Annotated in this window: 50 protein-coding genes (2 of these 50 cut by a window edge); 15 read left to right on the top strand and 35 right to left on the bottom strand. The window is 64.0% G+C overall.

Annotated elements, in window-relative coordinates:
• The 3 genes in view from FXB40_RS16875 to FXB40_RS16865 are tightly spaced (at most 21 nt apart) and all read left to right on the top strand, a layout consistent with a single transcriptional unit that may run on beyond the window.
• On the top strand, positions 1-450 hold the 3' portion of the coding sequence (locus FXB40_RS16875) for an N-acyl homoserine lactonase family protein (protein ID WP_148773310.1). It extends 399 nt beyond the left edge of the window; the window shows 450 of its 849 coding nt (coding positions 400-849); its start codon lies off the left edge, out of view; it ends in the stop codon at positions 448-450.
• Between the two features lie 21 nt (positions 451-471).
• Positions 472-2,049: an isochorismatase family protein gene (locus tag FXB40_RS16870; protein WP_148773309.1), complete on the top strand. Its 1,578-nt coding sequence runs from the start codon at positions 472-474 to the stop codon at positions 2,047-2,049.
• A 3-nt stretch (positions 2,050-2,052) separates the two neighbouring features.
• Positions 2,053-2,679 (top strand): FMN-dependent NADH-azoreductase, encoded by a 627-nt coding sequence (locus FXB40_RS16865; RefSeq protein WP_148773308.1) that lies wholly within the window; start codon positions 2,053-2,055, stop codon positions 2,677-2,679.
• Positions 2,680-2,697: 18 nt separating this feature from the next.
• On the opposite strand, the gene FXB40_RS16860 is transcribed toward FXB40_RS16865, so the two are convergent.
• Together FXB40_RS16860 and FXB40_RS16855 are read right to left on the bottom strand one after the other, a co-directional pair.
• Positions 2,698-3,687 carry a Bug family tripartite tricarboxylate transporter substrate binding protein gene (locus FXB40_RS16860; RefSeq protein ID WP_148773307.1) on the bottom strand — a complete coding sequence of 330 codons (990 nt, stop codon included), beginning with the start codon at positions 3,685-3,687 and terminating at the stop codon, positions 2,698-2,700.
• Positions 3,688-3,716: 29 nt separating this feature from the next.
• Entirely contained in the window at positions 3,717-3,974 is a 258-nt protein-coding gene (locus FXB40_RS16855; RefSeq protein ID WP_148773306.1) for a hypothetical protein, read from the bottom strand.
• 87 nt (positions 3,975-4,061) lie between these two features.
• On the opposite strand from FXB40_RS16855, the gene FXB40_RS16850 reads away from it, so the two are divergent.
• The gene (locus tag FXB40_RS16850) at positions 4,062-6,902 is read left to right on the top strand and encodes an ATP-binding protein (protein WP_246207655.1); all 2,841 of its coding nucleotides are present in this window, start codon (positions 4,062-4,064) and stop codon (positions 6,900-6,902) included.
• A gap of 27 nt (positions 6,903-6,929) precedes the next feature.
• On the opposite strand, the gene FXB40_RS16845 is transcribed toward FXB40_RS16850, so the two are convergent.
• The 8 genes from FXB40_RS16845 to FXB40_RS16810 form a co-directional block, all read right to left on the bottom strand.
• Positions 6,930-7,223 carry a DUF1330 domain-containing protein gene (locus FXB40_RS16845; RefSeq protein WP_148773304.1) on the bottom strand — a complete coding sequence of 98 codons (294 nt, stop codon included), beginning with the start codon at positions 7,221-7,223 and terminating at the stop codon, positions 6,930-6,932.
• A gap of 2 nt (positions 7,224-7,225) precedes the next feature.
• Positions 7,226-7,741 (bottom strand): peptide-methionine (S)-S-oxide reductase MsrA, encoded by a 516-nt coding sequence (msrA, locus tag FXB40_RS16840; protein ID WP_148773303.1) that lies wholly within the window; start codon positions 7,739-7,741, stop codon positions 7,226-7,228.
• A 36-nt stretch (positions 7,742-7,777) separates the two neighbouring features.
• Positions 7,778-8,212: a cupin domain-containing protein gene (locus tag FXB40_RS16835; RefSeq protein WP_148773302.1), complete on the bottom strand. Its 435-nt coding sequence runs from the start codon at positions 8,210-8,212 to the stop codon at positions 7,778-7,780.
• 20 nt (positions 8,213-8,232) lie between these two features.
• Positions 8,233-8,655 (bottom strand): OsmC family protein, encoded by a 423-nt coding sequence (locus FXB40_RS16830; protein ID WP_148773301.1) that lies wholly within the window; start codon positions 8,653-8,655, stop codon positions 8,233-8,235.
• A gap of 104 nt (positions 8,656-8,759) precedes the next feature.
• The gene (locus tag FXB40_RS16825) at positions 8,760-9,608 is read right to left on the bottom strand and encodes an enoyl-CoA hydratase/isomerase family protein (protein ID WP_187436931.1); all 849 of its coding nucleotides are present in this window, start codon (positions 9,606-9,608) and stop codon (positions 8,760-8,762) included.
• A gap of 65 nt (positions 9,609-9,673) precedes the next feature.
• Entirely contained in the window at positions 9,674-10,987 is a 1,314-nt protein-coding gene (locus FXB40_RS16820) for an epoxide hydrolase family protein (RefSeq protein WP_148773299.1), read from the bottom strand.
• 257 nt (positions 10,988-11,244) lie between these two features.
• On the bottom strand, positions 11,245-11,934 hold the full coding sequence (locus tag FXB40_RS16815; RefSeq protein WP_148773298.1) for a VOC family protein: 690 nt from the start codon (positions 11,932-11,934) through the stop codon (positions 11,245-11,247).
• 135 nt (positions 11,935-12,069) lie between these two features.
• Complete coding sequence (locus FXB40_RS16810; RefSeq protein ID WP_148773297.1) at positions 12,070-12,741, bottom strand: sensor histidine kinase; 672 nt, start codon at positions 12,739-12,741, stop codon at positions 12,070-12,072.
• A gap of 342 nt (positions 12,742-13,083) precedes the next feature.
• Here FXB40_RS16810 and FXB40_RS16805 point away from each other — a divergent pair, with 342 nt between their 5' ends.
• The 7 genes from FXB40_RS16805 (at position 13,084) to FXB40_RS16775 (ending at position 21,516) form a co-directional block, all read left to right on the top strand.
• Positions 13,084-15,921, top strand: a complete 2,838-nt coding sequence (locus FXB40_RS16805) for an ATP-binding protein (protein WP_148773296.1) — start codon at positions 13,084-13,086, stop codon at positions 15,919-15,921.
• 118 nt (positions 15,922-16,039) lie between these two features.
• Complete coding sequence (locus tag FXB40_RS16800) at positions 16,040-16,747, top strand: hypothetical protein (RefSeq protein ID WP_148773295.1); 708 nt, start codon at positions 16,040-16,042, stop codon at positions 16,745-16,747.
• Positions 16,748-16,947: 200 nt separating this feature from the next.
• Complete coding sequence (locus FXB40_RS16795; protein ID WP_148773294.1) at positions 16,948-17,646, top strand: type 1 glutamine amidotransferase domain-containing protein; 699 nt, start codon at positions 16,948-16,950, stop codon at positions 17,644-17,646.
• 150 nt (positions 17,647-17,796) lie between these two features.
• Complete coding sequence (locus tag FXB40_RS16790; RefSeq protein WP_148773293.1) at positions 17,797-18,636, top strand: enoyl-CoA hydratase/isomerase family protein; 840 nt, start codon at positions 17,797-17,799, stop codon at positions 18,634-18,636.
• A gap of 49 nt (positions 18,637-18,685) precedes the next feature.
• Positions 18,686-19,660: a heme-binding protein gene (locus FXB40_RS16785; RefSeq protein ID WP_148773292.1), complete on the top strand. Its 975-nt coding sequence runs from the start codon at positions 18,686-18,688 to the stop codon at positions 19,658-19,660.
• Between the two features lie 46 nt (positions 19,661-19,706).
• Positions 19,707-20,657: an alpha/beta fold hydrolase gene (locus FXB40_RS16780; RefSeq protein ID WP_187436930.1), complete on the top strand. Its 951-nt coding sequence runs from the start codon at positions 19,707-19,709 to the stop codon at positions 20,655-20,657.
• Positions 20,658-20,796: 139 nt separating this feature from the next.
• A complete protein-coding gene (locus FXB40_RS16775) occupies positions 20,797-21,516 on the top strand; it encodes a hypothetical protein (RefSeq protein ID WP_148773291.1) in 720 nt (239 codons plus the stop codon).
• An 11-nt stretch (positions 21,517-21,527) separates the two neighbouring features.
• Here the strand turns inward: FXB40_RS16775 and FXB40_RS16770 are convergent, their stop codons facing one another.
• Entirely contained in the window at positions 21,528-24,401 is a 2,874-nt protein-coding gene (locus FXB40_RS16770) for an ATP-binding protein (RefSeq protein WP_148773290.1), read from the bottom strand.
• Between the two features lie 301 nt (positions 24,402-24,702).
• On the opposite strand from FXB40_RS16770, the gene FXB40_RS16765 reads away from it, so the two are divergent.
• A complete protein-coding gene (locus tag FXB40_RS16765) occupies positions 24,703-25,707 on the top strand; it encodes a helix-turn-helix domain-containing protein (RefSeq protein ID WP_148773289.1) in 1,005 nt (334 codons plus the stop codon).
• A 5-nt stretch (positions 25,708-25,712) separates the two neighbouring features.
• On the opposite strand, the gene FXB40_RS16760 is transcribed toward FXB40_RS16765, so the two are convergent.
• The 6 genes from FXB40_RS16760 to FXB40_RS16735 form a co-directional block, all read right to left on the bottom strand.
• Entirely contained in the window at positions 25,713-25,970 is a 258-nt protein-coding gene (locus FXB40_RS16760; RefSeq protein ID WP_148773288.1) for a hypothetical protein, read from the bottom strand.
• Between the two features lie 146 nt (positions 25,971-26,116).
• Positions 26,117-28,621, bottom strand: a complete 2,505-nt coding sequence (locus FXB40_RS16755; RefSeq protein WP_148773287.1) for a two-component system VirA-like sensor kinase — start codon at positions 28,619-28,621, stop codon at positions 26,117-26,119.
• Positions 28,618-29,580 carry a cytochrome-c peroxidase gene (locus FXB40_RS16750; RefSeq protein ID WP_246207653.1) on the bottom strand — a complete coding sequence of 321 codons (963 nt, stop codon included), beginning with the start codon at positions 29,578-29,580 and terminating at the stop codon, positions 28,618-28,620. The genes FXB40_RS16755 and FXB40_RS16750 overlap by 4 nt, the downstream gene beginning before the upstream one ends.
• A gap of 270 nt (positions 29,581-29,850) precedes the next feature.
• A complete protein-coding gene (locus FXB40_RS16745) occupies positions 29,851-30,396 on the bottom strand; it encodes a DUF1127 domain-containing protein (RefSeq protein WP_148773285.1) in 546 nt (181 codons plus the stop codon).
• A gap of 137 nt (positions 30,397-30,533) precedes the next feature.
• Positions 30,534-31,259, bottom strand: a complete 726-nt coding sequence (locus tag FXB40_RS16740; RefSeq protein WP_148773284.1) for a response regulator — start codon at positions 31,257-31,259, stop codon at positions 30,534-30,536.
• 394 nt (positions 31,260-31,653) lie between these two features.
• The gene (locus tag FXB40_RS16735) at positions 31,654-32,598 is read right to left on the bottom strand and encodes a c-type cytochrome (protein WP_148773283.1); all 945 of its coding nucleotides are present in this window, start codon (positions 32,596-32,598) and stop codon (positions 31,654-31,656) included.
• 273 nt (positions 32,599-32,871) lie between these two features.
• On the opposite strand from FXB40_RS16735, the gene FXB40_RS16730 reads away from it, so the two are divergent.
• Positions 32,872-34,218 carry a glycosyltransferase gene (locus FXB40_RS16730; RefSeq protein WP_148773282.1) on the top strand — a complete coding sequence of 449 codons (1,347 nt, stop codon included), beginning with the start codon at positions 32,872-32,874 and terminating at the stop codon, positions 34,216-34,218.
• Positions 34,219-34,269: 51 nt separating this feature from the next.
• On the opposite strand, the gene FXB40_RS16725 is transcribed toward FXB40_RS16730, so the two are convergent.
• From FXB40_RS16725 to FXB40_RS16705, 5 genes are read right to left on the bottom strand one after another with little or no spacing between them, the layout of a single operon-like run.
• Positions 34,270-35,877: an ABC transporter ATP-binding protein gene (locus FXB40_RS16725; protein WP_148773281.1), complete on the bottom strand. Its 1,608-nt coding sequence runs from the start codon at positions 35,875-35,877 to the stop codon at positions 34,270-34,272.
• Positions 35,874-36,686: an ABC transporter permease gene (locus FXB40_RS16720; RefSeq protein ID WP_148773280.1), complete on the bottom strand. Its 813-nt coding sequence runs from the start codon at positions 36,684-36,686 to the stop codon at positions 35,874-35,876. The genes FXB40_RS16725 and FXB40_RS16720 overlap by 4 nt, the downstream gene beginning before the upstream one ends.
• Positions 36,683-37,627 (bottom strand): ABC transporter permease, encoded by a 945-nt coding sequence (locus FXB40_RS16715; RefSeq protein ID WP_148773279.1) that lies wholly within the window; start codon positions 37,625-37,627, stop codon positions 36,683-36,685. The genes FXB40_RS16720 and FXB40_RS16715 overlap by 4 nt, the downstream gene beginning before the upstream one ends.
• Before the next feature lie 13 nt (positions 37,628-37,640).
• The gene (locus FXB40_RS16710; RefSeq protein ID WP_246207651.1) at positions 37,641-39,203 is read right to left on the bottom strand and encodes an ABC transporter substrate-binding protein; all 1,563 of its coding nucleotides are present in this window, start codon (positions 39,201-39,203) and stop codon (positions 37,641-37,643) included.
• Positions 39,203-40,366 (bottom strand): C45 family autoproteolytic acyltransferase/hydrolase, encoded by a 1,164-nt coding sequence (locus FXB40_RS16705; RefSeq protein ID WP_148773278.1) that lies wholly within the window; start codon positions 40,364-40,366, stop codon positions 39,203-39,205. The genes FXB40_RS16710 and FXB40_RS16705 overlap by 1 nt, the downstream gene beginning before the upstream one ends.
• Positions 40,367-40,452: 86 nt before the next feature.
• Here FXB40_RS16705 and FXB40_RS16700 point away from each other — a divergent pair, with 86 nt between their 5' ends.
• Both FXB40_RS16700 and aptA read left to right on the top strand, forming a co-directional pair.
• The gene (locus tag FXB40_RS16700) at positions 40,453-41,367 is read left to right on the top strand and encodes a GntR family transcriptional regulator (RefSeq protein WP_246207649.1); all 915 of its coding nucleotides are present in this window, start codon (positions 40,453-40,455) and stop codon (positions 41,365-41,367) included.
• 25 nt (positions 41,368-41,392) lie between these two features.
• The gene (gene aptA, locus FXB40_RS16695) at positions 41,393-42,733 is read left to right on the top strand and encodes an omega-aminotransferase AptA (RefSeq protein ID WP_148773276.1); all 1,341 of its coding nucleotides are present in this window, start codon (positions 41,393-41,395) and stop codon (positions 42,731-42,733) included.
• A 7-nt stretch (positions 42,734-42,740) separates the two neighbouring features.
• On the opposite strand, the gene FXB40_RS16690 is transcribed toward aptA, so the two are convergent.
• From FXB40_RS16690 to hydA, 13 genes are all read right to left on the bottom strand, one after another.
• Positions 42,741-43,721 carry an ABC transporter ATP-binding protein gene (locus tag FXB40_RS16690; RefSeq protein WP_148773275.1) on the bottom strand — a complete coding sequence of 327 codons (981 nt, stop codon included), beginning with the start codon at positions 43,719-43,721 and terminating at the stop codon, positions 42,741-42,743.
• Positions 43,718-44,707, bottom strand: coding sequence for an ABC transporter ATP-binding protein (locus FXB40_RS16685; protein WP_187436929.1), 990 nt, complete (start codon positions 44,705-44,707; stop codon positions 43,718-43,720). Before FXB40_RS16685 ends, FXB40_RS16690 begins: the two co-directional genes overlap by 4 nt.
• A 19-nt stretch (positions 44,708-44,726) precedes the next feature.
• Positions 44,727-45,650 (bottom strand): ABC transporter permease, encoded by a 924-nt coding sequence (locus FXB40_RS16680; protein ID WP_148773274.1) that lies wholly within the window; start codon positions 45,648-45,650, stop codon positions 44,727-44,729.
• Complete coding sequence (locus FXB40_RS16675; RefSeq protein ID WP_148773273.1) at positions 45,647-46,588, bottom strand: ABC transporter permease; 942 nt, start codon at positions 46,586-46,588, stop codon at positions 45,647-45,649. The genes FXB40_RS16680 and FXB40_RS16675 overlap by 4 nt, the downstream gene beginning before the upstream one ends.
• A gap of 17 nt (positions 46,589-46,605) precedes the next feature.
• Positions 46,606-48,210 (bottom strand): ABC transporter substrate-binding protein, encoded by a 1,605-nt coding sequence (locus FXB40_RS16670; RefSeq protein ID WP_148773272.1) that lies wholly within the window; start codon positions 48,208-48,210, stop codon positions 46,606-46,608.
• Between the two features lie 141 nt (positions 48,211-48,351).
• Positions 48,352-50,022, bottom strand: a complete 1,671-nt coding sequence (nikE, locus tag FXB40_RS16665; RefSeq protein ID WP_148773271.1) for a nickel ABC transporter ATP-binding protein NikE — start codon at positions 50,020-50,022, stop codon at positions 48,352-48,354.
• Entirely contained in the window at positions 50,019-50,867 is an 849-nt protein-coding gene (locus FXB40_RS16660; protein WP_148773270.1) for an ABC transporter permease, read from the bottom strand. The genes nikE and FXB40_RS16660 overlap by 4 nt, the downstream gene beginning before the upstream one ends.
• A complete protein-coding gene (locus FXB40_RS16655) occupies positions 50,864-51,874 on the bottom strand; it encodes an ABC transporter permease (protein WP_430647511.1) in 1,011 nt (336 codons plus the stop codon). Before FXB40_RS16655 ends, FXB40_RS16660 begins: the two co-directional genes overlap by 4 nt.
• A 52-nt stretch (positions 51,875-51,926) precedes the next feature.
• Positions 51,927-53,546, bottom strand: a complete 1,620-nt coding sequence (locus tag FXB40_RS16650; protein WP_148773268.1) for an ABC transporter substrate-binding protein — start codon at positions 53,544-53,546, stop codon at positions 51,927-51,929.
• A gap of 106 nt (positions 53,547-53,652) precedes the next feature.
• The gene (locus FXB40_RS16645) at positions 53,653-55,089 is read right to left on the bottom strand and encodes an NAD(P)-binding domain-containing protein (protein WP_148773267.1); all 1,437 of its coding nucleotides are present in this window, start codon (positions 55,087-55,089) and stop codon (positions 53,653-53,655) included.
• The gene (locus FXB40_RS16640; RefSeq protein WP_148773266.1) at positions 55,086-55,835 is read right to left on the bottom strand and encodes an SDR family oxidoreductase; all 750 of its coding nucleotides are present in this window, start codon (positions 55,833-55,835) and stop codon (positions 55,086-55,088) included. The genes FXB40_RS16645 and FXB40_RS16640 overlap by 4 nt, the downstream gene beginning before the upstream one ends.
• A 1-nt stretch (position 55,836) precedes the next feature.
• Positions 55,837-56,811 (bottom strand): NAD-dependent epimerase/dehydratase family protein, encoded by a 975-nt coding sequence (locus FXB40_RS16635; RefSeq protein ID WP_148773265.1) that lies wholly within the window; start codon positions 56,809-56,811, stop codon positions 55,837-55,839.
• Positions 56,812-56,827: 16 nt separating this feature from the next.
• A protein-coding gene (gene hydA / locus FXB40_RS16630; RefSeq protein ID WP_148773264.1) for a dihydropyrimidinase crosses the window boundary here: on the bottom strand, positions 56,828-57,671 show its 3' portion. 626 nt of this gene lie beyond the right edge of the window; the window shows 844 of its 1,470 coding nt (coding positions 627-1,470); the start codon falls outside the window, past its right edge — the gene reads right to left on this strand; the stop codon is at positions 56,828-56,830.

Below are 57,671 nucleotides of genomic sequence, written 5' to 3'. Positions count from 1 at the left end.
CCTGACATCAAGCACCTGATCGACCGCCTGCACACCAAGAGCGCGCTGCGCTTCCTCGACCTCGAAATCACCGGCCCGATCGAGCTGATGCCCGGCGTCTATTGCGACGCCGCCGGCGCCCACACCGAGGGCTCGATGAACATCATCGTCGAGACCGCCGACGGCATCGCCACCATCTGCGGCGACGTGATCTACGATTTCAACGACCAGATCGTCACGCCCTTCAACGAGATCCACGACTGGGAGCCACGTACCACCGGCAACCATGGCACCAGCAAGCGCGCCGAGAAGGCCGCGATCAAGAAACTTCTCAGCAACTCGCGCTATCTGCTCCCGGTGCACGATCGCCCCGCCAAGATCGAAGGCGGCAACGTCGTGGGCCGGCTCCACGATCAGGTCCCGGGCCCGATCGTGCAGTCCCTGCCCGCGCGCAACTGGTTCCCGGCCTGACATGATCTTGAGGACCGACCGATGACACACGTCACCTTGCGCTCCGAATTCGAAACCCTGATCGATCCTTACGCACCCGTTGCACAGGTCGGCACAGGCTTTGACTTCACGGAAGGGCCGATCTGGCATCCGGTCGATCACTACCTGCTGTTCTCGGACATGCCAGGCGACGTGCGCCGGCGCTGGGATGCGCGGCGCGGTGTCGCCGAGGTCAAGCGTCCGTCAAACAAGTGCAACGGCATGACCTATGACGCCGAGCTCAATCTGATCGTCTGCGAGCACGCGACCTCGTCGTTGATCCGCGAGCGGCCGGACGGACGGCGCGAAGTGCTCGCCTCGCATTTTGGCGGGCAGGAACTCAACAGCCCGAACGACGTTTGCGTGCACTCGTCCGGCGCGATCTACTTCTCGGATCCCTGGTATGGCCGCATGCCGGTCTATGGCGTGGAGCGGCCGCGCCAGCTCGGCTTTCAGGGCGTCTATCGCGTCGTGCCCGGCAGCGAGCCCAAGCTGGTGGTCGATCGAACCCTGTTCGATCAGCCGAACGGACTGTGCTTCTCGCCCGACGAGAAACTGCTTTATGTCAACGACACCGTGCAGGCGCTGATCCGCGTGTTCGACGTCAATGCCGACGGCATACTATCGAACGCGCGCGTGTTCGCAAGCGGCATCCGGTCCGAGTTGGAGCCGGGCCTGCCCGACGGCATGAAGTGCGACCAGCACGGTAACGTCTGGGTCACCGCGCCGGGCGGCGTCTGGGTCTATTCGCCGCGCGGCGAGCTGCTCGGAAAGGTCCGCGTGCCCGAGCTCGTCGCCAATCTCGCCTGGGGCGGACCGGATTTCCGCACGCTGTACCTGACTTCGACGCATTCGGTCTACGCCATCCCGACCAAAGCCGGACCGCGCCATGAACCCTATATGAGTGGCAGACGCAGTGGCGGCGGCGCCACGAGCGCCGGCCCCGCCGCTGCGGCGCCGATCCTCGCCGACGGCGAGTTGCACCTCGATCCAAACCGCTGCGCCATGATCATCCAGGATCTCCAGAACGACGTCATCATGGATGGCGGCGCCTTCGCTGACTCCGGTGCGCCCGGGCACGCGAAGCAGCAGCATGTCGTCGAGAACGTTCGCCGCCTGGCGGAAACGGCTCGCGCGCGCGGCGTCACCATCATCCATGTCTGGTTCGTGGTCGAGCCCGGTGCGCCCGGCGTGACGCTGAACGCGCCGCTGTTCGAGGGTCTCGTCGACAGCAAGGCGATGGTACGCGGCAGCTGGGGGGCCGCACCGGTTTCCGGCCTCGAGCCGCGCCCGGGCGACTTCGTGGTCGAGAAGATGCGGATGAGCGCCTGGGAAGGCACGCGGTTGGAGACGATCCTCAAGGCCACCGGCCGCGACATGATCATCAACACCGGTGCCTGGACCAACATGTCGGTCGAGCACACCGCGCGCACCGGCGCCGACAAGGGCTATTTCATGATCGTGCCGGAAGACTGTTGCTCGACCATGAATGCCGACTGGCACTCGGCCTCGATCAACTTTGCCATGCAGAACGTTGCGGTGGTCACGCGCGCGGACGCCGTCATCAGAGCGCTGGGATGAGTTGTGGCAAAGCTTTTGCACCTCTCCTGCTCCCCGCGCGCCGATTCCGAGTCGAGCGTCGGCGCACGACTCTTCCTTGACGGCTTTCGCCAGGCTCGCCCCGACTGGGACATCGACGTCGTCGATCTCTGGCACGAGCGCATGCCGGAATTTGCCGGCCCCATCGTCGAGGCCAAATATGCGCGGTTGAACGCGCAAGCCTTCAACGACGCGCAGCGGGACAGCTTTGCGGAGGCCGAGCGGATGGCACTGCGCTTCTCGCTGGCGGAGCGCGTGCTGATCTCGACGCCGATGTGGAATTTCGGCATCCCCTACAAGCTGAAGCAGTGGTTCGACATCGTCATCCAGCCCGGCCTGACGTTCCGCTTCGATCCGGCGCACGGCTATTTACCGCTCCTGAAAGACCGTCCGACCATCGTCATCCTGGCCTCCGGCAGCGACTTTGCCACCGGCATGAACCGCGGCCGCATCGACATGGCGACGCCCTATTTGCGCGAGGCGCTTCGTTTCATCGGCGTCAGCGACGTGCGCTTCGTGCCGATCGGCCCAACGGCAGGCCCAAGTGAGCCGATCCGCGCCGCCCGCGACACCGCCCACCGCCGCCTAGCCGAGATGGCGAAGCGGTTCTGAGTTGCGCTCTTGTCACCTTTACAGCGACTTCAGCCCGATTGACTTGATCACGGGAGCAAGGCTTGCCGTGGTGGCGTCGACAATTCGCTGAAACTTGTCCGGGCTGGAATCGCTGTCCGGCTCCATGCCTTGCGCGCGATACGCTGCCTGGAGCGCAGGATCGGCCATAGCCGTCCGGGTCGCCTGCGCGATGCGGTCGATGATCGCATCGTCTGTCATCTTATGCGCGAACAGGCCGAACCATCCCTCATAGCTGAGATCCGGCATGCCCGATTCCATGGCGGTCGGAATATCAGGCGCGCCGCTCAATCGCTTCTCGGGTGTGACCGCGAGCAGCTTTATCTTGCCCGCCTGACTCAATTGCAGCAATTGAACCGACATGACGCCAATAATGAGAGATATCTGGCCGGCGACGAGGTCGTTGGTGGCCTGCGCGATCCCCCGATAGGGAACGTGCACGATATCCAGCCCGCCCGCCTGCTGCTTGAACATCTCGCCGACCAGGTGATTTCCGGTGCCGATGCCGGGCGTCCCGTAAGACATCGTACCGGGTTTGGTCTCGGCGTAAGCGATAAGCTCTTTCAAATTTGCGGCCGGCACGGACGGATGGGTGGCAAAAACCAGCGCACTGCTGATCAAGCGATAGATCGCCCGGAAGTCGCCGACAGAATAGGAGGGATTGGCCGTCGTCAGCGGAATGATGACCTGCGTGCTGCCATTTCCCAGAAGCAGCGAATAGCCATCAGGCGCCTCGCGCGCGACGGCGGTCGTCCCGATCGCGCCACCTGCACCGCCGATGTTCTCGACGAACGTCGGACCAAGCTGCGATGACATCCTCTCCACCCAGGGACGTCCGATCTCATCGCCTGAGCCGCCGGCCCCATAGGGGATCACGAGCCGAATGGGACGCGATGGATAGCCCGCAGCGCTTCCGCTGCGTGGAAATCCGGCGACGGTCGCCGCAAATGCAGCTGCATTGACGAATCGTCGCCGCGAAAGGGAGGGCATGTCCAATTCCGAAGATGGGCAGCTCGTGATCAGTGGCGGGACCGGCTCCCAAAACTCCATTCGCAGCACGATGCGGCCATCGTCAATGGCGCGCGGTTGGCGAGGCGACGGGCCTGGCCAGCAAAACGGAGGTCTGCCCCGTTTTGCGGCATGCGCCCCTTGCGCAAGATCGACAGCTCCCCGGACAGCGCCATTTTCAGGCGCAGCCTTAAGTCATTCATCGGAAAGCGATATTTTCGCTGTGACATGTCGGTCAAAGCAGCCGCGATCGGATCATTGGCCACCACCCTCTGTTTTCGTCCAGTTTACTGTACGCTTCGTTCTGGTAGACAATGTCAAACATTTTTGACTCCCTGCCGAGGGGGCTATGGTGCGTGCCAGACGATAACAACCATGACTCGGCCATTTCTTTTGGGCCATTCCGACTGTTTCCGAAGTCGCGCCTCCTGGAGAGGGACGGCGCGCATCTTCACGTCGGAGGCCGCGCGCTCGACATCCTGATCTTCCTGGCCGAGCGGCCCGGCGAAGTCGTCGACAAGCGCGAGCTGGTCAAACGCGTCTGGGCCGACGTGAATGTGGACGACGGCAGCCTCCGCTTCCACATCGCAGCGCTGCGCAAGGCCCTCGGCGACACCGGCAAATCGGCCCGCTATGTCGTCAACGTCCCGGGGCGTGGCTATTGCTTCGTCGCATCACTCGCCCAAATTGCTCCTGCACTTCCTGCTCCCCCGGCTGATGTCCCCCTCCCCCGTTCGCTTCCCACGCCGCTCGCCCGGGTGATCGGGCGCGACGACGTCATCGAAAAGATTTCGGCGGGGCTGGCGCTGCATCGTTTCGTCACCGTGGTCGGCCCCGGCGGTATCGGCAAGACCGCAGTGGCCGTGACCGTGGGCCATCGCAGGCTGGCCCATTTCGATGGCAACGTCTTCTTCGTCGACTTCGGACCGGTGCGAAAGCCCGAACTCGCGGCCGTCACCATCGCATCGACGCTCGGGCTGTCCATCAATGCGGAGGATCCGGTCCCGGCGCTATTGACCCATCTCCAGGCGAAGCCGACGCTGCTGATCTTCGACAGTTGCGAGCACGTGCTGGAGACCCTCGCGCCGCTGGTCGAACGCCTGGTTCGCGAGGCACCGCGACTGCATGTGCTCGCCACCAGCCGCGAATCCTTTCGCAGCGAAGGCGAACGGATCTTTCGGCTGTTTCCGCTGGACTGCCCGCCCCGGCGCGATGACCTCGCCGTGGCCGACATCCTCGCCTATCCCGCAGCCCAGCTCTTCGTCGAACGTATCGCGCAGAGTTCCGGACCATTTCAGCTCAGCGCGGAAGAAGCACCGCTGGTGGCGGACATCTGCCGCCGCCTTGACGGCATCGCGCTTGCGATCGAGCTCGCGGCGGGGCGCGTCAATGCCTATGGCATCGCCGGCACGGCGTCCCTGCTCGACAGCCGGTTTTCGCTGCAATGGCGCGGGCGGCGCACCGCCATTCCGCGACACCAGACGCTCAGCGCAGCGCTCGACTGGAGCTACGACCTTCTTCCCGCATCCGAGAGCGCGATCTTGCGGAGATTGTCGGTGTTCGTCGGCCCGTTCACGCCCGAGGCGGCTGCCGCCGTCGCGTCGGGCGATGGGCTCAGTACGTCGGCGACCATGGAGGCGATCGACAATCTCGTCACGAAATCGCTGATCGCACCGTCCGGTGCGCGAACACTGCGTTATCGCCTGCTGGATACCACGCGCACCTACGCGCTCGGCAAGCTCAACGAGGCCGGCGAAGCCAAGCGGATCGCACAGCGGCACGCCGAATATTTTCGTGACCTGTTCGAGCGCGCTGAAGCCGAGACCTCCGCGCCGCTGTTGGACTGGCTTGGCGTCTACGGCGCGGAGCTGGACAATCTGCGCGCCGCGCTGGATTGGGCCTTTTCGGCCGACGGCGACGCCCAGCTCGGCATCGCGCTGACGGCGGTGGCGGTCACGCTCTGGATCCGCCTTTCGCTATTCTCGGAGTGTCGCGAGCGCGCCAGAACGGCACTGGCCGCGCTCGGAGACCACGGTGACGAGCGGGTGCGCATGCAGCTCCTGGCAGCGCTCGGTTGGTCGCTGATGTATGGCGAAGGACGCGCGCGCGAGGCCCGCCCGATCCTCGAGGCCACCCTCGAACTGGCTGACAAGCTCGACGACAAGGATTTCCGGCTGCGGGCGCTCTGGGGCCTGTGCATCGACCAGTTCAACAACGGCGCATTCGGCAAGGCGCGCGTGCTGGCCGATCGTTTCGCCGAGGCCGCTTCGAGTTCACCCGACAAGACCGATCTCATGCTGGCCGACCGGTTGACCGCCGTGGCGCTGCACTATCTCGGCGACCAGAACGGAGCCCGGATTCGCATCGACCGGGTGAACGCCTCCCTGCACGTGCTGGCCGAGAAACCGAAGATCTTTCCGCTCGATGTCAGGCTATCGACGCAGTATTTCCGTGCCCGCATCCTGTGGCTCCAGGGTCATGCGGATCAGGCCCTGGCACTCGCCGAGCAAAATATCCATGAAGGCCGCGCCAATGGCCACGCGCTGACCTTTTGCAGCGTGCTCGGACAGGCCGCCTGCCCGATCGCCTTTCTGGCCGGGGACTACGATGCCGCCGAGCGCTACGGCACCGAGTTGCTCGAGCATACCGATCGCCACGCCATCCGGCTCTGGGGTCTGTGGGCACGCGCTTTCAACGCCCTGGTCATCGCCAAACGCACGGACGTCGAGACGGGCTTGCCGCTGCTACGCGACGAGCTCAATCGCGCCGGCGATGCACGCTTCCTGCCGCGCTTTCTTCCCCTGCTCGGCGAGCTCGCGGCCTGTTTCGGACAGGCCAACCAGATCCACAACGGCTTCGACACGATCGAGCACGCATTGGCGCGTTGCAACGACAGGCAGGAACGCTGGTATCTGCCGGAGCTGCTCCGCATCAAGGGCGAGCTGATGCTGAAAGAGTCGCCCCAATCGGAGGCCGCTGACACCTGCTTTTACGAGGCCATGGATCTGGCCGCGCAGCAGGGCGCGGACTTCTGGCAGCTGCGATGCGCGATCAGCATCGCGCAGGTCAGGCTTGGACGGGACCAGCGCACAGACGCACTTGCTGTTCTGGAGAAGGCCTGCGCCACGATGACCGAAGGATCCGGTATCGCCGATATGCGCATCGCCCGTGATCTCATCGCGCAACTGCAGACCTGATCCGGGCGTCGACGACCTTCGCGGCGTTCAGCCCAATCCTTCGACGATCCGGACGTCCCGCTCACAAGCATTGCCGAGCGCCTTGAGCGCCTCCTGATAAGCAGGGCTGTCGTGTGCCGCCACGGCGAGTTCGAGGCTGTCGAACTCGGTCACCGTGGCGCGCTGCGCGATGCCCTGCTCATAGACCTTAGCGGCGATACCGCGGGCGAGAAAACGACCACCATGGCCGGTGATCGCAGGCCCCGCGAGCTTTGCGTAGGCGGCAAGCGCCTCTGGATCGGAGATCGAGCGATAGAAGGTGATCCAGTATCCCTTGGCCATCGCTAGCCTCCTGCAGCAACCGCGCGCCGCGGCAGCTTCCAGTCGGGCCGGATGAAATGGCAGGTGTAGCCGTCAGGATAGCGTTCGAGATAATCCTGATGCTCGGGCTCGGCCTCCCAGAATTCGCCGGCAGGGGCGACTTCCGTCACGACCTTGCCTGGCCACAGCCCCGATGCTTCGACGTCGGCAATGGTGTCTTCGGCGACGTGCTTCTGCTCGTCCGACGTGTAGAAAATCGCCGAGCGGTAGCTCGTGCCCAGATCGTTGCCCTGACGGTTGAGCGTGGTGGGATCGTGGATCTGGAAGAAGAACTCCAGCATGGTCCGGAAGCTGGTCTTCGCCGGATCGAACACGATCTCGATCGCTTCGGCATGGCCTTCGTGATTGCGATAGGTGGCGTTCTTCACCCGACCGCCGGTGTAGCCGACCCGCGTCGAGATCACACCGGGCTGCCTGCGGATGAGATCCTGCATGCCCCAGAAGCAGCCTCCGGCCAAAACTGCGCGCTCTGTCGTCATTTGATGCTCCATCTCGTCAATTTGGATGATCTCATCTTACTGCGTGACCGCGTGCAAGCGAGGGTCATCATGATCATCGTGATACTCGAGGCCAAGCGGTCCGACCGCCGACACCTGCGTGATGTATTCGCCGGACTTCGCCCAATGAAAATGCCAGGTCTCGCCGGGCAGGACAATCACGCTGCCCGGAGGATAGGCTTTCACCTGATCGCCATCGAAGGTCTCGCCGAGGCCGATGTAGAAGACGCCCGACATGACCGTATAGATGCGGTCCTCCGGATGCTTGTGCGGCATCAGCTTGGTGCCGCCGGGCACCCTCACCCGGACCACATAGGGGCCGGGCTCGGTGGGATGACCGACCATGACGGCCAACCGCGCCCCAGGCGGAAACGCTGGAAACGGTTTCCAGTCGATATCCTCAGGCAAGATTGCCCGGAACCTGTCTTCATCTGGCTGATGTTGGCGCGGCATGGTCGTCTCCTCGATCCAGCTTAAATCAATTTGGCGTCGAGCGTGATCGTCGCGTTCAGCACTTTCGACACCGGACAGTTCTTCTCGGCCTCGCCGGCGATCTTGGCAAAACCGGCGTCGTCTAGGTTCGGCACCTTGGCGCGCAAGGTCAGCGCCGACTTGCTGATCTTGAATCCCTTCCCTTCGGGATCGAGGGTGACCGCGGCCTCGGTGGCGAGCTCGGTCGGCGTGAAGCCGGCGAGTTGAAGACCGAAGGCCAGCGCCATCGTGAAGCAGCCCGCGTGGGCCGCTGCGATCAATTCCTCGGGATTGGTGCCTTTCTCGTTCTCGAAGCGCGTCTTGAACGAGTATGGCGTGTCGGCGAGCACGCCGGATTCGCTCGATAGATGGCCGGTGCCATCGCGGCCGGTGCCCTGCCATACTGCTTTTGCCTTGCGGATCATCTCTTTTCTCCTTGTTTGTTTGTAGTCGTTTGGCGGCGGTGGAAGGCTATCCCGGCACACCCGCCGTGTCGCCTTCCAACCAGTCGAGCGCCGCAGCGGTTCCGTCAAATGCCGATCTGTCCGACGTGGAAGCCCAACCGGTTTTCGACATCGCCCGCGCGGTGGAAACCGCGCGCCATGAGCGCCTTGATCCTGGTCTGACTCGCAGGACGACCAAGGGATCCTATGAACGCGTCCCACTCCGGCTTGATTTCTTCGTCCGGCGGCAGGCTCGCGACATCGACCAGACGCTTTGTCTCAGCAATCGCGTCCTTGTCGAAAGTGGCGATGCGCATGGCGAGCGCCTCGACGAAGCCGTCGAGTTCCGCATCCGGCATCGACCGGTTCACGTAGCCGTAGCGTTCGGCGAGATCGCCGTGGATGTCGTCGGCGCTGAGTAGCACTTCGAGCGCACGGCCACGGCCCATCAGGCGCGGCAGCCGCGCCATCGGACCGCCGCCGGGCACCAGGCCTGCGCCGACCTCCCATTGCGACAGGATCGCCTTCTCACGGCTTGCAAAGCGCATGTCGCTTGCGAGCGCGAGTTCACTGCCGACACCGGTCGCGCGGCCCCGGATCGAGGCAATCGACACCGCCGGTGCCCGGCTCAGGCGCACCAGCATGTCGGGCAACGCCTGCAGCCCGGTGGGCCCCGGCGGAATGCCAAGAGAATCCTCCACCGGCGCGAGGAAATCGTAATGCGTGATGAAGAAGCCTTTGACGGCGCTGTCGAACACCACGACCTTCACCTGCGGATCGGTTTCGATTGTCGTGATGATATCGTTGAGCAGCGGCAGGTGCTTCGGGCCAAAGATGTTCACCGGCGGCATGTCGAAGGTCACACGCCAGTATGTCGGTAGGCGCCGCTCCAGCCTGATGTCTTCCGTCGTGAAGGTGCGTTCGGGGCGATTCATGGTTTGCACTCCTGATGTGGTCTTGAAGGATGGGACGCGCGCGAAGGGCACGCGTCCCATTCAGCTCAGATCGACTGGCGCAGCGGCCGGAACGCAGTACGCATTTCGGCGCTGAACGACGCGGGCTGCTCCCAGGCTGCGAAGTGGCCGCCCTTGTCGAGGCGATTGTAGTGGATCAGCTTGGGATAGGCTTTCTCGGCCCAGCTGCGCGGCGCAGCGTAGATCTCGTCCGGGAAGACACTGACGGCGACCGGGATCTTCAAATGCTTGGGCGCGAAGAACACCAGCTTGTTCTCCCAATACAGACGCGCCGAGGACACCGCTGTGTTGGTGAGCCAGTAGAGCGTGATGTTGTCGATGACATCGTCCCGCGACAGCCCTTCGGTCTTGCCATCGAAGACCCGCGCGATCATCGCGGCGCTGCGTGCGTCGTGATCGAGCATCCAGGACGCCAGGCCTGCCGGCGAATCCACGAGGCCATAAAGCGTCTGCGGCCGGTTCGACATTTCGATCGCGTAGCCCAGACCGTGCTTGTAGAAGTCGTCGAGCTGATCGTAGGCATAATTCTCGTCCGCCGAGAGGCCGGATGGCTTCGATCCGCCGGGCTGAAGCGCCTTGGCGATATCGTCGGGAACGGTCGCCGGCATGTTGGTGTGGATGCCGAGCAACTCCGGCGGCGCCAGCAGCGCCATCTGCTCGGCGACCGCATTGCCCCAATCGCCGCCCTGGGCAACGTAGCGATTGTAGCCGAGCCGCTTCATCAGCACGACCCAGGCGCGTGCCACACGCTGCGGATCCCAGCCGAGCTCGGTCGGCTTGCCGGAGAAGCCATGACCGGGCAGTGAGGGGATCACGAGGTCGAAGGCGTCTGCGGCCTTGGCGCCGTGCGCGGTCGGATCCGTCAGCGGGCCGACGATCTTCATCTGCTCGATGATCGAGCCCGGCCAGCCATGGGTGACGATCATCGGCAAGGCATTCTCGTGCCTGGAACGCACGTGAATGAAGTGAATGTCGACGCCGTCGATCTCGGTGACGAATTGCGGCAGCGCGTTCAGCCGCGCCTCCATCTTGCGCCAGTCATAGTCGGACTGCCAGTAGCGAACCAGCTGCTGGACGGTCGTGAGCTGCACGCCTTGCGACTGGTCGGCGACGATCTCGCGATCCGGCCAGCGTGTCGCTGCGAGACGACGGCGCAGATCAAGCAGATCTTCCTCAGGCACGTTGACGTGGAAGGGACGGACTGCGGCGCTTACAGCGGCCTTCGCCGGATGCAACGGAAAGAGGCTCGCCGTGCCTGCGGCAACAGCCATCATTGCGGCCTGGCCCAGCAGTTGACGGCGATCTGGGTTCATCATGTCGGCTCGTGTCTGCGTCGTCATTTTGGATCTCCCTCGCTTTGGTCTGTGACGTTGACCGAAATTCGAAATCGACAGATCGGTTCGTCCTGAAAATAGATTGGCTCAGACACCGGCCATTAGCTCGTTATGGATTGTTAGGCTGCGTTAGCCGTTGCGAGTCGTCGTGACACAGAGCAGGAATGTGATGAGCGATGATTTTCGGGGCGCAAATGCATCACGGCGCGCGATGAGCTATCGCGCGCGGTGTCAAGATTGACTCAAGCGTCCACGCTCGCGAGTCAGGTCGGCAGCGGCTGGCCGGCCTGCTCGCGCACGATGTAGTCGGCGTACCAGTCCTGCCAATTTTCATCGTGCACGCCGGTTCGTTTCTCGTGTTCACCATGCGCCGCGGCCGCGCGGCGCAGCGCGCGCGCAAGTTCGCTTGACGAGGTGAACGTCGTGTCGTTCGCCTCGATCCGGCCGGGAAGCCGCGTCGTAATTTCCTGGAATAACCACCCATTGCCGTCGGGATCTCTGAAGGAGGCAAATGAACTGTAGCTGCCGCGTTTTGGATCGGCGCCGTTGAGCCGGACACTGCCGAACAGATACGGCTCGTCCACCCCGGCATGAACGTCGCCGCCACCGTGGAAGGGTTCGCTGATCCTGACGCCACGCGCGAGCAGATCCTGTCGTGCTGCTTCGAGGTCGGAGACGATCAGATAAAGGCCTTGCGCCGAACCGGGCGCCGCGGGCGTGACGTTCTTGCCAAAAATCACGGAACAGGCCGAGCCTGGCGGCGTAAACTGGATGACGCGCCAGCCATCACCGGAGGCGAAATCTGCGTCCAGTCTCCAGCCCAGATTCGCATAGAAAGCTTTCGCGCGATCCACATCGGAAACCGGGATCACAACGACCTCGAGCTTGAGACCGACTGCGCGCGACTTCGCTGGCTTGGCGCCGGCTGGAGGATTGATCTCGGTGGTGGTCATGTCGAACTCCCTGGTTTGAGGTGCAGGCTCGCGACCGAGACCCGCTTCTGACACCACGACTTTCGCGCGGACTGGGGAATAATGCTCGTTATGGGATGTTATGGCCCGTTAGCGATTGCGAGCGCGGCCGCTTCCTCAGGCGACCGCGACTGGCATTGCTATTGTCACGCGTGTACCGCCCTGCCCGGCCTCGCCCTGCATCCGGGCACTGATGCTGCGCGCCAAGCCTTCCAGGATCCGGCTGCCGGCGCCCTGAAGCGGCCCGGTCGCGCCGACACCATTGTCAGTCACTGTGCAGAGCCAGTTGCCCTCGTGGTTCGCCACCTCGATGCGGATCAGCGCGCCCTTCTTGTTCGGAAACGCATGCTTTGCCGCATTCGTGACCAGCTCCGTCAGCATCAGGGCAAGCCGGTGGCACTGCCATGCCGGTAGCGTGCCGCTCTCGATCGAAGCCTCGCAACGGACGCCCGCCGGTTCCAGCACTGCCTCGGAGAGCGCTCCGCAGAGGCCTCCGAAGAAGGCCTCGACGGAGATCATCGCAAGATTGTCATTGTCGGACAAAAGTTGATAGAGCCTGCCGAAGGCGACGATGCGCCGCTCCAGCCGGTCCACCGCAACCGACATGTCCCTGGTCCCGGCCCGTGTGAAGTCGCGGCGGACTGACGCACCCAGGAGCGTCAGGGTGTTCTTCATACGATGGTGCGACTCGCGCAACACGAGTTCCCAGTCACGCGAGACATCGTCCAGATTGGCGACAAAGTGAGATCGAACGCCCCTGTCTTTCGTTCGAGAGCTGATTCCGGGCATGATAGCCTCCCCCGTTGGAAATAGGCCTAACTCGAAAGCTATACTGATGCAGACCCGCGGCTCACGCTCGTTAGACGTTGCAAGATTCTGTTATGACCGGAAGGCGCGTAATACTTGCATGACGCGACCGATGCATCAGTTCTGAAGCCCGCTGCCGAACGTTCAAGCTTTCCGCATAAGCCGTTCGCGTTTAAGCAAAATTCGTTGCGTTTCGCCCTTGCTCTTTCGACCCGATCTCGTGCTCGTTGCTCGATTTCGCCGCTTTCGGTCGATTTACTCAGGGTCGCGTTCTGATAGACCAAGACAGACAGCAGCACTTTCCTTTCGCTGGAATCATGGCGCGTGCCGGACACTAACGACCAGGACTTTGCCATTTCCTTCGGGGCTTTTCGGCTGCTCCCCCGGTCGCGGTTGCTTGAGAAGGATGGCGTCCCGCTTCATCTTGGCGGCCGCGCGCTCGATATCCTCATTTTTCTCGCCGAGCGCGCCGGCGAGGTGGTGGACAAGCGGGAATTGGTCAAGCGGATCTGGGCCGACGTCAATGTCGACGAGGGTAGCCTGCGCTTTCACATCACGTCCCTGCGCAAGGCCCTGGGCGATACCGGCGAAGGCTCCCGTTATGTCGTCAACGTACCTGGCCGCGGCTATTGTTTCACGGCACCGCTGCTCCGCGCCGCGCCTGCGGAGAGCCGGCCAAGCACGACCGTCTCCTCGCTCCGGTCCCTACCCGCCCCGCTCGCAAAGATGATTGGCCGGGACGACGCCGTCGAGAAGATCGCGACTGAACTGTCCCTGCATCGGTTCGTCACCATCGTCGGACCCGGCGGCATCGGCAAGACCTCGGTTGCACTTGCCGTGGCGCATGGTCAGCTTGCGAGCTTCGAGGGCCAGGTCTGCTTCGTGGATTTTGGCGCGCTGACGGAGCCGCGGCTCGTTCCCGGCACAATTGCCGCGGCGCTTGGCCTGACCGTCAATTCCGACGACCCGATACCCGGGCTGCTGCAGTCACTGCGCAACCGCCGGACGCTGCTGGTCCTCGACAGCTGCGAGCACATCATCGACGAGCTCGCTCCGCTGGTGGAGCGCATGGTGCGGGAAGCCGAGGGGCAGCATGTTCTCGCCACCAGCCGCGAATCCTTTCGCACCGAGGGAGAACGGGTGTACCGGCTGTTTCCGCTGGATTGTCCGCCACAACGCGACGGGCTCAGCATGGCCGACATCCTTGCCTACCCGGCGAGCCAGCTTTTCGTCGAGCGAATTGCCGAAAGCCTGAGCGAATTCGAACTCAGTGAAGAGGATGCGCCGCTCGTCGCCGATATCTGCCGGCGCCTGGACGGCATTGCGCTTGCAATCGAGCTTGCCGCCGGACGGGTCAACGCCTACGGGATTGCCGGCACGGCCTCGCTGCTCGACAGCCGTTTCTTGCTGCTGTGGCGGGGACGCCGCACCGCTATACCCCGGCACCAGACGCTGAGCGCGGCGCTGAGCTGGAGCTACGACCTCCTGCCCCAGACCGAGAGCGCGACACTGCGCGGCCTGTCGGTCTTCGTCGGGCCCTTCACGCTGGAAGCTGCGCTCGCCGTCGCCGCAAGCCAGGGCATCGACGAGGCGGAGGCGGTCGAAGCGATCTCGAATCTGCTGTCGAAATCCCTGATTGCAACGTCGCCTGCAGAACGGCGACTGAGATACCGCCTGCTCGACACGACCCGCGCCTTTGCGGGCGACAAACTCACCGAAAGCGGGGAAGCGACCCGGGTGGCGCGCGCCCACGCTGAATATTTGCGCGACTTCCTGCACGACATCTCGATCAAGTCCAACGGCATGCACAGCGCGGGCGGCTTCCTGCCCTATGCCGACCATCTGCCGAATGTACGGGCCGCGCTGACCTGGAGCTTCTCGGAGCACGGCGATCGCGCGCTCGCCGTGGATCTTGCAGCTTCGGCCGCGCAGTTCTTCCTTGAGCTGACATTGCTGACGGAATGCCATAGCTGGACCCAGCAGGCGCTCGCCTCTGCCGACAATTTCGACAGTCGCAAGGAAATGACTTTGCAGGCGGCCCTCGGCGTCTCCGTGATGTTCACGCAAGGCAACACGGAAGGAGTCCGGTCGGCGTTCACGCGAAGCCTGCAACTGGCCGAGGCGCTCGACGACCTGCACTGGCAGCTCTGGCTGTTGCGCGGGCTGCACATCTACCTGACCCGTGTCGGAGATTTTCACGGCGCACTCGGCACCGGCGTACAGGCCGAAGGTGTCGCCAGGAAGCTGAACGACCCGACCAGCACGCTGAACGTCGAGTGGATGCTGGGTGTGGCGCATCATCTGATCGGCAACCAGAACAAGGCCGTCCAGTTCTGCGAGAGCGCGATGGTGCACAATCCGGGCTCGCAGCGGCTGAATATCGGCCATCTCGGCTATGACGACCGCATTGTCGCCTTGGTCGCCTTGGCGCGCGGGCTCTGGCTCAGCGGCCGGCCCGACCGTGCCATCGAGGCGGCGAGATACACGGTGCGCCAGGCCGAGCAGCTCGAGCAACCCCTGACGCTCGGCATTTCCCTGATCTGGACCATCTACGTGTTTCTGTGGGTCGGCGACTGGGCCAGCGCCGAAAGCCTGATCGAGCGGCTGATCGACCATTCCGCGCGGCACTTCCTCGGCCCCTATCACGCGGTCGGCATCGGCCAGAAGGGCGAGCTCCTGCTCCGCCGCGGGGACATCGCCGGCGGCATCGAGCATCTTCGCCGCAGCCAGGCGACCCTGTACGCGACGCGGCACCGGATCATGACGACGGTATTTGCAACGGCGCTCGCGGAGGGTCTGGCGGCCCAGAACGAGGCCGATGAGGCCTTGCGCACAATCGACGAAGCCATCGCCCAGATCGGCGATCACGGCGAATCCTTCGATATGCCGGAAATGCTCCGGGTCAAGGCGGACATCCTGGTCCAATCCGCCAGGGCGACGGAGGCCGAAGCGTACCTTCAGCAATCGCTTGCCTTGTCGCGCCGGCAACATGCGCGCGGCTGGGAGCTGCGGGGGGCGATGAGCCTGGCTCGCGTCTGGCAGCGGGCCGGACGAAAGCGCGATGCGCAGGCCCTGCTCGCTCCGCTGGTCGGGCAATATCAGGAAGGCCTGTCGAGCCGCGACCTCGTCGCCGCGAGGGGGCTCCTGAGCGCGCTGAATTAAGAGCATCTTCAACGTGATACCGCCCGATCAGGCTCTTGCAACTCCTAACAACTTCTAACACGCCAAGCCGCCCTCGCCCCGCCATGGTGACGACAATTCATGGTGGATGCAGTGAGACATGGCACTTCTTGACGATGCGATCGACGCCTGCGGCGGCTTGCCCCGCTGGAACAGCTTGAGCCGGTTCACGCTGCATCTTTCCGTTGGAGGGGCCCTGTTCTCCGATGCCGGACATGCCCGCGAATTCAAGGACGTCACCGCGGAGGGATCGACGCGGACGCAATCGGTCCGCTTCACCGGCATCACTGGCGGCGAACAGTCCGGTGCGTTTGCGCCGGACGCGATCACGATCGAAAGCGTGGATGGCCAGGTGCTGCGGACGTGGCGCAACCCGAGCCTTGCTTTCCCGACCAATGGCACACATGCGCTGGCGGACGAACTGCATCTGGTCTTCTTCTGCGGCGTCGCGATCTGGAATTATCTCGCCACCCCATTCCTCCTCGCTCGCCCCCACGTCGTGATCGAGGAGCTGCCGCCGTGGCAGGAGAATAGTGAGACTTGGCGGCGCCTTCGCGTGCAATTCCCGCCGGGCCCGATCAGCCTCGCCTCCGAGCAAGTGTTCTACTTCGATGGGAACGCTTTGCAGCGACGGACCGATCACGATCTCCTCGGCGCACGTGTCGCGCACTACTCGTGGGCCCACGAGAACTTCAACGGCATCGTGGTTCCAACCCTTCGGCGCACGCTGACGCTGCAGCCCGACGGCACCGTCATCGCCAAGCCTGTGCTAATCGACGTCGAGATTTTCGACGCCGTCTTCGAGTGACGTCGTCAAACAGGCAACGAGCCTGACCAAACTCCCCACTCTCACCGTCTAACAATACATAACGAGCTAACAGCCCGGCCTGGGTGCAGATTGCGTCTCACGAGCAGCGAACAACGTTACGAGCTCGAACGAGACCTAAGCCGCGCACTCCATCTCTAGGGAGTGGCCTCATCCAGCGAACGCAATCACGGGAGTCAGCTATGAAAGTATTGATGGTCATCACCTCGCACGACCAGTTGGGCAACACCGGACGCAAGACCGGCTTCTGGCTCGAAGAGCTCGCAGCACCCTATTTCGTCTTCAAGGATTCTGGAGCCGAGATCACTCTCGCCTCTCCGAAGGGCGGCCGTCCGCCGCTCGATCCCAAGAGCAACGAGCCCGAATCCCGCACCGACCTCACGCTCCGCTTCGAGGCGGATGCGGCGGCCGAAGCTCAGCTCGACAAGACCGTTCGCCTCGACAGCGTCAGGCAGGAAGACTTCGACACCGTGTTCTATCCCGGTGGCCACGGCCCGATGTGGGACCTCGCCGAGGACAAGGATTCGGCTGGGCTGATCGAGTCCTTCATCGCCGCGGGCAAGACAATCGCGGTGGTCTGCCACTCGACCGGCGCACTGCGCCACGTCAAGGCGCCGAACGGCAAGCCGCTGGTCGAAGGCAAGGAAGTGACGGGCTTCACCAATGGCGAAGAGGAAGACGTGGGCCTCACCAAGGTCGTGCCTTTCCTCGTCGAGGACGAGATGCTGAAGCTCGGTGCCGTCTTCTCGAAGACCGCCAATTGGGGCGTCCACGTCGTCAAGGACGGCCTCCTGATCACCGGCCAGAACCCGCACTCGTCCGGTCCGGCCGCGAAGGCACTGCTGGCCGCACTGGCCCAGCAGGCCAAGTCGGCCGCGTAAGCACACGCTCCAGGAGAGGTGTGACGAGCACCTCTCCACCCCGTCAAAATAGAAGCTAGCGCAACTCCGTCGCCGATCGGCGCTCGGAGAGCGATCAGACGCGTGACGATGAACCCGGCCGCCACGACGGCCCCAGAGCTGGAGGCTCCCATGGACACGACGACGAAGACAACAACGCAGATTCGAGTCACCCGCCGCTCGGCGGCCTATTGGCGGATCACCTTCGACAATCCGCCGCTCAATGTGATGGGCCCGCAACTTGTTCGCGAGATGCGCGACATCGTCACGGCTGTCGAGGCCGACAAGGACGTCAAAGTCATCGTCTTCGACAGCGCGGTCGAAGGCTTCTTTCTGAACCACAGCGACTTCTTCGCCAATTTCAAGGACCTCACCGATATGCCGCAAGGGCCGACGGGCCTGGAAGCCTGGCCGGACATCCTCGTCCGCATCACCCGCATGCCGGTCGTGTCGATCGCCCTGATCCGCGGCCGCGCGACCGGAAACGGAAGCGAGATTGCGCTTGCCTGCGACATGAGCTTTGCAAGCCGCGAGAAGGCCCGCTTGTCGCAATGGGAGGTCGGTGTCGGCCTGGTTGCCGGCGGTGGCCCGATGGCACGATTGCCGGGCCAGATGGGCCGGCAGCGAGCACTCGAAGTGCTCCTGAGCTCGGATGACATCGATGCCGATCTCGCAGCCGCCTATGGCTATGTGAACAGGTCGCTGCCCGATGCCGAACTCGATGGCTTCGTCGACAAGCTGGCGAACCGCATGGCGTCCTTTGACAAATGGGCGATCGCGAACACCAAGCGGCTCGTCAACGCCGCAAGCCTGCCTGCGGACGTCGAGATCGCGGCCGGCTGGGAAGCCTGCATGACCTCGGTCACGCGACCGGCTGCCCAGGACAGGATCAAGGCCTTCTTCGAACAGGGCTTCCACCGTCCCGGCGACGCTGAGGATCACATCGGGTCCTATCTGACGCGCCTTGGCTGACCACACACCGACTATTCCTCGTTCATCAGAACAATTGGAAGGACAGATCATGGACTTGCTCGCATACACCAAGGCAATCGCCGAACGCATCGAGGCACAGGCCGCTCAAGCCAAGGTTCCGGTGGCCGTTTGCGTCATCGATGTTCATGGCAACATCATTCTCAAGCATCGGATGAATGGCGCGCCGACGTTTTCGCTCGAACTGTCGGAGCGCAAGGCGTACACGTCTGCGCTGGTCGGACTTCGCACGGCAGACCTTTCGCCACTTGTGCAGCCCGGACAGGCGCTGTTCCCGATGATGGGCCTCGCCGGCGGGCGGTTTTGCTCCATGGGCGGCGGTGCGCCGCTGAAAGTCGACGGCCAACTGGTCGCTGGCGTTGGCATCAGCGGCGGTACCGTCGATCAGGACGTCGCAATCCTCGAAGCTGGGCTCCGCGAGCCGGTAGCCTCGGACATCGTCAAGATGAACATCGAGGTCATCGTCCTGCCAGTCACGGACGCTGATCGCGCCAAGCGCTTCTATGGCGACCTCGGCTGGCGGCTCGATCTCGACTACACGGGCGACGACTACCGCGTAATCCAGTTCACCCCGCCCGGCTCGGGATGCTCGATCATCTTCGGCAAGAACGTCACGACTGCGTTACCGGGTTCGGTGCAAGGGCTTCATCTGGTCGTTTCCGATATCATGGCGGCGCGCAGCGAGCTCGATCGTCGCGGCTTCGCCGTCAGTGATGCCTTCTACGATACCGGCGGCATCTTTCACCATGCCCGATCGGGCGTGCTTGCCGCAGGACCTAACCCGCAGCGCAAGAGCTATGCCTCCTATGCATCGTTCAGTGATCCCGACGGCAATGGCTGGGTGTTCCAGGAGATCACGGCGCGATTGACCGGCCACATCGAGGACGGCGACGAGAGCTTTACGCCGGAGCTGACGGACGTCGTCCGTCACGTGGAAGCTACCCAGCGCAGCCGTGAGGGAACAAGCGACCTCGGCCTCAAGTCCATCATGGTGGCGGCAGGATAACACAGCTCCCCCGCCCAATCTCTCGAAATACGGAAGGCGCAGCGCCATGAACATGCCAACCTTGCTTACTCTCTCGGTCGCTATGATCAGCATGACGCTGCCCGCCCCTGCCCAAGACCTGCGGTCCAGCCGACGCTCGATCAGCTATCACACGGTCGAGGTCCAGGGCCTCAAGATCTTCTATCGCGAGGCCGGGCCGGCTGACGCTCCAACCGTGCTGCTGCTTCACGGCTTTCCATCCTCCTCGCGGATGTGGGAGCCATTGCTGCCGCTGCTTGCGGACAAATACCATCTCATTGCGCCCGACTATCCCGGGTTCGGCAACAGCAGCGCACCGCCGCCGTCTGACTTCAACTACACGTTCGACAACATCGCCGGCGTGATCGGCGAACTGACGAGCAAGCTTGGCCTGACCAACTACGTGCTGTTCATGCAGGACTACGGTGGTCCCGTTGGCTTCCGGATGGCGTTGCCCCATCCGGAACGGGTCCGCGCCATCGTCATCCAGAATGCGGTATCGCATGAGCAAGGCCTCAGCCCGCTCTGGGCTGCACGACGGAAATACTGGGCCGACCCGGCCCACGAGCTCGAGGCGCTCAAGGCCAACTTCACCTCGCTCGAGGCGACGCGTCAGCGGCACCTCGGCACGAGCCCGCGCCCGGAACGCTACGACCCCGACACCTGGACCGACGAATATGCGTTCCTGACCCGTCCCGGACAGGCCGAAATCCAGACCACGCTGTTCCTGGATTACCGTACCAACGTCGCCTCATATCCGAAGTGGCAGGACTGGTTGCGCAAGACCAAGCCGCCGACGCTGGTGGTCTGGGGGAAATACGATCCGTCCTTCACCGTTGCTGGCGCCACCGCCTATCGCGACGACGTGCCCGATGCCGAGGTCCATATCCTCGAAGCCGGCCATTTCGCGCTGGATGAGGCAACCGACGAGATCGCATCGATCGTCCGCGACTTTCTGGCGCGGCTGGACGGGCACTAGGACACGAGCCCAACGGTCCCGCTCGGGCTGCGCCCCGCCGGCAGCTCAACGGCACTTAACAACGCTTAACGGGCGACCGCCCGCGTTCGGGCCTATCGCTATGGGGTGACATCACCCCATGCGAGAGGGAAGGGCCCGGATGATTCCGCTGCTGGCAAATGCAATCGAAGCCCATGGCGGCCTGCGCCGATGGAACGCGCACAGGCGCCTCACCGCCGCAATCGTGACGGGGGGCGATCTCTGGGCGCTGAAGGGTCTCGATCAGGATCAGGACCCACGAACCATGCGGATCGATCTTCATCGCCAGTGGGCATCGGTTGAGCCGTTCGGGAAGCCCGGCCAGCGTATCGAGTTCAGCCCCGAACGCATCGCCATCGTCGCGGCGGACGAACGTATCGTGGCTGAGCGGAAGAACCCGCGCACGTCGTTCACGCGGCACGACATGCGGACGCATTGGGATCCGCTGCACCACGCCTATTTCAACGGCTACGCGCTATGGACCTATCTGACCACGCCCTTCCTGCTCGCCATGGACGGATTCGAGGTGCAGGAGATTCCACCTTGGCATGAAGGCACCGAGATCTGGCGCGGGCTGCGCGCGAGCTTCCCGGCGGGGATCGCAAGTCACAGCCGCGAGCAGGATTTCTATTTCGGTCCTGATATGCTGATCCGGCGACATGACTATCGGGTCGAGGTGGCCGGAAACTTCCCCACCACGCAATATGTATGCGATCTCGTCACTATCGACGGGATCACGACTCCGACGCGACGGCGAATCTATCTCCGCGACAACGATCTGATGCCGATGCGCGATGCGTTGATGGTGTCGATCGACCTCTCGGATTTCCGCTTCGACTGAGCGACCGTCCGTTACCCTTCATCCAGCATCGCCCGTGCCGCTTTCAGATCGGCAGTTTCAAATCCCTCCGAGAAGCGAGCGAGCGTTTTGGCGAGATCGTCGAGCGGATTTCGAACACCCTGGCGACGCCGCAGCCGCACCAGCGACATCTCGCTCCGCAATCGCCAGGATAACGCGCCCTGCCGCTCGGCCGTCGCAATCGACGCGGCCAAGCTTGCTTCGGCAGCGTCCAGCTCATCGCCGCGCGCCTCCAGCTCGCCGCGCAGGCGCAGGAGCTCCGGCATGTCGAAGGCCGCGCCTTCGGGCCCGATGCGCGCAATCGCCTCGTGCAGGACAGCGCGCCCTTCCGCCAATTGACCCAGCGCAGCCAGCCCCTGTGACAGCTCGGCAATGAACGCCGACGCGTAAAGCTCGTAACGATCCGCATGCAGGCGCGGCAACGCGGTCCGCAGCAAGTCGATCCCGCCCCTCACCTCGCCGCGGGCGATCATGGTCTGGGCCCGAAAGCCAGCCGCGACGGCCTCGTAAGGTGCGAGCCCATGCATGCCTGCATGCGCCGCAAGCCGGCCGGTCAACGCCTCGACGGTGCCCCAGTCGCCGACCCAGCCAAATACCGAAGCCGACCAGCACAGCGCGATGCAATGCATCACGACGTCACGCGGCGCGGCAGCGCCGATCAGCGGGCGGACGCATTCGACCGCACGGTCAGGAAAGCCACGCAACCACAGGACCCGTGCCAGTGGAATCTGCGGCGTGCGCGAGTAGGCAAAATGACCGGGCTGCGCCCCGCGCAGCGCCGCGTCGTCGCGCACACCCTCGTCCAGATGAGCTTGCGCCTCGGTCTGATTGCCGACGAGATGATAAGACACGCCGACGAGGGCCTTGCTGCCGGCGATTCCCGCGGTATCGCCGATCAGGCGGGCGACCCGCTCGGCCTCCAGCGCGATCGGGATCAGGTGCCGGAAGTCACCGGTCCGGCGATAGAACATGTTCAGCCGCGACAGCAGCCTGAACTTGTTGGCGTGGTCGCCGAGCTCGTCCGCAATCTCCAGCCCGCGCTTCAGCGCGCTCTCGGCCTGCTCACTGTTGCGTTCCGTGAACATGAAGGCGTGGCCGAGCGTCGACTGGAGCTCAAGCTCCCATCTGCCGCCGCGGTTGGTGTCGCCAAGCATCGCAAGCGCGCGCTGGGACCAGAGGCGCGCCTCGTTGAGCAGGTTGAGCTCGACGAACAGCCGGGCGCAGCTCCCCGCGAGCGGCACGCGCAGATCGGCGCCAAAATCGTTGGCATAGCTCCATTCCAGCGCGGCGCGGGCATCGGCGAGCAGGCCGGCGCGGCTCTGCGAACGCGATACCTGATCGCCGCCGGCCGTCTCAGTCATGCTGGTTTCCAGCGAGCGATGAACGTATCCGGCATGCCGGCGCGCAACCGCTTGTGCTTCGCCGGCCTCGACCAGCTTCTGAAGCGCATAGGCACGCGTGGCGTCAAGCAATCGATAGCGCCGCGACGCGCCCTCCGGACGTGTCGACACCAGCGACTTGGCCACCAACTGCTCCAGCGCATCGACGCCACGGTCGACCGGCTCATTCTCAGCGGCCGCGATCGCCATCGCGTCCTGAAGCGTGAAAGGGCCCGCGAAGACGGCGAGGCGCTGAAGCACGATCCGCTCGGCCTCCCCGATCAGGCCAAAGCTCCAATCAAGCGTGGCGCCGAGGGTCTGTTGCCGCGGCGGCGCCGTGCGCCGGCCGCGCCATTCGAGCTTCAACCGGCTGTCGAGCAGCGCGGCCATCTCCCGCAACCCGTAGACACCGACGCGCGCGGCCGCGAGCTCGATCGCGAGAGCAATGCCGTCCAGCTTGCCGCAGATCTCCGCAAGGACCTCCGCATCCTCATCGGTGACGTCGGACCTGTGACCGGCAGCCGCGGCGCGCTCCATGAACAGGCGTGCCGCAGGATAATTCACCATCTCGTTTGCGCTGAGACCGGCCCCCTGCGGCGGGCCCGGCAGCGGAACGAGCTCGAAAATCTGTTCGCCTTCCACCAACAGCGACTCGCGGCTGGTCGCGAGAAGGCTGACGCCCGGCGCCTCGCGGTGAATGGTCTCTGCGAGGCGTGCAACCTCGTCGATTACATGCTCGCAACTGTCAAGGACCAGAAGCAGGCGGCGGCCGCGCAGATAACTGACGACACTGCCGGTCGGATCGGCATGATGAACGACGAGACCCAGCGCAGCGGCGAGCGTGCTGACGACGAGCGCCGCATCCCTCAACGGACCGAGGTCGAGAAAATGGACGCCGCCCTCGAACGTCTCCCACATCTCGTGCGCCAGCGCGATCGCGACGGTGGACTTGCCGATGCCACCAGGACCTCTGAGCGTGACGAAGCGCTCGCTGAGCAGGCGCGCAGCAAGCTCCGGCAGCACGTCCTCACGCCCGATCATCCGGTCCAGGCGATGGGGCAAGGACAAAGGCGACGTCACGCTTCCACTCGTCTGCGGCGCGGGCTTCGACGCCGGCAGGCGCTCGCCACGTTCTACCGTCGCGACGAAGCAATAACCCCGGCTCGGGATGTTGGTGATGTAGCGAGCGCCGTCCTTGCCGTCGCCCAGAACCTTTCGGAGCTCGGCGACGTGGACCCGCAGGCTGATCTCCTCGACGGCCAGACCGGACCACGCGAAAGCGAGGATTTCGTTTTTCGGCACGACCTCGCCGGCGCGACTTATCAACAAGCGCAAGATATCCATCGCGCGACTGCCCAACTTGACCGGCACACCGTCCCGCTCGAGCAGGCGCGACCGGAGCGAGAACGGCCCAAACGAGACCGCATCGAGATCGGGGTTCGCGGAGCCTTTGCCACGAGCGGCATTTTCTAACGGGAGCTCGGTCACTTGGGACTCTCAGGCCAGACTCGACGGACGCGACCGTGAGCAACGTCTGCGTCACGGAACGGAACGCAGCAAGAGCCGGCGCAACAACGCCGCCCTGCGTTTGATCCAAACCTTTGAAATATTGACAAAAATCCAGACTCCCGCGACCCGCCGCCGCACCCCGTCCGCGCCCACATAATCTAACACATCCTAATCACCCCTAACGGGCTTCCAAGCCTGCTCACGCCTATCCTGTCAGCATACCGAGGATGCGAGTTCACCGGTCATAACGCACGGCCGCGAAGCTCAGAAGGAACAAGCGATGCTGACCGAATTGCACGAGACTCACGCCCGGATCGATCGTCCGGCTGGCCCGAGAGATCACGAAGCTCCGCACGCGGCGCAGGCGATTCCGCGAGAAGCCAGGTGGCGTCAGATCGTCCGCAGCTCGCAGGCCGCGCTGGACGACATCACGATCTCGCGATGGGACGACGCGCGGGAGGCCTCGTGGCACGCAGCGACGACGCCGCCCGACCGATATTTGGTCGGCATTGCGTTGAAGACAACGCGCGTCATCCTGACCAGGGAGCGCCGGGTCATCTTCGACGGCACCATGCCGTCAGGTACCCTGTATGTCAGCGCGCCGTCGAAACAGCTGAGCGCCCAATTCCGGGCGCCTTGCGCTTTCCTGCACGTCCACATCTCTGCGGAGCATTTCCCGACGCGGTGGGCGCAGGGCGCGGCCGAAGGGCTCGACGACCTCGTTCTGTTGCGCGATCCGCTCGCCGCGGGACTGGCCAAGGCACTCGCCGAGCAAGGCGACGCCGCGGGCCATCGATTTGCCCACTGCATAGGCCAGATCCTTGTGATGCATCTGGCCCGGCCCGAATTGCCGCGTGCCAAAGTCAATGCGCTGCCGAAATGGCGCCTGCGGCGTGTCGAGCAACATGTCGCCGCTCATTTCGAACGCAGCATCAGCCTGTCCGAGCTCGCCAATGTTGCAGGCCTCTCGCGGATGCATTTCGCCGCACAGTTCCGTGCAGCGACCGGATACCGTCCCCGCGAATACCTGCTCAATCACCGGATCGAGCACGCAAAGTCGCTACTGACGACGACGCAGCGGCCGCTGGCCGAGATCGCACTTGCCGTCGGGTTCAGCACCCAGGCGCATTTCTCGACCGTGTTCAAGCGCATCAGCAGCCAGACGCCCGCGCGATGGCGCGCGGCCGCCAGGAACGAACGGCCCGAGCCTGAAAGTCCTCCGCGACGCCGGTCTTCGCCATGCACGGATTGGGCCGTCAATGGACCTTACGCAAATGCGCTGTGAGGCGTTCAACAGCCGCGGCAGATGATCAGCTTGCGATCGATCTCCGCGTCGAGTCGTCGCAGCTCCAGATCCGACGGCGACAATTGAAGTCCTCCAGTCGTGTCGCTCAGGCGCGGCTGGCGGTGGCCGATGGGAGCCTGGCCCGGTAAGCTGAACGCGAAGCGATGGGTTTCGCTCGTCATGTCGGCGCTGCCAGCCAAGACGGGCGCGGAGCCCAACAGAAGCGAGGCAGCCATCATGGTCAAGCCAAGTCGTTTCGACATCATCCTTCTCCTATCGCTGTCACGATCGGTCGTTCTCAGATGAACAACCGGGTACAATCGATAGAAGCTGCGCGCTACACGGTGACTTCGTGCACGTGAGATCGCGTTACCGGTGAAACGGCGCGATCGCGAGCCGGCAAATCGCGCTAGCGAGCAGACGCGATCTGGCGCAATCCCTCGGCCGACGGCGTCGCGGCCAGACATCGCACGAGTGTCATGGCGAGCTCGGACGACATCAGTGGATGATGAACCATCCCGGTGATTCCGGACGCAGCCAGAAGGTGCGCCGCAAGATCGTGCGTTGACGGGCTTGCGAGGATGATCGGCAAGCCCGGCGCCGCCCTGTGCAGCGCTGCCGCGAGATCGAGCGAAGAACCACCCGGTAAGTGACACACCAGCGCCGCATCGAAGCGCGCCCGGGCCGACCGGCAGGCCGCTTCAGCCTCAGGAAGCCCCGTGAAACCGACCGGCTCGTAGCCGAGTGCCGCCAGGATCTCCTCGTGGCGCAACAGGCGCCTGCGATCGATTTCGAGCACCAGGATTGTCTCGCCTGCGCCGCGAAACGCGAGAGACGGCGCTTGCTGCGGCGATACCGGATCGCGCGAACCGTCGGACGGCAGCCATACGTCGAAGCGGGTCCCCTCACCCGGCGTGCTCTGCACGGCGACTGCGCCGCCATGCTGTTCGACGATCTCGCGAACCGTTGCCAACCCAAGACCGGTGCCATCGGTACGCGTCGTGAAAAACGGCTCGAAGATTCGCTCCAGCGTGGCGTCGTCCATCCCGGGCCCGGGGTCGGAGACTGAGATGACGACGAAGCGGCCTGATCCCAGATCGGTCCGTCCGATCCGCAGCGGATGGATGACTTCGCGCTCGGCAATGCGCAGGTCGACGAAGCCCGGCTCCTCCAATGCCTGCGCCGCATTGTTGCAGAGATTGAGAATGACCTGCTGCAACTGCTCCGGCTCACCCGATACGGTCGCGGTCTCCACGCCCTGGCTGATCGTGAGCTTGACGTGCGATGGCAAGGATGCGGCGAGAAGAGCCGCGGTCTCCGCAACCAACACCTCGACGCTTATGCGTTCCTGCCGGCCCCGGCTACGCCGGCCGAAGGTCAGGATCTGCCCCACCAGCTCGCGTGCCCGTTCGCCGGCCCTGCGGATTTCCGCAAGGCTCGCCGCAGGCCGACTTCCCGGCTTGATCCCGCTGTCGGCCATTTCGACATAGCCGAGGATCGCGCCGACGATGTTGTTGAAATTGTGCGCGATGCCGCTTGCGAACGTGCCGATCGTTTCCATCCGTCGCGCCTGTTGCAGGCTCGCCTCGAGCCGCTCCTTCTCCTGCTCCAGCTTCACGCGCCGCACTGCATTGCGGATGGCGTCGAAGGCCATGCGAAAGAGCGCAAACTCGGCCCATTGGCTCAGCGCGGAGGCCTGCACCGCTTCGAAGCCGAGAATGGCTCCCTGTTGTTGTCCGGACAGGGTCTTGATGCAAAGCCAGCCGCGAATACCGGCTTCTTCGAGGAGATTCATCAGATCATGGGGATGTGACGATCTCACTCTGGGAATATAGATGATCACGTCTTCGCCGCCGTCAAACCGCTGAGCCAGACCAAGTGCCCGCTCCGGCCAGCCTTCGTCGAGGCGTAAGCCGTCGCGGGACCACCGATAGACATTCCCATTGGTCGCTGACCGCCAGGCGAAATAAGCCCTGTCTGCACCGATGCAGCCCGCCAGCTCCTCCAGCGCGTGCTCGACATGGTCCCTGAGCTCATCGCCGTGCGAATAGATGAAGCGCATCGAGATGTTTGCGATCACATGCTCGAAGGCCGCACGACGTCGCAGCGCCTTGGCCCGCGCGCGTAGCAGCAGGCCGAAATACACCAAACCGCCGAGCAACAGCAGAGAAGTGAGATACTGCAAAAGACGATTCTTGCGCGCCGCCGCCCGTGCGCCGAGCTGGCGCTTGACGATCAGGGCATGAACAGCGTCCTGCTCGCGGTTGCTGGCTTCGGCGACCACCGCTTTCAGAATACCATCCACCGCCGGAAGCAGGTCATGCAGCAGCTGGCCATGCGCAATGACGGCGCGTATTGACGCCGCCTCGTCCGGCGAGGACTGCAAATGCGCCAGCCCGTCGAGCTGCGCCTGCACCTCGTCGGCGTCGGCACTCGGCGGATTGATCGTCAGCTGCAGCATGGCAGCCGCAAGCGCGGACACGCCCGCGACCAGCGACTTGTCATTCGACGCGGAAAGACGGGCGCTGAACATGCCAAAATAGGCAAAGGAATTCTGCAGCAGAGCATTCTGGCTTTTGAACTGCTCGATCAGCTCTTCCTGCCTGCGGGCGCGCTCCGCGAGCACGTCGATCGCCGCATTTTCCTCTCTGTCCGAGCCCGCGGCTTCGCGAAGCCGAACGACCGCAGCATCATAGGCCTCGACCATCCGAACGAGGGCGTCATAGTTCCGCGACAGACCGGCACGCGACGTCAGGACCTCGCGGCTCATGCCGCGCTCGAACCGGGTGAAATCTGCGAGAGCCTGCGTCTGCCGGTCATAGCGGTCCGAATTCAGGTTGAGGCCGTTGAAGAGAAGCCAGGTCAACAGCGCCAGCAGAAAGGATACGCCGACCACACCAGGAGCGACTTTCATGGTCCACCTCCGACAGGCACGCCGCGATATTGTCCGGTCAGACTGTTGAGATAGGCGACCAGCGCGTCCACCTGCTGGTCGGTCAATGTCGCGTTCAATTGCGCGAAGGCCATTTTGCGGACTGCATCGTCGAGCGAGGGCGCACTGCCATCATGAAAATAGGGAGCAGTCGTCGCGACATTACGCAGGCTCGGCACCCGCAGGATCTCCGGATCTCGCGAAGCCAGCGGATGAAAAATACCGTGTCGCTGAAACAGATTGCCACCGACATTCACGCCCTGATGGCATGATGCGCATCCCAGGGACTTGAACAACTTGTATCCGTCCAGCTCCTTGTCCGACAGCGCAGACCTGTCTCCCGCAAGCCAGCGATCAAACCGGCTGTCTGGCGTGACCAGGGTCCGCTGAAAGCTTGCGATAGCGTCGACGATATTGCCCGGATCCGGTCGATGGCCATAGGCGGTGATGAAGGCCATCCGCATACTGGGATCAAGACCAAGCTTAGCGGCGATACCAGCGAGACTGCTCCCCATGATCTGCGGATTGACCAGCGACGCCGAGACATCGGCCTCCACGGAGCGATATTTTCCCTCCCAGCCGAAGCGAAAATTGAGCGTCGAGTTGAAGACGGTGGTCGTGTTCAGCGGCAGCTCAGCGCCATCCCGGCCGAAATCGTGCCGCTTCATGCTTGCGCCGTTCGTACGGACGTCATGGCACGACGAACAGCTCCGCGAATTGTCGACCGACAGCCGCGCGTCGTTGAACAGGCGCTCACCGAGTTCGACCTTGAGAGGATCGATCTCGGGAGCCGGCGGCATGGGCGTGATGGGCTCTTCCGCACTACGCGCCGCTGTTGCCTGCGGCGGCAACTGGAACGGGGCGAGAGACGGCGCCTGAGACGGGTGCAGACAGATCACGAGCAGTGCGCCGATCGCCACGACGGAGCGCCAACGCTTCAACTCACGGAAGATCCTGGTATGGGCGATTCCGGACAAGCCTTGCACATAGGTTTCGCATTACGCTTCGGCAATGCGGGGCCACGACGGATTGGGCCGTCACTCTTCAAGTCTTATTGATCGATACGGCAGCCTCTCGCCGCCGCATCGATCACCCCTTAGAGCCAGCTATGCCGCATCAGGCAGATCAGGCCGCTCCTGAGGCTACGCGAGATGATGGAGCGGACGGTCGCGCGATAGAAGCCAAGTCCGGCAACTGCGAGGAAAACAGCATCAGCAATCACGGCAATACCTCACCACCCGCTCGATGTCCGCCCGGCCGTTGATGCCAAGATCGCGCAGGGTGCGATCGTCGTATTGCGACAAAGCCGCGACCGCTTGATTGATCTCCCGCTCCCGCCACCAATGCTTCCAGAGCATCGCGGCCGTATCGCCTAGTGCAGACCACCAGGTCCAGCGATGCCGGGCGTGCAAATCAATCCGCGAGCTGCCGGCTGGACGCGGCGAACGTGTAGAGGCGGTGCGCGGCATCGCCTCTACCGGAAACGTCGCGTTCGGATGGAGCGCCGCGCCATAGAGGGCAAATCCCTCCATCACGGATAGCAACGCCGCCGACCACCAACTGGTCGGACTGTCTGCTTCCGCTGACGGTTCCGCCGGTCGTGGCGCATCCGCCAATGTGTCAGGCCGCACCGCGCGATCCCGCCGAGCGCTTCCACGGTCAACCGAAAGATCAGAGCGACCCGGGATGCTGCCGGTCTTCATCTCGAGAGGCCGCACCACGCGGACCACGTTTGAGGGCAAGTTCTGTTTCAACATGCGACGCGTTCTCCTGCGCAATGTTTGCAGGAGACACCATGACGTTCGGCTGTTACGTCGGCATCACTGTTGCGGGGAAAACGGTTACGATTGCAGCCGGCCGCTGCCACGCTTTCACCATCACGGAATGAGCCGGCCTAGAACGGTTCGACCGGCACGGTGAAGACGTAGCCCACGCCACGCTCGGTCTGTATGATGCGCGGCGCGCTCGGGTCGTTCTCCAGCTTGCGTCGCAGGCGCAAGACCTGGACGTCAATGCTGCGATCGAAGATATCTTCGTGAATGCGCGTTGCCTGGAGCAGATGCTCGCGACTGAGCGGGCGTTCGGGCGCCTCGAGGAAGGCCAGCAGCAGGGCATATTCGCCCTTGCTCAGGGGAACCGGCGCGTTGCTGGCGTCGACCAGCTTGCGGCCGCGGCGCTCGAGCTTCCAGCCGCTGAACCGATAGCCACCGCGCTCGGGATCCCTGGCGCGGGCGGCCCGTCCTATCTCCTGACGCCGCAGCACTGCACGGACGCGGGCCAGCAGCTCCCGCAGGCTAAACGGTTTGATGATGTAATCGTCGGCACCGAGCTCAAGGCCGACGATGCGGTCGATTTCATCGGGCCGGTGCCCGGTCGTGATGATCACGGGCACGTCGGAGTGAGAACGTATCTCCCGCAGCAGGTCCAGCCCATCCTCCTGACCGAGGCGAAGGTCGAGAATGATCAGGCAGGGTTGCGCTCCCTCGAGATGGCGATGCAATTCGGCGCGGTTGGATGCAGCTCTCCCCGGTACATTATGCTCTTCCAGATATTTGATTACCATCTGCCGCAAGGTGGGATCGTCATCGACAACGATGACATGGCCGACGTCTGCCAACATATTTGATCTCTCAAACTTGCCTTAGCCGACCTGGTCGTGCCGGCTTCGGCTGATGCGAAAATGAGTTCCTCTAAAGCCGGCGGCACGCGGTTGAAATCCGTTGTCATGTGCCGACGACCTTCCGTCTTATGTGCGAACGACAAATATAGATGTTGCCTGTCATGCCTACCGAATAGGTCATTTTGCCGTCATACTCGGCAAAATCTCCGATACGTGATGAATTGTGATCTGGAGGATTTGCTACCCACGCGAACATCGTCTCGACGGGCCTGCGGAGCCGGCGTTGTTCAGTCAGCTCAGAACGATTCTAAATCAGGCGGCGCAGCTGCCGAGATGACTTGACCTGATCATGAGTCGACGTCATTTCGCGGGCTTGTGGATGCTGCGCGACATATCACGGGTGCCGGGTCTGCGTCAGATACTGATACACGGCAGCGAGCTTGTCGTTGTCCATCCGTCCGATCGGACGCCACGGCATTTTCTCCCCGATCTGATGCCCATTCGGATCGACGCCGGAGCGCATAGTGGTGATGAATTCGTCGCAGGTCCACTGCGCGACGATACCGAGATCTGGACCGAGCGGCGGCAACTGGCCGGGTACACCACCACTGAGATCCTTGCCGTGGCACTCGCGGCAATCCTGATAGGACAGCAGGTATTCGCCGTATTTGGCCGTCGGTCCCCTTGGCGGCGCAGCAATACGCGCGGCGGTCACCGGCTTCGCGTCCGGCAACATCCCGGCCCCCAGCATCGCCAGGCCGACGAGGTTAAATCGATCGAGCCGATCAGGCGTGGGCGCGCCCGCGGCCGGAAGACTGCGAAGATAGGCGATCACCGCAAAGGTGTCGTCGTCGCTCAGCCGGCTCGCGTTGGTGAAGGACATGATCGTGAGCCAGCCTCCGCTCGCATCAACGCCGTTGCGAATGGCGCGAAAAATCTCCCCATCCGACCACCGCTTCAGTGGCCCGGCGGGCGTGAGATTGGCGGCCACGAACGAGCCGATATTGATCGGAAGATCCTCGGCGAGATTGCCACCACCGGTCAACTCCGCTTTGTGGCATCCGCTGCAAAAGCTGTCGGTCACGGCCTTGCCCCGCGCGACCCATTCGGGTGTGAGTTCGACCTTGACGTCTGGAATAGGCGCGGAGCGCGCGTGCTGCTTGACGAGGCCCGTCGCAGTCAGCGCGCTGACTGACGACACCAGGATCGTCAATACAGCTGCAAGCCCCACACCGCTCCATCTCAGGACGCGAGACCGGACCTGCAGGGCACGCCAGCCGATCCAGACCATGAATGCCGCGAGAGCCACCAGTAAAATAAGACTGATAATATTCGGCATGTTCGTCCTCACGCACTCGAAAGGAGCGATTTTCGTAACTATGAGGGCGAGACTACAGCGTTGTTTCAGCGTTGGCGGTGTGAGTTACTGTTGTAACAGGACGCGGGCCGCACTGATCGTCGCGCCGATGTCCGCCGCCACAACGCCATGATGCGTTGCCACCGTAACCAATTTGGCGCGGTGCGGAAGTTCTGCCGTAATGGCGATCCCACCACTCTCCCTCTGCTCATCGACCGCTCACGGCCGATGCTCGACAATCAGAGGACCTATTCCATGAAAATTCTCATCGCTTCGACACCTGCGACGGGCCACCTCAATCCGCTGCTCGCCATCGCGCGCATTCTCGTCGCAGAGAACCACGAGATTGCCTTCCTGACGGGGACCGCGTTTCGTGCCCGTATCGAAGCCAGCGGCGCCCAGTTCTTCCCGCTTCCGGCGGGCGCGGATTTCGACCTGCGGGATATCCTCTTGGTGGTCCCCGAACTGAAGAGCCTTCCTCCAGGGCCCGACTGGCTGCGCACCGCGTGCGAGCGCATCTTCGTCGATCCCATTCCGGCGCAGAACCAGGGCCTGTACGCGGCGCTGGAGCACTTTCAGGCCGACATCATCGTCGGTGACGACATGCTGTTCGGTATCCTGCCGATGCTGCTCGGACCGCGCGAGATGCGACCGCCGGTCGTGCTGTGCGGAACGTCGTTTCTTCACTGGGAGCGCGACGACGGAGCGCCGAATTTTCTTGGCCTGCCGCCTGCTGCCTCGGACGAGCAGCGCCAGCAATATGCCGTCGTCGCCGGCGAGTATGACGCAAATGTCGATCAGCCGGTCCTGCGCAACCTGAACAGGGTGCTGAAGAGCTTCGGCGTCGGTCCGCTGTTGAAGCCGATGTTCCATTCAGTCATCGAGTTCGCCGACGCGTATATGCAATTGTCGGTGCCCAGCTTCGAATTTCCGCGGCCGTTTCCACCCAATGTGCATTTCGTCGGAACGCCGCCGATCATTCCGCGTCAGGCGCCCCTGCCGCCGTGGGCGCAAGAGCTCGATGGGTCGCGGAAGGTCGTGCTGGTGACGCAGGGCACCGTGGCCAATCACAATTTGGGGCTCCTGATTGCGCCGACACTCACTGCGCTCGGCGACGAGCCGGACGTGCTGGTTGTGGCGACGACCGGCGGCCGCCCGGTCGAAGCGATTCCCGCGGCCGTCCCGTCAAACGCACGGCTTGCCACCTACCTGCCGTTCGAATGGCTGCTGCCGCGCGTCGATGTGCTGGTCACCAACGGCGGCTATGGCAGCGTCAACCAGGCCATGAGCTTTGGAATCCCCCTGGTCACGGCGGGCATGACCGAGGACAAGGCCGACGTCAACGCACGCGTGGCATGGTCCGGCGTCGGCGTCAATCTCGCGACCAACGAGCCGACGCCTGAAGCGATCCGCGATGCAGTGCGCACCGTGCTCGACCGCCCCGCCTACCGCATGCGTGCCTCGCGAATGGCCGACGAGTTCGCCGACATCGATACGCGGTCTGAAGTTCTCCGGATCATCGGCCGTCTCGTCGACGATCGCAAAGCGTCGCGGCGTGCCGGCACGCTCGAAGCCGGCCGCGGCCGCCGCGCCGCCCGGTAGATTCACCTGGTCCAACACAGGAGGGGAGCGCGGCTCCCCTCCGACCCCCGCTCAACCCGAGGCGCGCGCCGTCGCCGCGCCGTCAAAATCCAGCACAGGCGCGGCGGCGAGCAGCGCTTTGGTGTAGTCGTGCTGCGGCCGATCAAAAATATCGTCGCGCGAGCCTTGCTCGACAATCCGTCCGCCCTGCATCACCACGACCCTGTCAGCCACCTGCTCGACGGCTGCGAGATCGTGGCTGATGAACAGGCAGGCAAATCCATATTGCAGCTGAAGCCGCTCGAACAGTTTCAGCACCTGCGCCTGGATGGTCATGTCGAGTGCCGAGACCGGTTCGTCCGCGACGACAAAGGCCGGCTCGCGCACGATGGCGCGTGCGATCGCGATCCGCTGCCGCTGCCCACCCGACAATTCGTGGGGCCAGCGCTTGCCGAGGCCCGCAAGGCCAACCTCTTCCAGCATCGCCTCGACACGCCGATCACGTTCGCCAGCCGCCAAATGCGGCACGTGACGGAGCGGCTCGGCGACGAGCTCGCCGACGCGCATGCGCGGATCGAGCGAGGAATAGGGATCCTGGAACACGAGCTGCGAAGCGAGGCGAAATTCACGGTCGGTGGTGGCCGTCACGTCCCTGCCCCGGAACCTGATCGCGCCGCCTGACGTCGGAATGAGACGCAGCATGGCCCGGCCGAGCGTGGTCTTGCCGGAGCCGCTGCCGCCGACCACGGCGACCGTTTCGCCGGCTGCGATGTCGAGGTCGACGCCGTTGACCGCCGAGACGCCGGTATCGCGGCGGAACAGCCGCTGCCGCCCGGCGAAACCGACCTTGAGGTCTCGCACGCTGACGAGAGGCTCGCCGACTTGCTGTGCTTTGGTCGTGGCGCCGCGGCGCGGCAGGGCTTCCACCAGACGCCGGGTGTAAGCCTGCTGCGGCGAGAACAGGATTTGTCGCGTCGTTCCGGTCTCGACCATCTTGCCCTGGCGCAGCACCAGCGCGCGCTGCGCATAGCGCGACACCAGGCCGAGATTGTGGGTGATCAGCAGCACCGACGTGCCGTGATCGCGGGCCAGCCCAACCATGAGATCGAGCACCTCGCGCTGGGTCAGGGTATCCAGCGCCGTCGTTGGTTCGTCCGCGATCAGAAGCTTCGGCTTCAGCAGCATCACCGACGCCAGCATGATACGCTGGCGCATGCCGCCGGAGAATTCATGCGGATAGGCGTCAAAAGTCCGCTCGGGATCGCGGATCTGCACGCGCGCGAGCATGTCGAGGCAGCGGCCACGGATCTCGCGTTTTCCCAACCGTTCGTGCAGGCCGAGCCCTTCCGCCATTTGCGCGCCGACGCTGATGGCGGGATTAAGCGAGACCATCGGCTCCTGGAACACCATGCCGACGGTCGGTCCGCGTAGCGCGCGCATCTGACGCGCCGAGACTTTCGCGAGATCGATGCCATCGAGCACGATCCGTCCGCCAGCCTTGCGAAGACCCGACGGCAACAGGCCGAGCACGGCACGGGCCGCCGCAGTCTTTCCGCTGCCGGACTCGCCAACGACGGCCAGGAACTCACCGCGTTCGACGGCGAAGGAGACGTCGTCCACAATGACAGCCTTATTGGCGGACACCTCGATGCGCAGATTCTCGACCGACAGCAGCGTCATCCCTGCGCCATCCTGGGGTCGAGGCGATCGCGCAAGGAATCCCCGAGCAGGTTGATGCCGAGCAGCGTCAGCGCGATGCACAGGCCCGGTGCGATCGAGAGCCAGGCCGCCGTTTCCATGAACGGGCGGCTTGCCGCCAGCATGTTGCCCCAGGTCGGCGCTGGCGGCGGCACACCAAGCCCCAGGAAGCTCAGCGCGCTTTCGGCGAGCAGCACCCAGCCGAACATGCTGGTCGCGAGCACTGCGACCGGCGCGATCGCGTTCGGCATCACATGGCGCATCATCGAATAAACTTCCGAATTGCCTATGACGCGCGAAGCCTCGACATATTCCTTTTCGCGGATCGACAGCACGGTTCCGCGCACCACGCGGACCACGGACGGAATGTAGGCAAGACCGAGCGCGAGGATCAGGCCGGTCTTGTTGGCGCCGACCACGATCATCACGGCGAGCGCCAGCAGGATGCCGGGAAACGCGAGCAGCGCGTCGGTTACGGCCATGATGATCCGGTCGACCCAGCCCCTGATGTAACCGGCCGTGCAGCCGACCATCACGCCGATCGTAACGGCCAGCAGTACCGTGAGCACGGCAATCACCACGCTGGCGCCGGCACCGACCATGACGCGGCTCAGCACGTCGCGGCCGAATTCATCCGTGCCGAACCAATGCAGCGACGACGGCGCCTGCAGACGCGCGCGCAGATTGATCCGCAATGGATCGAACGGCGTCCAGAACGCTCCGGTGATGGCTGCGCCGAGCAGGAACACCATAAGGACGCTGCCGATCGCGGTGTTGGCGCGCATCCTCATGCCACCGTCACCCGCGGATCGAACAAGGGATAGCAGAGATCGACGATCAAATTGACCACGACATAGATCACCGCGGTGAACAGCAGGCAGCCCTGCACCACCGGATAGTCGCGCGCGAAGATGGAATCAACCAGCAGCCGGCCGAGGCCGGGCAGCGTGAACACGGTCTCGATTACGGCGATACCGCCGAGGAGATGGCCAAGCACGAGGCCGATCAGCGTCCAGGTCGGTGCGAACGCGTTCGGCAGCACGTGGCGGGCAAGCACCCGCCATTCCGGCACGCCCTTGGCCCGCGCATGCGTGACATATTCAAGCCGCAGCACCTCGATGGACGCAGCGCGTGCCATGCGTGTGAGCACGCCGATCTCGACCATGGTCAGCGTTGCGATCGGCAACACGATGAAGGCTGCGGCCTGCCAAAAGTTTTCGGTGAACGGGACATAACCGATCACCGGCAGCCATTTCAGCTTGAGCCCGAACAGGAGCAGCAGCAACAGGCCGAGCCAGAAGCTCGGGATCGACAACAGCAGCGTGGCGCCGCCGACGACGGAGAGATCGAGCAGGCTGTTCTGCTTCCAGGCCGCGACGAGCCCGGCCGGGACCGCGATGCAGGCCGCTGCCGCAACCGCCACCAGCACGATCACGGCGCTGACCTGGAAACGCTCGAGAATGAGCGGCAACACCGCGAGGTTGTTGGTGATGGAGTGACCGAAATCGCCGGTCGCAAGTTTAGCGATCCAGTGCATGAACTGGACCGGGATCGGCTGATCGAGCCCGAGCTGGGCGCGAAGCTGCGCCGCCTGCGCGGGATCGGCGGCGTCACCAAGCATCACCTGCACGGGGTCGCCGGGAATGAGCCGGACCAGCGCAAACACCCCGATCGCGACCAGCAGCAAGGTCGGGATCGTCATGAGCAGCCGTCTTGCGAGGTAACCCAGCATGCCGCGCCCTTGCCTACTCGACCGTGACGCCCCAGAACCGCGGCTCCGGATAGAGCCAGCCGGCATAGCCCTTGATGCTCTTGCGCAACGCCGTGAGCTCGGCCCCGTTGAACAGCACGATCATCGGCACGTCGGCGATGAAGCGCTTGTGCATCTCGTCGAACAGCGACTGCCGCTTCGCGGTGTCGTCGATCATCATCGACTGGCGCAGCATCTCCTGCCCCTCCGGATTGTCCCACACCTTGCGCGGCTGCGACGCCTTCGGCCCGGTCAGCATCTCGAAGCTCAGAGAGGGGTCGAGCCGGGCCGAATAGACGAAGGCCATCGACTGGTAGTCGCCGCGATTGTAACGGTCGAGCTGCGCGGCCCAGTCCATCACCTCGAGCTCGATATTGATCCCGACGCCTTGCGCCATCGCCTGCACCAGCACGGAGGCGTCGAACACAAAGCTGTAGCGCTTGTTGGTGATCATCTTGATCGGCTGGCCGCGATAGCCGGCCTCCACCAGAAGCTTCTTGGCTTCCGCGATGTTCTGCTCGTAGCCATGCGACTGCACCTCGCCGTAGAAGGGGCTGCCGAGCGGCAGTGCTGAATTGTTGGGGCGGGCCGTGCCCAGCATCACGGCATCGACGATCTGCGCGGTGTCGATCGACAGCGCGATGGCGCGGCGGATCCGCACATCCTTGAGCAGCGGATCTTTGGTCTGGAACAGGATGCCGGTCAGGCTCAGTGACGGGGTGATGCTGAGCTGCACCTCAGGACGTGACTTGAGATCCTCGAGATCGGGGATCGACAGGCTCATGACGACGTCGAGCGAGCCGCTGAGCAGCCCTGCCTTCGCGGCCGAACTGTCCGGGATCACGTTGAAACGCACGCGGTCGACCTTGACGTCCTTGGCGCCGGTATAGCCGGTGCGTGGCTCGCTGCGCGAGACGTAGCCGTCGAAGCGGACGACATCGACATACTGCCCCCGCTTCCACTCGGCGAGCTTGAACGGGCCGGTGCCGATCGGCGCGATCCACTTGCCGTCAGGTCCGACGGAATCGCGATGAATGACTGCGGTCTGGCCGCAATCGGGCCGCGCTATGGTCGGGAGGAACAACGCCGTCGGCTGATCGAGCGTGATGGCGACGGTTTGCGGATCCGGCGCCTCGACCTTCTCGATCCGCGCGATGCCGGTGGTGCTGAATTCGGACAGGCAGCGCCATTGCGTCGCCGGATCGAGCCAGCGCTTCAGCGACCAGACCACATCATCCGCGGTCATGGTCGCGCCGTTGTGGAATTTGACGCCCTGCCGCAGGCGGAACGTGTAGGTCTTGCCTTCGTTCGAAAGGGCCCAGCTGTCGGCCAGCATCGGGCCGATCGAGGTATCGTCGCGGAAGGCGACCAGCCCTTCCACGATGTGCGCAACCACGGCGTCCGTGTTCGCATCGCGGTTCGTGCCGGGATCGGTGGAGCGGATGTCGGCGTTGAGCCGCGCCCTCAACAATGTTTCGGCGCCGGCTCTCCCCAGCATGGCCCACAGGGCCAATGCGGCCAGACCGACCGCCCATGCCGGCGACGGCCGCCGCCGCATCACGCTGCCCCCGCCGCAGCCGATCGCTCGAACGCGGCCCGCCCGATCTCATCGATCTCGAGCCGGTACTCGGTGAACTCGCGATTGAGCGACGGCAGCGGTGCTGCCTGCATCAGACCACTCGCCGGCTCCATCAGGATCATCGCCACGGTGGCACTGAGATTGTTGCTGAGATTGCGCCGCGGCGGGCGGCAGACCGACCAGGGATAGGCGAACTCGTCGAACAGGGCATCCTTGACGGTATCGAACGTGATGCGGCCGATATGGGGCTGGAGCAGATCGCGAACGCGGATGTCGCGGTAGAGGCTGTCGGGCGTCTCGGCGATGCCGGTGTCCTTCAATTTGCCGAGCGCGACCGGGCTCACGAAGTGATTGGCGTGGACCAGGAGGCCGTTGTTCTGCGGATGAACCTGGAACGTCTCGTCGGGCGCGCACTCGAAGTCGATCGCAACGCCTTCGCGGTGGCTGACGATCATGTTGTTCGCCGCGGATTTCCTGGTGCTATAGACGGCGCGCATCGCAAGCGCGAGGTGCTCGTTCTCCAGAACCTTGCGGCGGATCAGCGCCAGCGGCACGCCGGCCTGGCGGTAGTCGCGGTCACTTTGGAGATAGTTTGCGGTGATCGCAATGCCGACGGCGTTGAAGCCGCAGCGGCCGAGCGCGCCGGCCTCGGTGAAGGTCATGAGATCCGGCCCGTCGTCGCGCCGCACCTTCAGCACCACCGCCGTCTCCGCGCATTCGCGCTTCCAGTCCCAGTTCTGGGCATGGATCAGGCGACCGCTGGCAGTCGCCTGCGGCATCACGACGACGCCGGTGCAGCCGTCCGGATCTTCCGGCGTCTTCAAGCGCGCGCGGATCGCCGGGTTCGCAAGCTTGATGATCTCGGTGCGGGCATTGAGCAGGACGATATCCTCGAACGGAACATCGGCGCCCTCGGCGATGCCGCGCATCTCCTCGATATAGTTCGGCTCAAACGCTTCGATGACGGGGAGATAATCCCGCACCAGCGCGGCCACGCCCTTCGCATCGAGCGACAACTCCTTCAGTTGCGTGAAGTAGTGCGATGTCCCCTTCTTGATGCGGGCCACCGCCTTCTGCCCGTATTGGCGCCCGCGCTCGCGCGGCGGACCGGAGATCTCGATCAGGGGAAAGGGTTCGACCATGGACGCCAAGTTCCTTTTGCTTTTGCAGGAAGCTTAATGTACTTTGTGATGACATGAAACAAAAATCTTCAACCACGAAATCTGCGTTGGAAAAGACGCCCCCGAGCCGGCTTCAGCGCGAATTGTCCGCAGGGATCATCGACCTGATCCGAAGCGAGGGACTTGCGCCGGGAACCCGTCTTGCCGAAGTCGCGCTGGCCGAGCGCCTCCAGGTCTCCCGCACGCCGGTGCGCGCGGCACTGAAGCTGTTGGCGCGGCGCAAGCTGGTGCACGCAGGCGAGAGCCGTGGTTATTTCGTCGCCGACACGACCCCTGCTCCGCACAAGGCGCCGCCGAAGCCGAGCCCCGACGAGACCGACCGGCTGTTCCTCGCGATTGCGCGCGATCGCCGCGCCAAGCGGCTGCCCGACGAGGTGTCCGAGCGCGATCTGATGCAACGCTACGATGCAACGCGGCCGATGGTACAGCGCGTGCTCACCAAGCTTGCCGAGGTCGCAGCCGTCCAGCGCAAGCCCGGCCATGGCTGGCGCTTCCAGCCGACGCTCGGCGATACGCAGGCGCGCGACGAAAGCTATCGCTACCGCCTTCTGATCGAGCCCGCCGGCCTGCTCGAGCCGGGTTTCCGGCTCGATCGGGCATGGGCCGCCGAGATGCGCCGCCGTCATCAGGAGATGCTGGCGATGCGGTGGAGCGACACTCTCAGCATTGCGCTCTACGAGATGAACGCGGCTTTCCACGAGGGCCTCGCGGCCGCATCGGGCAACCGCTATCTGCTGGTCGCCGTTCAGCAACAGAACCGGCTGCGCCGCTTCGGCAACTATGACTGGGCCTTCGGCCATGAGCGCGTGATCGTGAACTGCCGCGAGCATCTCGCCATTCTCGATCAGCTCGAAGCCGGCCAGAACGAGGCCGCGGCCGCGCTGTTGCGCCGACATCTGGAGCGCGCTGCTCAGCTCAAGCGCGGTCCGGCCAATTCCAACGTTCCATCCAAAGTCACCTGATCACGTGCAAAAGTAGTCATACCCAATGAGTGCGCTCACTTCCTCCAACAGCCCCCTCACCCGCGAGGCCATGGAGCCGTTCTGGCTGCCGATGACGCCGAACCGGCAATTCAAATCCAAGCCGCGCATCTTCGTCGGCGCTGAAGGCATGCATTACCTCACCGATGACGGTCGACGGATTCTCGACGGAATGGCCGGGCTGTGGTGCGTGAACGCGGGCCACGGCCAGCGACGGATCGTCGAGGCTATCCAGGCACAAGCCGCAAAACTCGATTTCGTCTCCTCGTTCCAGATGAGCCATCCGGCGGCCTTCGAGCTCGCGCGGCGCATCACCGAGATTGCGCCCGCAGGGCTCGACCATGTCTTCTTCACCAACTCAGGTTCGGAATCGGTCGACACCGCGCTGAAGATCGCGCGCGGCTATCACCGCGCCCGCGGCGAGGCCAGCCGCATTCGCTTCATCTCACGCGCCAAGGCCTATCATGGCATGGGCTGGGGCGGCCTCTCGGTCAGCGGCATCGTCCGCCATCGCCGGGATTTCGGTCCGCTGCTGCCGGAGGTCGACCACCTCCCGCATACGCATGATCCCGAGCACGCGGCGTTCTCCCGTGGACAGCCGCAATGGGGCGCGCATTTTGCCGACGAGCTCGCAAAGCTGCTGCAGCTCCATGATCCCAGTACCGTTGCCGCTGTCATCGTCGAGCCCGTGACCGGATCCGGTGGCGTGCTGCCGCCGCCCGTCGGCTATCTCGAACGGCTACGCCAGATCTGCGACCAACACGGCATTTTGCTGATCTTCGATGAGGTGATCACCGGGTTCGGCCGCCTGGGCGCAGCCTTCGGTGCCAATGCGTTCGGCGTGACGCCTGATCTCATCACCTGTGCCAAGGCCATGACCAACGCCGCGGTGCCAATGGGCGGCGTCATCGCCAGCGGCAAGGTCTATGACGCGCTGATGCAGGGGCCGGAGAACACCATCGAGCTGTTCCACGGCTATACTTATTCGGCCCACCCGCTCGCCTGCGCGGCCGGCCTTGCCGCACTCGACGTGTACCAGGACCTCGGCCTGTTCGAGCGCGCACACCGCCTCGCGCCGGTGTGGGAAACCCATGCGCATGGCTTGCGCGACCTGCCCCACGTCATCGATATCCGCAACATCGGATTGCTGGCCGCGATCGACCTGAAGCCACGCGAGGGCGCACCGGGTGCACGCGGCGCCGAATGCGCCGGCCGCTGCTACGAGGATGGCATCCTGATCCGTGGCAGCGGCGACACGCTGTTGATCTCACCGCCGCTGATCATCACCGAGGAGCAGATCGGCGACATCTTTGTCGCCATCCGCCGGGCGCTGGGCAGCATCGGCTAGTTATTTATCACGCCGGCAGCGCATCGAGGTGGCAGGCCACCCATTGCTCGCCCTCGGCCGAACGAAGCTGCGGCTCTTCCGTCCGGCAACGATCGAACACGTAGGGGCAGCGGGTGTGGAAGCGGCATCCGCTCGGCGGATTGATCGGACTCGGCACGTCGCCGCCGAGGATGATGGGATTGCGCTGCGCACCGGGCTCCGGCAACGGGACCGCCGAAAGCAGCGCTTTGGTGTAGGGGTGTCTTGGCGCAGCAAAGATCTCCCGGCGCGGCGCCACCTCGACGATCTTGCCGAGATACATGACCGCGACGCGATGGGTCATATGCTCGACGATGGCAAGATCATGGCTGATGAACAGCAGCGCTAGGCCAAACTCGCGCTGAAGATCCTGCAACAAATTGACGATTTGCGCCTTGACCGAGACGTCGAGCGCAGAGACCGCCTCGTCGCAGACGATCAGTTCGGGTTCCGCTGCGAGCGCCCGTGCAATGCCGATGCGCTGACGCTGGCCGCCGGAGAATTCGTGCGGCCTGCGGTTGAGCGCCTCCCGCGGGAGACGCACCGTGTCCATCAGCGCCGTCACGCGCGTCTCGAGATCGGCTGCAGATTTGGCGAGGCCGAAATTGCGGATCGGCTCGGCCAGGATGTCGCGCACGCGCATGCGGGGATTGAGGCTCGAAAACGGATCCTGGAACACCACCTGCATGCGTTGCCGCAGCTGGCGCATCGTGCTCGGATGCGCGTCGTCGATGCGCTGGCCGTCGAGGATCACCTGCCCGGACGTCACATCGAACAGCCGCAGGATGGCGCGGCCGACCGTCGACTTGCCGCAGCCGGACTCGCCGACCAGCGACAGTGTCTCGCCGCGTGCAATCTCGAAGGACACGCCGTCGACCGCATAGACCCATTCGGACTTGCGGCCGAAGAGACCCCTATTGACCGGAAAGTGCTTCTTGAGGTCGTTGACCTGGAGCAGCGGAGGACTCATGCCGCGATTGCCCCCTTGGCGGAGTAGTGGCAGGCGGCGATATGGCGAGGCGCCTTCTCTTCAAGCCCCGGCGCATATTGCCGGCAGAGATCGGTCGCCAGCGCGCAGCGGCCGGCAAAGACGCAGCCGGTGATGGGCTTGCGCAGATCGGGCACCTGTCCGGGAATTTCGGCAAGCCGCCTCGCGGCGCCGGTCAGCGAGGAGCCGAGCCTCGGCACCGCGCCAAGCAGGCCCTGCGTATAGGGATGACGCGGCGAACGAAACAGCTCGGCCACCGGCGCCTCCTCGACCTTGCGGCCCGCATACATCACCATAACGCGCTCGGCGATCTCGGCGACCACGCCGAGATCGTGGGTGATCAGAATGATCGCCGCACCCACGCGGCTTTTCAGGTCCAGCATCAGCTTAAGGATCTGCGCCTGGATTGTCACGTCGAGCGCGGTCGTCGGCTCGTCCGCAATCAGAAGTTTTGGATTGCAGGCCAGCGCGATCGCGATCATCACGCGCTGGCGCATGCCGCCGGAGAGCTGGTGCGGATATTCGCGCACGCGCCGCTTCGGCTCGGGAATACCGACCAGCGTCAGCATTTCGATTGCATGCGCTTCGGCGGCCTGCTGGTCCAGACCCTGATGGATCATCAGCGTCTCGCGGATCTGGCGACCGACCGTCAGCACCGGATTGAGGCTCGTCATCGGTTCCTGAAAGATCATCGAGATATCGTTGCCGCGGATGGCGCGCATCTCGCGATCCGAGAGCTTCAGGAGATCCTTGCCCGCGAAGCGGATGGCGCCCGCGATCCTGCCCGGCGGCTCGGGGATCAGCCGCATCAGGGACATCGATGTCACCGACTTGCCGCAGCCGGACTCGCCGACGATGGCGAGCGTCTCGCCTTCGTTGACATGGAACGACACGCCATCGACCGCGCGGTTGATGCCGCTGGGCGTCCGGAAGTGGGTTTGAAGGTTCTCGACTTCGAGCAACGCCATCGCGATCAGCTCCGCAGCATCAGAGGCTCTTGGCCATGCGCGGATCAAGCGCATCACGAAGACCATCACCGAGCAGGTTGACGGCGAGCACGGTGACGGACAGGAACGCCGCCGGGAAAAACACGATGTAAGGCTTGACCTGCCACAGGGCGCGGCCTTCGGCCATGATGTTGCCCCAGGACGGAATGGTCGGCGGCGTCCCGGCGCCGATAAAGGACAGGATCGCCTCCGTGATCATGGCACTGGCGCAGATGTAGGTCGCCTGGACCAGCATCGGCGCGAGCGTGTTGGGCAGGATATGGCGCAGGATGATCATCGGCGTGCGTGTGCCGCAGGCCACCGCCGCATCGACATAGGGCTGCTCGCGCAGCGACAGCACGACGCTGCGGACGAGGCGCGAGACGCGCGGGATCTCGGCGATGGTGATCGCCAGAATGACGTTGCCGACGCTGCCGCGCGTCAGGGCCATCAGCGCGATCGCCAGCAGGATCGGCGGGATCGACATCAACCCGTCCATGAAGCGCATCAGGATGCCATCGGCCCAGCGAATGAAACCGGAGACGATGCCAATGGCAAGCCCGACGGCGGAGGCAAAGATCGCAACGGATAGTCCGACCGTGAGCGAAACCCGTGCACCAAAGAGCACGCGCGAATAGATGTCGCGGCCAAGCACGTCGGAGCCAAACCAGAAAGCGGCCGACGGCGCGCGGGTGCGCTTGGCGGGCGCGAGCGCGGTCGGATCGACTGTCCAGAGATACGGTGCGAAGATCGCAATCAGAACGAGTGTCAACAGCAGCGCGCCGCCGATCGCGACCGTCGGATGGCCGCGCAAAAAGCCGATGATGCCACGCCGGATCACAACGGGCCGAAGAATCTCGGGCAATTGAGGCGCGAGGACGAGACCCGGAGGCAGCGCGAGCGGGCTGACGGTCGTATCGGTCAATAGCGGATCCTCGGGTCAACGAGCGTGTAGGTGACGTCGATCATCAGATTGACGAGGACGTAGACGAAGCTGAACAGCAGCACGATGCCCTGAATAACCGGATAGTCGCGGCGCAGGATCGCATCGATCGTGAGACGGCCGAGGCCGGGGATCGCGAACACGCTTTCCGTCACGACCGCGCCGCCGATCAGCAGCGCGATGCCGATCCCGATCACGGTCACGATCGGCACTGCCGCGTTCTTCAAGGCGTGGATGAACAGGATGCCGCCCTGCCCCATCCCCTTGGCGCGCGCGGTGCGGATATAGTCCTGCTGCAAGACCTCGAGCATGGTGGCGCGGGTGATGCGCGCGACCAGCGCGATGTAGACACAGCCGAGCGCGATCGCCGGCAGGATCAGGTTTTGCAGCCACGGCCAAAAACCCTCCGTGAGCGGCGTGTAGCCCTGCACCGGAAGCCATTCGAGCTCCAGCGCGAAGACGTATGCAAGGACATAGCCGACAACGAAGACCGGCAGCGAGAATCCAAACACGGCGAACGCCATGATGGCGCGATCGATGAAGCTTCCCGCCTTCCAAGCCGCGACCACCCCCAACGGCACCGCGACGGCGATCGTGAGCAGAAGCGTGACACACATCAGCGACAGCGTCGGACCGAGGCGCTGCCCGATCATCGTGGAGACCGGAAGGTTGGTGAAGATCGAGGTGCCGAGATCGCCGTGCAGGATGCGCCAGACCCAGCTTCCGAACTGAATCAGGAAGGGCCGATCGAGGCCGAGGCTCTGGCGGATACGCTCTACATCCTCCGGGCTTGCCTGGTCGCCCGCAATCACCACGGCGGGATCACCCGGCGCGATGTAGAGCAGGCTGAACACGAACAGTGCAACAATCGCCATCACCGGCAAGGTGGAGACGATGCGCCGGAGGATATAGGGGAGCATCTGGCCTCAGTGCAGGATCATGCGGACTTCGATACGCCCCAGAACAAGGGCACAGGTCCCTTGGCAACACCGGATACGTTCTTGCGCCACGCGGTGTAGCCCAGGAAGAAGCCGGTCGGAGCGTAGACGACGTCATCCATCGCCGCCGTGTTGAGACGACCGATGGCGGCCTTCTCCTCGTCAATGTTCTTAGCTTCGAACCACGAGGTGACCTCCTTTTCGGTGGCCGGACTGGTGGGCCAGCCGAACCACGCCTTGTCGCCGGTGGCGCGAATGGCCGTGTAGGGCGCAGGATTGACGCAATCCGCGCCCGCGTGCCAGGTGTGGAACATGTTCCAGCCGCCTTGTCCCGGCGGCGCCTTCACCGCACGACGCGCGCCGACCGTGCCCCAATCGGTCGCCACGAAGTCGACGTTCATGCCAAGCTTCTTCAGAAGATCCGCAGTCACGTCGCCCATTGCCTTGGTGATCGGCTGGTCCTGCGCGACGAGGCAGGTCACCGGCTGGCCGGAATAGCCGCTCTCGGCGAGCAGTTTCTTGGCGGCATCGAGATCGCGCTTACCCTTCAGGATATCGCCACCCACTTCGGTGTACAGCGGCGTATCCGGCGTGAAGAAGCTGGGCAGCGACTTCCAAAGCGAATTGTCGTCGCCGACGATTGCGCGCATGTAGTCTTCCTGGCTGAGCGCCATCATCACCGCGCGCCGCGCCTTGACGTCGTTGAATGGCGGATACAGGAAATTCATGCGGAACGAGCCGATATTGCCGAGGGGATCGCCGATATCGACGCTGATGTTCTTGTTCTTCTTCAGAACCGGGACGAGATCGGCGATCGGGTTCTCCCACCAGTCGATCTCGCCATTCTGCAACGCGGCCGCCGCGGTTGCCGGATCCGGCATGATCACCCACTCGACGCGATCGACCATCACCTGCTTGCCGCCGGCCAGCCAGGATGGCTTCTCCTGCCGCGGCACGTAGTCCGCGAATTTCTCGAACACGGCTTTCGCGCCGGGGACCCACTCGCCCTTGGCGAACTTCAGCGGACCGGAACCGATATAATCCGAGATTTGCTTGAACGGGTCGGTCTGCGCAATGCGCTCCGGCATGATGAAGGCAACCGGCGCGTTGTTCTTGCCGAGCGCGAAGAGCAGCTTCGGGAACGGCTGCTTCAGCACCCATTTGAAGGTGCGGTCGTCGACGGCCGTGAGCTCCTGCTGGTTCGCCTTGATCATCAGGCCCATCGGATCGCGCACCGCCCAGCGATTGAGGCTCGCAACGACGTCCTTGCTCAGCACCGGCTCGCCGTCGTGGAATTTGAGCCCCGATCGCAGCTTGAACGTCCAGGTCGTGCCATCGTCGGTCACTTCCTCGGACTCGACCATCTGCCGCTGCGGCTGGAACGAGGAATCGATGCCATAGAGCGTGTCCCAGACCATCGCGGCCGCATTGCGCACGACATATTGCGTGCCCCAGATCGGATCGAAATTGGCGAGATTGGCCTGCGGCACGAAGCGCAGGGTCCGGGCCGAGGCGCCTTGCGCGATCGCAGGCGCCGAGAGGCCACCCGACAATGCCAGACCGCCCGCGCCAGCAAGTCCCTTCAATACGGTCCTGCGATCCATGAAATCCTCCCAGTAATGCCCTGATACCGGCCGTTCATTGGCCAACGGTAAATGAAACCGAGCCCATTAGCGTGCAAATGGTATGCCAGTAACCGCGTGTCCGCCAGCGGGTTCTCATCGACTTTCTGGCTAGTCCAGATGTCAAAGAGCGACCGCCAGCACCGGCCCGGTCTGAATATGCGGGATCGCCTCGACCAGCTTGCGGGTGTAGTCGGTCTTCGGGTTATCGAACAAGGCCCGGCTTTCGCCCTGCTCCACGATGCCGCCGTTTCGCAGCACGATGGTGCGGTCGCACAACATGCGCACCACGTTGAGATCGTGACTGACGAACAACAGCGCGATGTCGTTCTCGCGCCGCAAACGGTCGAGCAATTGCAGCACCACCGCCTGCACGGAGACGTCGAGCGCTGCAGTCGGCTCGTCCAGCACCAGCAGCCGCGGCCGGCAGGCAATGGCGCGGGCGATGCCAACGCGGGCCTTCTGGCCGCCCGAGAGCTGATGCGGGAAGCGCGGCAGCAGATCCAGCGGCAACCCGACCCGTTGCGCGCACTCTTCCACCCGCTTGCGCAGCGCATCGCCCGCACGCATGCCGTCGAGCCGCATCAGGGGATGCGCGATGCAGTCAAAGGCAGAGTAGCGCGGGTTAAGGCTTTCGTTCGGGTCCTGGAAGACCATCTGGATATCTTTGCGGAAGGGAGAGCCGTGGAAGTCGCGCGACGCGATGTGGCCGATCGACTGGCCATCGAACACAATGTCGCCTTCGCTCGGATCGATCAGGCGACAGATCATCCGCGACGTCGTGCTCTTGCCGGAGCCGGATTCGCCGACCAGCCCGACGCTCTCGCCGCCGGCCATGGTCATGGAGAAGTCGGCAACCGCCGCCGAACCTTGATCGAAGCGTTTGGCGAGTTTGCGTACCTCAAGAAGCGGCGGGGTGCCATGCGCGACCTCCGTCCTTGGCTTGCTCACGACCGCCGCGTAAGCCTCCCGCTCCTCTTCCGTCACGAGATCCTCTATCCGGGAGGTCGCGGTCGGCGACGCCGCAACCAGGCGCCTGGTATAGGCGTGCTGCGGCGCGCTGAAGAGTCTCCTGGGATCTGCTTCCTCGACGATACGGCCGCGCTCCATCACCGCGATGCGGCGGCAATAGCGGGCCGCAAGCCCGAGATCGTGGGTGATCAGGATCGTCGCCATGCCACGCGCGGCTGCTATGTCCGCCAGGAGATCCATCACCACCTTCTGCGTGGTGACGTCGAGCCCGGTGGTCGGTTCGTCAGCAATCAAGAGCGACGGATTGCAGGAGATCGCGATTGCGATCATGACGCGCTGGCACATGCCGCCGGACAGCTCGTGCGGATAGGCGCTCATCCGCGCTTCGGGATCACGGATCTGGACGGCGCGCAACAGATCCAGCGCCTCGGCGCGTGCAGCCTCCTTCGAGATCCGCTTGTGGGTGAGGATGGCGTCCGCGATCTGCAGGCCGATGGTCCGGATCGGATTGAGCGCCGCCCGCGGGTTCTGGAAGATCATCGACATCGCGGCGCCCTGGAGCTGACGGAGGTCGTCACCCCTGAGCTTCGTCACGTCCTGACCACGAAACAGGATCTTGCCGCCAATGACGCGACCGGCCGCGTCCAAGAGCCGCGTCGTCGCAAAGCCCGTGACCGACTTGCCCGACCCGCTCTCGCCGACGAGGCCAAGCATCTCGCCGGATTGGACCGCGAGCGTAACGCCGCGGACAGCCTCGACCATGCCGCGCCGCGTCGAGAACGCGACGTGGAGGTCGTCGATCTTGAGCAACTCCTCGCTCATGTGCGCATGCGGGGATCGAGAATATCCCGCATCCCGTCGCCGAGAAGGTTGAAGCACAGCACCGCCATCATCAGTGCAAGGCCCGGGAAGGCCACCAGCCACCAGCGTCCCGTCGAGATGAAGCGCGCACCTTCGGCAACCATGATGCCCCATTCCGGCGTCGGCGGCTTGACCCCGAGACCGATGAAGGACAGGCCAGCCGCATTCAGAATGGCCCAGCCGAGATTGAGCGAGATCTGCACCGCCATCGCCGGCAGGATATTTGGCAGCAGGAAGCGCAGCACCACGGAGAAATGGCTCTCGCCGCAGGCGCGCGCCGCCTCGACCCAGCCGACATTGCGGCGGACATTCACCTCGGCGCGTGCGAAGCGGATGTAGAAGGGAAGATTGATGATCGCGGTGGCAATCACGATGTTCTCGATCCTGTTTCCGAGCGCTGCCACCATCGCCATCGCCAGCACGAACAGCGGAAAGGCCATCATCACGTCGACGAATCGGCCGACGCCCCGATCCAGCCTGCCACCTGCATAGCCGCAGAACGCGCCCAGGACCGCGCCGATCACGAAGGAGATGCCAACCGCGGAGACCGCGATGGCCAGATCAAGCCGTGCCGCGATGACGAGGCGGCTGAACACGTCGCGGCCGAGCTGATCGGTACCGGCCAAATGCACCGCGCTTGGCGGCTGCAGTGCTTCCGAGACATTCGAGACCACGGGATCGTAGGGCACAATCCACGGTCCGAAAATCACGACCAGGACGAACAACGCAACGCCGGCCGCCGCGACGGCGGTGAGCGGGTTGCCGCGCAGGATCCAGACCGAATGGCGAAGAGTGGCGCTTGTCATTCGACGGACACCCTGGGATCGGCGATGCCGTAGCAGACGTCGACCAGGAGATTGACTAGCACGAACAGGCTGGCCATCAGCAGCACGAAACCCTGCACCGGCGCATAGTCGGAGGACAACAGCGCATCGAGCGCGTAGGAGGCGACGCCCGGCCAGGAGAACACCTTCTCCACCAGCACATTCGCGCCCAGCATGGTCGAGAACACGATGCCGGCGATGGTAATGACGGGCAGGATGGCGTTCCTCAATGCATAAGTAACAACCACTTTGTGCCACGACAGCCCGACCGAGCGCGCGGTGCGCACGAAATCGCTGCCGAGCGACACCAGCATCGAGGCCCGCGTGATCCGCGCCAGCGGCGCGATCACGAACAGCGCCATGCTCACCGCCGGCAGGATCAGCTGCTTGCAGGCGGCCCACCAGCCTTCGACATCGCCGGCGAGCAAGAAATCGATCGACAGGAAGCCGGTCCGCTGCGGCGGCAGCGAGGTAAAGACATCGATCCGCCCGGTCGGATCAGGCGCAAGCCCGAGCAGATAATAGAAGACATAGATCAGCAGCAACCCCGACACGAAGGTCGGCACGCAGACGCCGAGCGCGCAGAACAGCCGTACGCCGTGATCGACGATCGATCCAGGCCGCAGCGCCGCGACGACGCCGAGCGGCACCGCCGCGATCAGCGCGATCAGGAGGGCGGTGAACGTCAGCTCGAGGGACGCCGGCAGCCGCTCGCGCAAATCTTTCAGCACCGGCTGCCCCGTCATCATGGAGCGGCCGAGATTGCCGTGGCCGATGTCGGAGAGATAGTAGACGAGCTGCTCCGGCACCGGCTTGTTGAGCCCCATCTGCTTGCGGATCTGCTCGATCTCCTCCTTGCCCGCATTGGGCCCCGAGGCGAAGAACACCGCAGGATCGCCGGGCAGGACGCGCATCAGGAGGAAGGTGAAGACCAGTACGCCGAACAGCGCCGGCAGGGACGACAACAGTCGCCTGCCCGCCCGCACCATCGTTGCACCAAGACCGCCCGTCACCTTGTAGCGTCCTTCCCGTTTGCCGACATCACTTGCGGCTGACGTCGCGATAATCGACCTGCCGATGGAACTCGTAGGTGTAGCCCTCGATCGACGACGCCATCACCGCGTCCTGGTTCGGTTGCCACAGCATGATCTGCGGCATCTCGCTGTTATGGATGGCGTTGAGCTTGCGGCCGTCCTCCTCGTACTTCGCCTTATCCGGCTCGAACCGGGCTTCCTGCGCGATCGCCACCAGCTCGGAGTTGTTGATCGAGCTATAATTCCAGCGCTGATTGCCGGTGTAGAAGTTGCGGTAGAAGTAATCGGTCGACGGCAGCCAGGCTACGATGCCTTCAATGTAGAAGGGAAGCTTCTTCTCGTTGATCAGCGTCGACATCTGCGCATCCGGCAGCTTCTGGATGTCGACCTTGATCCCGATCTTGCCGAGCGACTCCTTCACCAGCGCCGCCATCGGCTCCGCGGTCGAGGACTGGCCGACGTTGAAGCTGAAGGTGGTCGAGAAGCCCTCGGGGAAACCGGCGACCTTGAGATATTCCCTGGCCTTGTCGAGATCGAGCTTCACCGGTTGCTGGTAAGGATAAATCCCGTTCGCCGGTTTGCCGTCCGGCCAGGTCGCGCCGAACAGGGGCGCGCCGCGCCCGAACAGGGCGGCTTTGAACATGTCGTCATAGGGCAGCGCGAAAGCGATGGCGCGGCGGACATTGACGTTGTCGAAGGGCGGGATCTGGTTGTTCATCGAGACGAAGGTGATCGCATTGTATTGCGGCGTCGAGACCACCTTGAGCTTGCCCTTGGCCTCGAGCGATTGGACGTCGCTGGCCTGGAGATCGACGACGATGTCGGCATCGCCGCGCTCGACCAGGTTGGCGCGGGTCGCCGGCTCCGGCACCGACTGCACGATCACGCGCTTGAAGAACGCGGGCTTGCCGGGCGAGCCACGGTTCCAGTCTTCGTTACGCTTGATGATCACCTGCTCGCCGGGCTTGAATGTTTCGATCACATAGGCACCGCTACCGGCGGTGTGCTCCTTCAGCCAAGCCGTGGCCCAGGGATCATCCGCGCTCGCGTGCTCCTTCGCTACTTTCGAATTGATGATCACGGGATAGACGGTCGCGAGATTGGGCAGCGCGAGCTTGTCGGGCTTTGGCAGCGTCACCTCGACGGTGAGGGGATCGATCACCTTGAACTGATCGGCCGAGGTCATCGAGCCCGTCAGCAGCTGGGCCTTACCGAGGACCGGCGCGGTGACACAGCGATCGAGCGACCATTTTACGTCCTCGGCCGTCACAGGCGAGCCGTCCTGGAACTTTGCGTCCTTGCGCAGGTGAAACGTCAGCTTCAACCCGTCGGGGCTGACGTCGTAGGATTCGGCGAGTTCGCCCGTAATCGTGTCGAGATCGAACACCCATTTGCCGTTGAGCTGCTTGCGGCCGAACGCGACCAGCCGATCATAGGTGCTCATGCTCAGCGCGAAGGATTCCCGGGTCGAGCCGGGGATGTTGGGATCGAGCGTGTTGACGGATGCGCCGGTCACATAACGCAACGTCTCCGCCCTGGTTTGCGCTTGCGACGGCGCCGTCGCGATAAGCAACAGCGCAGTGGTGGCGAGGACATAGGTCGCGGGCCTCAAAGACACAAAACGCATTCGTTTTCCCTAGATTTTCGAGCGAAACACCAGCAAGGCAGGTCAAGAAAGAAGCAAGTTGCGCGCCAATTCTAGGAGGCGCTTCGTCGCGGGGATGCATAGATGATCATCGCGATTCCTCGATTTTTCGCGCCGGCCGCGCAACCACGGCCTGCGGCACGTCATAGGCGCTGAGCGATGCCCAGTGCTGTTCGATATCAGCGCGAAACAAGCCGCGTGTCAGGCCATGGACCAGCTTCGGGATGGCAGTCGTCATCGCGTTGATCGACGATCCCGATGGACCGAAACTCATGGTGGAGGCGATGGCGAAGAGATGGATGTCGGAGATCCACGGCGTCTCGCCGGGCACGCGCTCGGTGAAAGCGTAATCATCGGCGAGATAGGGAAAGCGGCCGAGCCGCGCGTTGCGCTGGTTCTCCGGCGGCTCGTAGCGATCGGCCCAGGTCGCGATATTGCCGGCGCATTTGGCGAGCTCGCCGCGGCCGGCAAAGCTCATGTCGATCCCGGTGCCGCAGATCACGAAATCCGCTGCGATGGCGCCGCGCGGCGTCTGCAGTTCAAGGCCGCCAGCAGTCTGTCGGGCGGCCTCGAGTGGCGCGCCCTCATGCAATGTGAAATTGGCATGCCGCGCGCAACGGTCATACGTCGGCTGCGGAAATCCTTCCCGCATCTCCAGGACCTTGCGCATGAAGCGCCAGCGCCAGGCATCGTCGAGATCGCTGAGATGCCGGAGGAAGCCACGAAAGGTCAGCCAGCGATAGGGCTGGATCACCTGGATCTGTGCACGGCGGCATAGCAAATGGACTTCCGCCGCGCCTGCCTCGAGCGCGGTGGCCGCATTGTCGAAGGCGGATGCGCCAGCGCCGATCACCGCAACACGCTTGCCGCGCAGGTTTTCGAAATCAATATCGTCGGCGACGGTGGCGACCGAGCTCGCCGGCAGTTCGCGGAGCTGCTCCGGAATCATCCAGCCGCCCATGCCCTCCTGGCCCGTCGCCAGCACGATCTTGCGCGCATAGAGCGTCTCGGCGACATCCGCGCGCTTGACGCGCGCCGCGAGCAGGCCATCGGAGGCTGGCGCAATCTCCAGAAGCTCACAGCTATTACGTACCGGCAAGCCGATCGTGCGCCGTAGCCACAACAGATATTCAGCCCAATGCTCGCGCGGGATCAGACCGAGCCTTTGCCAGCTCTCCTCGCCGAAGCGCGCCTCGTGCCAGGACTGATAGGTCAGGCTCGGGATGTCGAGGTCCGGACCGGTGTAGTCCTTCGGGCTGCGCAGCGTTGGCATGCGGGCATAGGTAAGCCACGGGCCTTCCTTCCCCTCCTCAGCCTTGTCGAGCAGCAGGATGTTGCTGACGCGGGAGCGCATCAGACCGAGGCCGATCGCGATGCCGGATTGGCCGGCGCCGACGACGAGCACGTCCAGCGCTGGCTTTCCGTCCGGTCCCGTCTTCGGCTCGAGCCATGCGGCGCCGGGATGCGCGATCATGGCGAGATCGGCGTGGACGCTCGCTTCAAGCTCTGTCAGCGCATCACTCATGCCGCGAGCCAGCCTCCGTCGACCACCATCACCGTACCAGTCGTAAAGGAAGACGCATCGCTGGCGAGATGCAGCGCCGTTTGCGCGATCTCTTCGGCGTGGCCGAATCGCTTCATGGCGTGGCGGTTGCGCGAGGTTTCACGCACCGCGTCCGAATTGGCGTGGCGGGCAAAGCTGCGGCGGAGCATCGGCGTATCGATCGCGCCGGGCGCAATCGCGTTGACGCGAATGCCGTCGGTTGCGAAATCCACCGCCATCGTCCGCGTCAGGCTGACGATCGCGCCCTTGGCGGCGATATAGGCGCTGTTTCCCTTGCCCCCGGCAATCGCGAGCTGCGACGCCAGCGTGATGATCGAGCCCTTGTTCTGCCGCTGCATATGGGGCACGGCCGCCCGCGCCCACAGCCAGGTGCCGCCGACATTGGCGCGGAACACCGCGTCCCAGTCGTCCACGCTCGTCGTCAGCACGGTGCCGCCGCAGGAGAAGCCTGCAGCGGTCATCAGAATATCGAGCCGGCCATGTCGCGCGATGACGTCGCTGACGACGGTCTCGGCGAAATCGGTATTGCCGACGTCGCCGACATGTGTCGTTGCTTCACCCACCAGACTAAGCGTCTCCTGAAGGCCGGCAGCGTCGCGATCGACGAGGGCGAGTCGTGCGCCCTCCTCCGCAAACAGTTTTGCGCTGGCGCGGCCGATCCCCGAAGCTGCGCCCGTGACGATGGCCGTGCGCCCTTGCAGCCGCATCTCAGATCCACTCCTTGTGCTGCTTCAACCAGGCGTTCATTGCTGCGGCGGACTCGGCACAGCCGAACCGCGCGCGCCAGCCGAACTCGTCCGCCATCCGCGACACCGACAGCGGCGCGCGATAGGGTCCATGCAGCTTGATCGCCGTGTTCTCTCCGGGCGCCGCGAGCGTGCATCGCAGGCCGGGATGCAATGCTGCGAAGGCCTCGCCCCATTGCAGCGCAGGCCATAACTTGCCGCTGGAGATGTTGTAGAGCCGATGGCGCGGGCGCTCGGCTTCGACGAGGATCGCCACGGCTTCCGCGGCATCCGGAGCGTAGATCCAGTCCCGCATGCCCGCTTCAGGCATGATCGCCGCCTCGCCGCGCGCGAACGCGGCCACAATCTGGTACTGGAGGCTCGGCGTATCGCGCACCGAACCGGGTCGCTCCCATGGACCGAACACCGCGCTCAGACGCACGCTCAGGAAATCGCCGCCAAAGAGCTCGGCATGGCGCGCGACAGATCGCTCCGAGGTGAACTTGCTAATGGCGTAGAACGAGACGGGATCACAGGGCGTCTCCTCGTCCAGAACTTCGACCCGCGCGCCCGCGGCGCCATAGGCCGATGCCGACGACAGATTGACGACGCGGCGAACGCCGTGACGGATCGCCGCGAGCAGGATGGGGATCTGCGCCATCACATTGATTTCGAGAACGCGCGCGGTCGATGCCCTCTCCAGTTCATCGCCGGCGGTGATCGCAGCCCCGAGCACGATCGCGTCAACGCCATCGGCGATAAGGGTGTCGATGGCATCGGCGTCGGTGATATCGCCCTGCACGGCTTTGAGCCGTGCGCCATAGTCAGCAAGAGATCGTCGCGCGGATGGCGGCAACTCCGCGCGGTCATACAGCGTCACGTCGTGGCCGCGCCCGAGCAGCGCCCCCGCAACATTAAGGCCGACAAAACCCGTGCCGCCGAAGATGACGATCTTCATCGCGCGTGATCCAGCGTCACAGCAGTTTTGCCCCGAAATTCCGTTCCGGATCCATGTCGGCGACGAGCCGGCCCGTTGGCCTTGCTGCCTCGCCGCCGCTCCGCGCCAGGAATTTGCCGCTGCCGGCGCTGGCGAGGCACTTGTCGCCGTCGATGATCACGCGGCCGCGCGAGAGCACCGACACTGGCCAGCCCTTCAGCTTGCGGCCCGCAAACGGCGTGTAACCGGCAAGATCGTGCATCATCTCGTCCGCGATCGTGGTCTCGCGATTGGGATCCCAAATCGCTATATCAGCATCCGCGCCGACCGCGATCGAGCCCTTGCGCGGATGCAGATTGTAGATTTTTGCGGGTGCCGTCGCGGTCAGCTCGACGAACTTTTCAAGGCCGAGCCGCCCCTTCGACACCATCGCGTCGAACAGCAACGGCAGCCGCAACTCTAGTCCCGGTAGGCCGTTCGCGACCTGCTTGAAGTTCGGATTGGGGCCAGCGCGCAGCTTGCCGGTCTCGTCGTAACGATACGGCGCGTGGTCCGATGAGATGGTCTGGAGATCGCCGAGCGACAGCGCCTGCCACAGCGCCTCCTGGTCCGAATGCGTGCGCGGCGGCGGGCTGCACATCCACTTGGCACCTTCCACGCCGGGCTTGTCGAGATCATTCGCCGTGAGGAACAGGTATTGCGGACAGGTCTCGGCAAACACCTTGAGCCCCTGTCCGCGCGAGTCGCGGATGACCTTGGCGCCTTCGGCGGTCGAGACATGGAAAATCATGATGGGCTGATCGATCAGCGCGGCCATGCCGATCAGCCGGGTGAAGGCTTCCGCCTCCGAGACGCGCGCGTGGCTGACGGCGTGGTATTTC

The sequence above is a fragment of the Bradyrhizobium rifense genome (assembly GCF_008123425.1).
GTDB classification, from domain to species: domain Bacteria; phylum Pseudomonadota; class Alphaproteobacteria; order Rhizobiales; family Xanthobacteraceae; genus Bradyrhizobium; species Bradyrhizobium rifense.
The sequence above is the reverse complement of the archived record's forward strand: the minus strand, read 5'-3'. Positions and strand labels throughout refer to the sequence as shown.

Coding starts and splice junctions, on each gene's coding strand:
- FXB40_RS16870 (WP_148773309.1), top strand. CDS start 472: ATGACACACGTCACCTTGCGCTCCGAATTCGAAACCCTGATCGATCCT.
- FXB40_RS16730 (WP_148773282.1), top strand. CDS start 32,872: ATGAAAATTCTCATCGCTTCGACACCTGCGACGGGCCACCTCAATCCG.
- FXB40_RS16825 (WP_187436931.1), bottom strand. CDS start 9,608: ATGAATCGCCCCGAACGCACCTTCACGACGGAAGACATCAGGCTGGAG.
- FXB40_RS16835 (WP_148773302.1), bottom strand. CDS start 8,212: ATGCCGCGCCAACATCAGCCAGATGAAGACAGGTTCCGGGCAATCTTG.
- FXB40_RS16650 (WP_148773268.1), bottom strand. CDS start 53,546: ATGCGTTTTGTGTCTTTGAGGCCCGCGACCTATGTCCTCGCCACCACT.
- FXB40_RS16820 (WP_148773299.1), bottom strand. CDS start 10,987: ATGACGACGCAGACACGAGCCGACATGATGAACCCAGATCGCCGTCAA.
- FXB40_RS16645 (WP_148773267.1), bottom strand. CDS start 55,089: ATGAGTGATGCGCTGACAGAGCTTGAAGCGAGCGTCCACGCCGATCTC.
- FXB40_RS16775 (WP_148773291.1), top strand. CDS start 20,797: ATGATTCCGCTGCTGGCAAATGCAATCGAAGCCCATGGCGGCCTGCGC.
- FXB40_RS16800 (WP_148773295.1), top strand. CDS start 16,040: ATGGCACTTCTTGACGATGCGATCGACGCCTGCGGCGGCTTGCCCCGC.
- FXB40_RS16710 (WP_246207651.1), bottom strand. CDS start 39,203: ATGCGGCGGCGGCCGTCGCCGGCATGGGCGGTCGGTCTGGCCGCATTG.
- FXB40_RS16705 (WP_148773278.1), bottom strand. CDS start 40,366: ATGGTCGAACCCTTTCCCCTGATCGAGATCTCCGGTCCGCCGCGCGAG.
- FXB40_RS16655 (WP_430647511.1), bottom strand. CDS start 51,874: ATGGTGCGGGCGGGCAGGCGACTGTTGTCGTCCCTGCCGGCGCTGTTC.
- FXB40_RS16765 (WP_148773289.1), top strand. CDS start 24,703: ATGCTGACCGAATTGCACGAGACTCACGCCCGGATCGATCGTCCGGCT.
- FXB40_RS16755 (WP_148773287.1), bottom strand. CDS start 28,621: ATGAAAGTCGCTCCTGGTGTGGTCGGCGTATCCTTTCTGCTGGCGCTG.
- FXB40_RS16830 (WP_148773301.1), bottom strand. CDS start 8,655: ATGATCCGCAAGGCAAAAGCAGTATGGCAGGGCACCGGCCGCGATGGC.
- FXB40_RS16810 (WP_148773297.1), bottom strand. CDS start 12,741: ATGCCCGGAATCAGCTCTCGAACGAAAGACAGGGGCGTTCGATCTCAC.
- FXB40_RS16845 (WP_148773304.1), bottom strand. CDS start 7,223: ATGGCCAAGGGATACTGGATCACCTTCTATCGCTCGATCTCCGATCCA.
- FXB40_RS16640 (WP_148773266.1), bottom strand. CDS start 55,835: ATGCGGCTGCAAGGGCGCACGGCCATCGTCACGGGCGCAGCTTCGGGG.
- FXB40_RS16735 (WP_148773283.1), bottom strand. CDS start 32,598: ATGCCGAATATTATCAGTCTTATTTTACTGGTGGCTCTCGCGGCATTC.
- FXB40_RS16760 (WP_148773288.1), bottom strand. CDS start 25,970: ATGTCGAAACGACTTGGCTTGACCATGATGGCTGCCTCGCTTCTGTTG.
- FXB40_RS16685 (WP_187436929.1), bottom strand. CDS start 44,707: ATGGCGTTGCTCGAAGTCGAGAACCTTCAAACCCACTTCCGGACGCCC.
- FXB40_RS16715 (WP_148773279.1), bottom strand. CDS start 37,627: ATGCTGGGTTACCTCGCAAGACGGCTGCTCATGACGATCCCGACCTTG.
- FXB40_RS16740 (WP_148773284.1), bottom strand. CDS start 31,259: ATGTTGGCAGACGTCGGCCATGTCATCGTTGTCGATGACGATCCCACC.
- FXB40_RS16670 (WP_148773272.1), bottom strand. CDS start 48,210: ATGGATCGCAGGACCGTATTGAAGGGACTTGCTGGCGCGGGCGGTCTG.
- FXB40_RS16635 (WP_148773265.1), bottom strand. CDS start 56,811: ATGAAGATCGTCATCTTCGGCGGCACGGGTTTTGTCGGCCTTAATGTT.
- FXB40_RS16815 (WP_148773298.1), bottom strand. CDS start 11,934: ATGACCACCACCGAGATCAATCCTCCAGCCGGCGCCAAGCCAGCGAAG.
- FXB40_RS16720 (WP_148773280.1), bottom strand. CDS start 36,686: ATGAGGATGCGCGCCAACACCGCGATCGGCAGCGTCCTTATGGTGTTC.
- nikE (WP_148773271.1), bottom strand. CDS start 50,022: ATGAGCGAGGAGTTGCTCAAGATCGACGACCTCCACGTCGCGTTCTCG.
- FXB40_RS16860 (WP_148773307.1), bottom strand. CDS start 3,687: ATGCCCTCCCTTTCGCGGCGACGATTCGTCAATGCAGCTGCATTTGCG.
- FXB40_RS16690 (WP_148773275.1), bottom strand. CDS start 43,721: ATGAGTCCTCCGCTGCTCCAGGTCAACGACCTCAAGAAGCACTTTCCG.
- FXB40_RS16785 (WP_148773292.1), top strand. CDS start 18,686: ATGGACTTGCTCGCATACACCAAGGCAATCGCCGAACGCATCGAGGCA.
- FXB40_RS16660 (WP_148773270.1), bottom strand. CDS start 50,867: ATGACAAGCGCCACTCTTCGCCATTCGGTCTGGATCCTGCGCGGCAAC.
- FXB40_RS16675 (WP_148773273.1), bottom strand. CDS start 46,588: ATGCTCCCCTATATCCTCCGGCGCATCGTCTCCACCTTGCCGGTGATG.
- aptA (WP_148773276.1), top strand. CDS start 41,393: ATGAGTGCGCTCACTTCCTCCAACAGCCCCCTCACCCGCGAGGCCATG.
- msrA (WP_148773303.1), bottom strand. CDS start 7,741: ATGACGACAGAGCGCGCAGTTTTGGCCGGAGGCTGCTTCTGGGGCATG.
- FXB40_RS16745 (WP_148773285.1), bottom strand. CDS start 30,396: ATGTTGAAACAGAACTTGCCCTCAAACGTGGTCCGCGTGGTGCGGCCT.
- FXB40_RS16795 (WP_148773294.1), top strand. CDS start 16,948: ATGAAAGTATTGATGGTCATCACCTCGCACGACCAGTTGGGCAACACC.
- FXB40_RS16725 (WP_148773281.1), bottom strand. CDS start 35,877: ATGACGCTGCTGTCGGTCGAGAATCTGCGCATCGAGGTGTCCGCCAAT.
- FXB40_RS16790 (WP_148773293.1), top strand. CDS start 17,797: ATGGACACGACGACGAAGACAACAACGCAGATTCGAGTCACCCGCCGC.
- FXB40_RS16780 (WP_187436930.1), top strand. CDS start 19,707: ATGAACATGCCAACCTTGCTTACTCTCTCGGTCGCTATGATCAGCATG.